This is a genomic window from Winogradskyella haliclonae (assembly GCF_014635865.1).
GTDB classification, from domain to species: domain Bacteria; phylum Bacteroidota; class Bacteroidia; order Flavobacteriales; family Flavobacteriaceae; genus Winogradskyella; species Winogradskyella haliclonae.
In genome coordinates, this window is record NZ_BMDQ01000003.1 from 115,343 (window position 1) to 173,013 (window position 57,671).

The 57,671-nt window shown below is 33.3% G+C and carries 63 protein-coding genes, 1 other RNA gene and 1 riboswitch (2 of these 65 running past the window's edge); of the genes, 37 read left to right on the forward strand and 27 right to left on the reverse strand.

Annotated features, from left to right (window positions below; genetic code table 11):
• Positions 1-15, reverse strand: the 5' portion of a protein-coding gene (locus tag IEV10_RS10985) for a metal-dependent hydrolase (RefSeq protein ID WP_188374783.1). The gene continues 1,020 nt to the left of window position 1, outside the view; the window shows 15 of its 1,035 coding nt (coding positions 1-15); its start codon is at positions 13-15; its stop codon lies beyond the left edge, outside the window.
• A gap of 84 nt (positions 16-99) precedes the next feature.
• Between IEV10_RS10985 and nhaC the strand changes: the two genes are divergently transcribed.
• On the forward strand, positions 100-1,590 hold the full coding sequence (gene nhaC / locus IEV10_RS10990; protein ID WP_188374784.1) for a Na+/H+ antiporter NhaC: 1,491 nt from the start codon (positions 100-102) through the stop codon (positions 1,588-1,590).
• A 4-nt stretch (positions 1,591-1,594) separates the two neighbouring features.
• On the opposite strand, the gene IEV10_RS10995 is transcribed toward nhaC, so the two are convergent.
• Both IEV10_RS10995 and katG read right to left on the reverse strand, forming a co-directional pair.
• Positions 1,595-2,065, reverse strand: coding sequence for an ankyrin repeat domain-containing protein (locus IEV10_RS10995; RefSeq protein ID WP_188374785.1), 471 nt, complete (start codon positions 2,063-2,065; stop codon positions 1,595-1,597).
• 74 nt (positions 2,066-2,139) lie between these two features.
• A complete protein-coding gene (gene katG, locus IEV10_RS11000) occupies positions 2,140-4,332 on the reverse strand; it encodes a catalase/peroxidase HPI (protein WP_188374786.1) in 2,193 nt (730 codons plus the stop codon).
• A 267-nt stretch (positions 4,333-4,599) separates the two neighbouring features.
• On the opposite strand from katG, the gene IEV10_RS11005 reads away from it, so the two are divergent.
• Together IEV10_RS11005 and IEV10_RS11010 are read left to right on the forward strand one after the other, a co-directional pair.
• Positions 4,600-5,319 (forward strand): hypothetical protein, encoded by a 720-nt coding sequence (locus IEV10_RS11005; RefSeq protein WP_188374787.1) that lies wholly within the window; start codon positions 4,600-4,602, stop codon positions 5,317-5,319.
• A gap of 75 nt (positions 5,320-5,394) precedes the next feature.
• On the forward strand, positions 5,395-5,634 hold the full coding sequence (locus tag IEV10_RS11010) for a putative signal transducing protein (protein WP_188374788.1): 240 nt from the start codon (positions 5,395-5,397) through the stop codon (positions 5,632-5,634).
• Between the two features lie 84 nt (positions 5,635-5,718).
• On the opposite strand, the gene IEV10_RS11015 is transcribed toward IEV10_RS11010, so the two are convergent.
• Positions 5,719-7,344: an ABC-F family ATP-binding cassette domain-containing protein gene (locus IEV10_RS11015; RefSeq protein WP_188374789.1), complete on the reverse strand. Its 1,626-nt coding sequence runs from the start codon at positions 7,342-7,344 to the stop codon at positions 5,719-5,721.
• A gap of 151 nt (positions 7,345-7,495) precedes the next feature.
• Here IEV10_RS11015 and IEV10_RS11020 point away from each other — a divergent pair, with 151 nt between their 5' ends.
• Complete coding sequence (locus IEV10_RS11020; protein ID WP_188374790.1) at positions 7,496-8,941, forward strand: TlpA family protein disulfide reductase; 1,446 nt, start codon at positions 7,496-7,498, stop codon at positions 8,939-8,941.
• Positions 8,942-8,977: 36 nt separating this feature from the next.
• Here IEV10_RS11020 and fsa read toward each other — a convergent pair whose 3' ends face one another.
• From fsa to ffs, 5 genes are all read right to left on the reverse strand, one after another.
• Entirely contained in the window at positions 8,978-9,631 is a 654-nt protein-coding gene (gene fsa / locus IEV10_RS11025; protein ID WP_188374791.1) for a fructose-6-phosphate aldolase, read from the reverse strand.
• Positions 9,632-9,723: 92 nt separating this feature from the next.
• Entirely contained in the window at positions 9,724-10,116 is a 393-nt protein-coding gene (locus IEV10_RS11030; RefSeq protein ID WP_188374792.1) for a hypothetical protein, read from the reverse strand.
• 51 nt (positions 10,117-10,167) lie between these two features.
• Entirely contained in the window at positions 10,168-10,575 is a 408-nt protein-coding gene (locus IEV10_RS11035; RefSeq protein WP_188374793.1) for a hypothetical protein, read from the reverse strand.
• Between the two features lie 49 nt (positions 10,576-10,624).
• Entirely contained in the window at positions 10,625-11,428 is an 804-nt protein-coding gene (locus IEV10_RS11040; protein WP_188374794.1) for an SDR family oxidoreductase, read from the reverse strand.
• Positions 11,429-11,485: 57 nt separating this feature from the next.
• Positions 11,486-11,584: signal recognition particle sRNA small type (gene ffs / locus IEV10_RS11045), an RNA gene on the reverse strand.
• 88 nt (positions 11,585-11,672) lie between these two features.
• Between ffs and IEV10_RS11050 the strand changes: the two genes are divergently transcribed.
• From IEV10_RS11050 to IEV10_RS11070, 6 genes are all read left to right on the forward strand, one after another.
• Positions 11,673-12,734 (forward strand): glutaminyl-peptide cyclotransferase, encoded by a 1,062-nt coding sequence (locus IEV10_RS11050; RefSeq protein WP_188374795.1) that lies wholly within the window; start codon positions 11,673-11,675, stop codon positions 12,732-12,734.
• 89 nt (positions 12,735-12,823) lie between these two features.
• Entirely contained in the window at positions 12,824-13,672 is an 849-nt protein-coding gene (locus IEV10_RS11055) for a carboxypeptidase-like regulatory domain-containing protein (RefSeq protein WP_188374796.1), read from the forward strand.
• A gap of 33 nt (positions 13,673-13,705) precedes the next feature.
• The gene (locus tag IEV10_RS14425; RefSeq protein ID WP_308694212.1) at positions 13,706-13,897 is read left to right on the forward strand and encodes an acyl-CoA thioesterase; all 192 of its coding nucleotides are present in this window, start codon (positions 13,706-13,708) and stop codon (positions 13,895-13,897) included.
• 18 nt (positions 13,898-13,915) lie between these two features.
• The gene (locus IEV10_RS14430; protein ID WP_308694220.1) at positions 13,916-14,095 is read left to right on the forward strand and encodes an acyl-ACP thioesterase domain-containing protein; all 180 of its coding nucleotides are present in this window, start codon (positions 13,916-13,918) and stop codon (positions 14,093-14,095) included.
• Between the two features lie 83 nt (positions 14,096-14,178).
• Entirely contained in the window at positions 14,179-14,928 is a 750-nt protein-coding gene (locus IEV10_RS11065; RefSeq protein WP_188374797.1) for a hypothetical protein, read from the forward strand.
• Between the two features lie 73 nt (positions 14,929-15,001).
• Positions 15,002-16,579: a hypothetical protein gene (locus IEV10_RS11070; protein WP_188374798.1), complete on the forward strand. Its 1,578-nt coding sequence runs from the start codon at positions 15,002-15,004 to the stop codon at positions 16,577-16,579.
• A 12-nt stretch (positions 16,580-16,591) separates the two neighbouring features.
• Here IEV10_RS11070 and IEV10_RS11075 read toward each other — a convergent pair whose 3' ends face one another.
• Positions 16,592-17,518 (reverse strand): DUF5694 domain-containing protein, encoded by a 927-nt coding sequence (locus IEV10_RS11075; RefSeq protein ID WP_188374799.1) that lies wholly within the window; start codon positions 17,516-17,518, stop codon positions 16,592-16,594.
• Between the two features lie 202 nt (positions 17,519-17,720).
• Here IEV10_RS11075 and IEV10_RS11080 point away from each other — a divergent pair, with 202 nt between their 5' ends.
• Together IEV10_RS11080 and IEV10_RS11085 are read left to right on the forward strand one after the other, a co-directional pair.
• Positions 17,721-18,749, forward strand: a complete 1,029-nt coding sequence (locus IEV10_RS11080; RefSeq protein WP_188374800.1) for a sensor histidine kinase — start codon at positions 17,721-17,723, stop codon at positions 18,747-18,749.
• Complete coding sequence (locus IEV10_RS11085) at positions 18,746-19,426, forward strand: LytR/AlgR family response regulator transcription factor (protein ID WP_188374801.1); 681 nt, start codon at positions 18,746-18,748, stop codon at positions 19,424-19,426. The genes IEV10_RS11080 and IEV10_RS11085 overlap by 4 nt, the downstream gene beginning before the upstream one ends.
• Before the next feature lie 2 nt (positions 19,427-19,428).
• Here the strand turns inward: IEV10_RS11085 and glyA are convergent, their stop codons facing one another.
• On the reverse strand, positions 19,429-20,703 hold the full coding sequence (gene glyA / locus IEV10_RS11090; RefSeq protein WP_188374802.1) for a serine hydroxymethyltransferase: 1,275 nt from the start codon (positions 20,701-20,703) through the stop codon (positions 19,429-19,431).
• A 113-nt stretch (positions 20,704-20,816) separates the two neighbouring features.
• Between glyA and fahA the strand changes: the two genes are divergently transcribed.
• The 8 genes from fahA (at position 20,817) to IEV10_RS11130 (ending at position 30,244) form a co-directional block, all read left to right on the forward strand.
• Entirely contained in the window at positions 20,817-22,109 is a 1,293-nt protein-coding gene (gene fahA / locus IEV10_RS11095; RefSeq protein WP_188374803.1) for a fumarylacetoacetase, read from the forward strand.
• Positions 22,110-22,228: 119 nt separating this feature from the next.
• Positions 22,229-23,404, forward strand: coding sequence for a hypothetical protein (locus tag IEV10_RS11100; protein ID WP_229719692.1), 1,176 nt, complete (start codon positions 22,229-22,231; stop codon positions 23,402-23,404).
• Between the two features lie 87 nt (positions 23,405-23,491).
• Positions 23,492-24,067, forward strand: a complete 576-nt coding sequence (locus tag IEV10_RS11105; RefSeq protein ID WP_188374804.1) for a non-canonical purine NTP diphosphatase — start codon at positions 23,492-23,494, stop codon at positions 24,065-24,067.
• Between the two features lie 7 nt (positions 24,068-24,074).
• The gene (locus IEV10_RS11110; RefSeq protein ID WP_188374805.1) at positions 24,075-24,950 is read left to right on the forward strand and encodes a hypothetical protein; all 876 of its coding nucleotides are present in this window, start codon (positions 24,075-24,077) and stop codon (positions 24,948-24,950) included.
• 79 nt (positions 24,951-25,029) lie between these two features.
• A complete protein-coding gene (locus IEV10_RS11115) occupies positions 25,030-26,208 on the forward strand; it encodes a serine hydrolase domain-containing protein (RefSeq protein ID WP_188374806.1) in 1,179 nt (392 codons plus the stop codon).
• Positions 26,209-26,344: 136 nt separating this feature from the next.
• A complete protein-coding gene (locus IEV10_RS11120) occupies positions 26,345-27,157 on the forward strand; it encodes a nucleotidyltransferase domain-containing protein (protein WP_188374807.1) in 813 nt (270 codons plus the stop codon).
• Between the two features lie 293 nt (positions 27,158-27,450).
• A complete protein-coding gene (locus tag IEV10_RS11125; RefSeq protein WP_188374808.1) occupies positions 27,451-29,304 on the forward strand; it encodes a DEAD/DEAH box helicase in 1,854 nt (617 codons plus the stop codon).
• A 130-nt stretch (positions 29,305-29,434) separates the two neighbouring features.
• Complete coding sequence (locus IEV10_RS11130) at positions 29,435-30,244, forward strand: carboxypeptidase-like regulatory domain-containing protein (protein WP_188374809.1); 810 nt, start codon at positions 29,435-29,437, stop codon at positions 30,242-30,244.
• On the opposite strand, the gene IEV10_RS11135 is transcribed toward IEV10_RS11130, so the two are convergent.
• Both IEV10_RS11135 and IEV10_RS11140 read right to left on the reverse strand, forming a co-directional pair.
• Positions 30,241-30,603, reverse strand: a complete 363-nt coding sequence (locus IEV10_RS11135; protein ID WP_188374810.1) for a VOC family protein — start codon at positions 30,601-30,603, stop codon at positions 30,241-30,243. The two genes, IEV10_RS11130 and IEV10_RS11135, sit on opposite strands and share 4 nt — an antisense overlap.
• A 34-nt stretch (positions 30,604-30,637) precedes the next feature.
• Entirely contained in the window at positions 30,638-31,294 is a 657-nt protein-coding gene (locus IEV10_RS11140) for a TrmH family RNA methyltransferase (RefSeq protein WP_188374811.1), read from the reverse strand.
• Positions 31,295-31,435: 141 nt separating this feature from the next.
• Between IEV10_RS11140 and IEV10_RS11145 the strand changes: the two genes are divergently transcribed.
• The gene (locus tag IEV10_RS11145; RefSeq protein ID WP_188374812.1) at positions 31,436-32,116 is read left to right on the forward strand and encodes an SIR2 family NAD-dependent protein deacylase; all 681 of its coding nucleotides are present in this window, start codon (positions 31,436-31,438) and stop codon (positions 32,114-32,116) included.
• A 10-nt stretch (positions 32,117-32,126) separates the two neighbouring features.
• On the opposite strand, the gene IEV10_RS11150 is transcribed toward IEV10_RS11145, so the two are convergent.
• The 3 genes from IEV10_RS11150 to IEV10_RS11160 all read right to left on the reverse strand — a co-directional run bounded on the left by IEV10_RS11150 (position 32,127) and on the right by IEV10_RS11160 (position 33,286).
• Positions 32,127-32,576, reverse strand: a complete 450-nt coding sequence (locus IEV10_RS11150; RefSeq protein ID WP_188374813.1) for a DUF2846 domain-containing protein — start codon at positions 32,574-32,576, stop codon at positions 32,127-32,129.
• Between the two features lie 63 nt (positions 32,577-32,639).
• Positions 32,640-32,840, reverse strand: coding sequence for a helix-turn-helix transcriptional regulator (locus tag IEV10_RS11155; protein ID WP_188374814.1), 201 nt, complete (start codon positions 32,838-32,840; stop codon positions 32,640-32,642).
• Positions 32,840-33,286, reverse strand: coding sequence for a hypothetical protein (locus IEV10_RS11160; RefSeq protein ID WP_188374815.1), 447 nt, complete (start codon positions 33,284-33,286; stop codon positions 32,840-32,842). Before IEV10_RS11160 ends, IEV10_RS11155 begins: the two co-directional genes overlap by 1 nt.
• Positions 33,287-33,523: 237 nt before the next feature.
• Between IEV10_RS11160 and IEV10_RS11165 the strand changes: the two genes are divergently transcribed.
• Positions 33,524-34,780, forward strand: a complete 1,257-nt coding sequence (locus tag IEV10_RS11165) for a serine hydrolase domain-containing protein (protein ID WP_188374816.1) — start codon at positions 33,524-33,526, stop codon at positions 34,778-34,780.
• A gap of 55 nt (positions 34,781-34,835) precedes the next feature.
• Here IEV10_RS11165 and IEV10_RS11170 read toward each other — a convergent pair whose 3' ends face one another.
• Both IEV10_RS11170 and IEV10_RS11175 read right to left on the reverse strand, forming a co-directional pair.
• Positions 34,836-36,077, reverse strand: coding sequence for a glycosyltransferase (locus IEV10_RS11170; protein ID WP_308694213.1), 1,242 nt, complete (start codon positions 36,075-36,077; stop codon positions 34,836-34,838).
• Between the two features lie 5 nt (positions 36,078-36,082).
• Positions 36,083-36,562 carry a heme-binding domain-containing protein gene (locus IEV10_RS11175; RefSeq protein ID WP_188374817.1) on the reverse strand — a complete coding sequence of 160 codons (480 nt, stop codon included), beginning with the start codon at positions 36,560-36,562 and terminating at the stop codon, positions 36,083-36,085.
• A gap of 44 nt (positions 36,563-36,606) precedes the next feature.
• On the opposite strand from IEV10_RS11175, the gene IEV10_RS11180 reads away from it, so the two are divergent.
• The 3 genes from IEV10_RS11180 (at position 36,607) to IEV10_RS11190 (ending at position 38,843) form a co-directional block, all read left to right on the forward strand.
• Positions 36,607-37,170, forward strand: coding sequence for an adenylosuccinate lyase (locus tag IEV10_RS11180; RefSeq protein WP_188374818.1), 564 nt, complete (start codon positions 36,607-36,609; stop codon positions 37,168-37,170).
• Positions 37,171-37,266: 96 nt separating this feature from the next.
• Positions 37,267-38,610, forward strand: coding sequence for an adenylosuccinate lyase (gene purB / locus IEV10_RS11185; protein WP_188374819.1), 1,344 nt, complete (start codon positions 37,267-37,269; stop codon positions 38,608-38,610).
• A complete protein-coding gene (locus IEV10_RS11190; RefSeq protein ID WP_188374820.1) occupies positions 38,607-38,843 on the forward strand; it encodes a hypothetical protein in 237 nt (78 codons plus the stop codon). Before purB ends, IEV10_RS11190 begins: the two co-directional genes overlap by 4 nt.
• Positions 38,844-38,873: 30 nt before the next feature.
• Here the strand turns inward: IEV10_RS11190 and IEV10_RS11195 are convergent, their stop codons facing one another.
• The 4 genes from IEV10_RS11195 to IEV10_RS11210 are packed head-to-tail and all read right to left on the reverse strand — an operon-like array spanning position 38,874 to position 41,005.
• Positions 38,874-39,392, reverse strand: coding sequence for a GFO_1091 family lipoprotein (locus IEV10_RS11195; protein ID WP_188374821.1), 519 nt, complete (start codon positions 39,390-39,392; stop codon positions 38,874-38,876).
• Between the two features lie 42 nt (positions 39,393-39,434).
• Complete coding sequence (locus tag IEV10_RS11200) at positions 39,435-40,007, reverse strand: GFO_1090 family protein (protein ID WP_188374822.1); 573 nt, start codon at positions 40,005-40,007, stop codon at positions 39,435-39,437.
• Positions 40,008-40,026: 19 nt separating this feature from the next.
• The gene (locus tag IEV10_RS11205; protein WP_188374823.1) at positions 40,027-40,506 is read right to left on the reverse strand and encodes a PG0215 family putative anti-sigma factor; all 480 of its coding nucleotides are present in this window, start codon (positions 40,504-40,506) and stop codon (positions 40,027-40,029) included.
• The gene (locus IEV10_RS11210) at positions 40,493-41,005 is read right to left on the reverse strand and encodes a GFO_1088 family ECF-type sigma factor (RefSeq protein ID WP_188374824.1); all 513 of its coding nucleotides are present in this window, start codon (positions 41,003-41,005) and stop codon (positions 40,493-40,495) included. Before IEV10_RS11210 ends, IEV10_RS11205 begins: the two co-directional genes overlap by 14 nt.
• 259 nt (positions 41,006-41,264) lie before the next feature.
• On the opposite strand from IEV10_RS11210, the gene IEV10_RS11215 reads away from it, so the two are divergent.
• Together IEV10_RS11215 and IEV10_RS11220 are read left to right on the forward strand one after the other, a co-directional pair.
• Positions 41,265-42,713, forward strand: coding sequence for a GFO_1087 family putative carboxy terminal peptidase (locus tag IEV10_RS11215; protein ID WP_188374825.1), 1,449 nt, complete (start codon positions 41,265-41,267; stop codon positions 42,711-42,713).
• A gap of 12 nt (positions 42,714-42,725) precedes the next feature.
• Positions 42,726-43,439, forward strand: coding sequence for a Dph6-related ATP pyrophosphatase (locus IEV10_RS11220; protein WP_308694221.1), 714 nt, complete (start codon positions 42,726-42,728; stop codon positions 43,437-43,439).
• Between the two features lie 36 nt (positions 43,440-43,475).
• Here the strand turns inward: IEV10_RS11220 and IEV10_RS11225 are convergent, their stop codons facing one another.
• Positions 43,476-44,042: a PAS domain-containing protein gene (locus tag IEV10_RS11225; protein ID WP_229719694.1), complete on the reverse strand. Its 567-nt coding sequence runs from the start codon at positions 44,040-44,042 to the stop codon at positions 43,476-43,478.
• A 12-nt stretch (positions 44,043-44,054) separates the two neighbouring features.
• Positions 44,055-45,926, reverse strand: coding sequence for a TonB-dependent receptor plug domain-containing protein (locus IEV10_RS11230; protein WP_188374826.1), 1,872 nt, complete (start codon positions 45,924-45,926; stop codon positions 44,055-44,057).
• Positions 45,927-45,990: 64 nt separating this feature from the next.
• Positions 45,991-46,192: riboswitch (cobalamin riboswitch) on the reverse strand.
• Positions 46,193-46,259: 67 nt separating this feature from the next.
• On the opposite strand from IEV10_RS11230, the gene IEV10_RS11235 reads away from it, so the two are divergent.
• From IEV10_RS11235 to IEV10_RS11280, 10 genes are all read left to right on the forward strand, one after another.
• Positions 46,260-47,405 (forward strand): ABC transporter substrate-binding protein, encoded by a 1,146-nt coding sequence (locus IEV10_RS11235; protein ID WP_188374827.1) that lies wholly within the window; start codon positions 46,260-46,262, stop codon positions 47,403-47,405.
• Positions 47,395-48,423 (forward strand): FecCD family ABC transporter permease, encoded by a 1,029-nt coding sequence (locus IEV10_RS11240; protein ID WP_188374828.1) that lies wholly within the window; start codon positions 47,395-47,397, stop codon positions 48,421-48,423. Before IEV10_RS11235 ends, IEV10_RS11240 begins: the two co-directional genes overlap by 11 nt.
• 4 nt (positions 48,424-48,427) lie before the next feature.
• Positions 48,428-49,222 (forward strand): ABC transporter ATP-binding protein, encoded by a 795-nt coding sequence (locus tag IEV10_RS11245; RefSeq protein WP_188374829.1) that lies wholly within the window; start codon positions 48,428-48,430, stop codon positions 49,220-49,222.
• 55 nt (positions 49,223-49,277) lie between these two features.
• A complete protein-coding gene (locus IEV10_RS11250) occupies positions 49,278-50,600 on the forward strand; it encodes a DNA recombination protein RmuC (protein WP_188374830.1) in 1,323 nt (440 codons plus the stop codon).
• 361 nt (positions 50,601-50,961) lie between these two features.
• Positions 50,962-51,582 (forward strand): HMG-box domain-containing protein, encoded by a 621-nt coding sequence (locus IEV10_RS11255; RefSeq protein WP_188374831.1) that lies wholly within the window; start codon positions 50,962-50,964, stop codon positions 51,580-51,582.
• 3 nt (positions 51,583-51,585) lie between these two features.
• Positions 51,586-52,293 (forward strand): DUF3307 domain-containing protein, encoded by a 708-nt coding sequence (locus IEV10_RS11260; RefSeq protein ID WP_188374832.1) that lies wholly within the window; start codon positions 51,586-51,588, stop codon positions 52,291-52,293.
• A 48-nt stretch (positions 52,294-52,341) separates the two neighbouring features.
• Positions 52,342-52,731 carry an OB-fold protein gene (locus IEV10_RS11265; protein WP_188374833.1) on the forward strand — a complete coding sequence of 130 codons (390 nt, stop codon included), beginning with the start codon at positions 52,342-52,344 and terminating at the stop codon, positions 52,729-52,731.
• Positions 52,728-53,582, forward strand: coding sequence for a DUF5777 family beta-barrel protein (locus tag IEV10_RS11270; protein ID WP_188374834.1), 855 nt, complete (start codon positions 52,728-52,730; stop codon positions 53,580-53,582). The genes IEV10_RS11265 and IEV10_RS11270 overlap by 4 nt, the downstream gene beginning before the upstream one ends.
• An 11-nt stretch (positions 53,583-53,593) precedes the next feature.
• Complete coding sequence (locus tag IEV10_RS11275; protein ID WP_188374835.1) at positions 53,594-53,965, forward strand: hypothetical protein; 372 nt, start codon at positions 53,594-53,596, stop codon at positions 53,963-53,965.
• A 40-nt stretch (positions 53,966-54,005) separates the two neighbouring features.
• Positions 54,006-54,557, forward strand: coding sequence for a YceI family protein (locus tag IEV10_RS11280; protein WP_188374836.1), 552 nt, complete (start codon positions 54,006-54,008; stop codon positions 54,555-54,557).
• A gap of 69 nt (positions 54,558-54,626) precedes the next feature.
• On the opposite strand, the gene IEV10_RS11285 is transcribed toward IEV10_RS11280, so the two are convergent.
• The 3 genes from IEV10_RS11285 to carB all read right to left on the reverse strand — a co-directional run.
• Positions 54,627-55,433 (reverse strand): T9SS type A sorting domain-containing protein, encoded by an 807-nt coding sequence (locus tag IEV10_RS11285; RefSeq protein ID WP_188374837.1) that lies wholly within the window; start codon positions 55,431-55,433, stop codon positions 54,627-54,629.
• A gap of 4 nt (positions 55,434-55,437) precedes the next feature.
• On the reverse strand, positions 55,438-55,968 hold the full coding sequence (locus tag IEV10_RS11290; RefSeq protein WP_188374838.1) for an ankyrin repeat domain-containing protein: 531 nt from the start codon (positions 55,966-55,968) through the stop codon (positions 55,438-55,440).
• 70 nt (positions 55,969-56,038) lie between these two features.
• On the reverse strand, positions 56,039-57,671 hold the 3' portion of the coding sequence (gene carB, locus IEV10_RS11295; RefSeq protein WP_188374839.1) for a carbamoyl-phosphate synthase large subunit. 1,223 nt of this gene lie beyond the right edge of the window; only the last 1,633 of its 2,856 coding nucleotides appear in the window; the start codon falls outside the window, past its right edge; its stop codon occupies positions 56,039-56,041.

The following is a 57,671-nucleotide window of genomic DNA, read 5'->3' on the forward strand; positions in this document are numbered from 1 at the left end:
AGTGAGTGAATCCATAAATACAATTACAAAAGTAAGCAACTAAATGCATTTGCAAATGGCTTTACAAAATCGTAACATTACGTCACTAAACTAATAACAATGCAAGACGATAAGAACATAGACAACTTTAAAGCAAACGATCAAAACATCGTAACCAATAAAGAATTAAATATATGGGAAGCACTAATTCCAGTTATTGCATTGGTTGGAATGCTTGCCTACAACATATACGTTTATGGTGATGATGCATTGAGCGGAAGTAATCAGTTTATATTACTAATGGGTGCGGCAGTAGCCGCTATTGTAGGCTTCTTCAACAGGGTGAAATATAAAAAAATGTTAGAAGAAATTGCTGAAAATGTTAAGTCAACTACTGGTGCTTTATTAATCCTACTTATGGTTGGAGCTTTAGCAGGAACATGGCTTATTAGCGGTATTATACCAACTATGATTTATTATGGTTTACAGATTTTAAATCCTACCATTTTCTTAGCTGCTTGTGTGATTATATGTGCAATAATTTCAATCGCTACCGGAAGTAGCTGGACTACCTCTGCAACAGTAGGTATTGCATTAGTAGGAATTGGAGAAACTTTGGGAATATCTTTAGGCATGACCGCTGGTGCTGTTTTATCCGGCGCCTATTTTGGAGATAAAATGTCTCCATTAAGTGATACTACAAATTTAGCACCAGCCATGGCTGGTGGTGAATTATTTAGTCATATTAAATATATGGCACTTACTACTATACCTACTATTGTTATAACACTTATCATATTTATTATAATAGGACTAAATCTAGACACAACTGGGACTCCGCAAATAGCTGATAAACTAGAAGCTATAAACGGAGCATTTAATATTAGCCCTTGGCTATTCATTGTTCCTATTATAGTTGTCTTTATGATTATTAAAAAAACTCCACCATTAATTGCTCTTTTAATTGGTGCCTTATTAGGTGGAATCGCTGCTATTATTGCTCAACCTGAAATTGTGATGTCTGTAGCTGGAGCTGAATCATTGACTTTTCAATCTTCATATAAAGGTATTATGAATGCACTAACAGTGGACACAGCTGTTACGACGTCTAGTTCTGAATTAAACGATTTATTTACAGCTGGAGGAATGAAAGGGATGCTAGGTACTATCTGGTTAATAGTTTGTGCTATGGTTTTTGGAGGTGTTATGGATGCTATAGGGGCATTATCAAGAATTACTGATGCTCTATTAAAAATGGCAACTTCAATTTTTGGTCTATTTGCAAGTACAGTAGCTAGTTGCTTAGCATTAAATCTTACCGCTTCTGATCAATACTTAGCATTAGTAGTCCCTGGTAAAATGTTTAAAAAAGCATATGAAGATAAGGGCTTAGCTCCAGAAAACTTAAGTCGTACTCTTGAAGATTCTGGTACAGTAACTTCAGTACTTATACCTTGGAATACATGTGGCGCCTATCATTCAAAAGTTTTATTTGGTTATGCTGGCGCTACAGCTTATATACCATTTGCATTTTTTAGCATTATTAGTCCATTTATGACTTTACTTTTTGCAGCTTTTAGAATCAAAATAAAAATGCTGAAGGATAAGTAAATAATTATTTTAGAATGTTAGCGATTTCAGTGAATTGCTTTTCTAAAGCATAATCAAAAGCTGCTTTTCCTGATTGGTCTTTTAGAGATTTATCTGCACCATTAGATATCAAATAATCTACCATTTCTTTTTGCTTATATAGCGTTGCAAAAATTAACGGGGTTGTCCCCATGTTATTAGTGGCATTAATATTAGCACCATGACTAATTAATATTTCAGCCATAGTAATGTTTCCTTTAAAACTTACACCCAGTAAAGCTGTATTTCCTGAAGCATCCTGAGCATCAATTTCTGCATTATTTTTTAATAATATATCAGCAGCATTTTTATTATCAAAATAGGTTGCAAATATTAATGGTGTAAAACCTCTAGCGTCTTTTGCATTAACAACTTCGGGGCTGTTTTCTATTTGTAATTCTAACCTGTCGTTTAACCCTTTGCGGATCGTATCAAAAAATAAATCTATTGCATTCATTTTAATCTGTTTTTAATAAAAAAGGAATGCATTACAAGAATACATTCCTCTTTCTCTTAATCTATTTAAAAATATTATAAGTCATATCTATCTAAGTCCATCACTTTAGCCCAAGCTGCTACAAAATCGTTAACAAATCTTGCTTCACCATCATTGGCACCATATACTTCTGCAACTGCTCTAAGCTCTGTATTAGAACCAAAGATTAAATCGGCTCTTGTTCCTTTGAATTTTACAGCACCAGTTCTTCTATCTCGACCTTCAAAAAGGGTGTCATTATCAGATGTTGCACTCCAAGTATACGTGAAGTCCAAGATGTTTGTAAAGAAATCGTTAGATAAGCTACCCACATTATCTGTAAATACGCCATAATCAGAACCATCGAAATTAGCACCTAATACTCTTAAACCTCCAACTAAAGCCGTCATTTGTGGAATAGAAAGTGTTAGTAAGTTTGCTTTATCGATTAGTAAATCTTCAGCAGCTACATTAAGCTTAGAATTCATATAGTTTCTAAAACCATCCGCTAAAGGTTCTAAATATCCAAAAGACTCAACATCTGTTTGTTCTTGAGAAGCATCACCTCTACCTTGTGTAAAAGGTACAGACACATTATGACCTGCATTTCTAGCTGCTTCTTCAACACCAGCGGCACCTGCTAATACAATTAAGTCTGCCATTGAAATACCTCCACTAAACGTTTCCTGGATACCTTCATAAACATTTAGTACACGATTTAATTCTGTAGGGTTATTTGCTTCCCAACTACGTTGTGGCTCTAATCGTAAACGACCACCATTTGCACCACCACGCATGTCAGAACCTCTAAAGGTAGATGCAGAAGCCCAAGCAGTTTTCACTAAATCAGAAATGGATAATCCAGAAGCTAAAATAATTTTCTTTAACCCTTCAATATCTGAATCACTTAAGGTATAATCTACAGCAGGAATTGGGTCTTGCCAAATTAATTCTTCTTTTGGGACTTCTGGTCCTAAATAGCGCTGAATTGGTCCCATATCCCTATGTGTTAGCTTATACCATGCTCTAGCAAATGCATCTTCAAATGCCTTGTGGTCTTTATGGAAACGCTCAGAAATCTCTCTGTATGCTGGATCCATTTTTAAAGCCATATCTGCAGTTGTCATCATTAAGGCTTGCGTACCGTTTCCGCCAGCTGCAGGTGCTCTACGTGCATTAGATGCAGCTGTTGGCGTCCATTGATGTGCTCCCGCTGGGCTTTTAGTTAATTCCCAATCGTAGTTTAATAACACATCAAAATAATCAGCATCCCATTGTGTTGGATTCGGTGTCCAAGCACCTTCAATACCACTAGTAATTGTATCATCTAGCACACCTGATTGAAATGTATTTTTCCAACCTGTGCTCATTTCTTCTATTGCTGCACCATGCGGCTCAACACCAACATACTTATCTGGGTCTGCAGCTCCATGCGCTTTACCAAAAGTATGCCCACCAGCAACTAATGCTACCGTTTCTTCATCATTCATTGCCATACGACCAAATGTAATCTTGATATCATGTGCAGATTTTAATGGGTCAGGGTTTCCATTAGGGCCTTCAGGATTTACATAAATTAATCCCATATGTACAGCTCCTAAATGACCTTCTAAATCACCATCACTAGTATCGTAACGGTCATCATTATCTAACCAACCTGTTTCAGAACCCCAATATATATCTTGCTCTGGTTCCCAAACATCTTCACGACCCCCTGCAAAACCAAAAGTTGGGAAGCCCATAGATTCTAGAGCACAGTTTCCTGCAAGAATCATTAAATCTGCCCAAGAAATTTTATTACCGTATTTCTTTTTTACTGGCCATAATAGCAAACGTGCTTTGTCTAGGTTACCATTATCTGGCCAACTATTTAATGGTGCAAAACGATGTGTTCCTGTTCCTGCACCGCCACGACCATCACCTACACGGTATGTCCCAGCACTATGCCATGCCATACGAATCATAAATCCACCATAGTGGCCATAATCTGCAGGCCACCAATCTTGTGAATCTGTCATTAAGGCTATAACATCTTTTTTAAGCTCATCATAGTTAATACTATTAAATGCTTTTGCATAATCAAAATCTTCACCCATTGGGTTATTCTTTGAAGCATTTTGACGCAGTATATTTAATTTTAACTCATTAGGCCACCAATCTCTATTGCTAGTTCCTCGACCAGCAGTTTTCTTTTGATCTCCACTTAAAAATGGGCATTGACTTGGGTCTCCTCCGTTATTATGATCCATTGTATTATAGTTTTTTTGATTTTAAATTTTAACAGCATAAAATTATGAAATATTAGCACTGCAATTGAGCAAGTATATATTATCTCTTTATTTTTTTATAAGTATTATCTATAGTAACATGTTTTTGCATTGGTTTAACGAATAAAAAAATGTTTTTGTTTAAGTTATTTAAAAGATTGTCATCTAAAGTTGAATAATAATTGAACACAAATGTTAAAGACTTGTACTAGATTGATTTGATTAGTATTTTTATAAATAAAAAACGCTATGTTATTGAAAAAGACCAACATTGAGGAAAAACTACAGCGCTTAAAGACAAAAAAATATTCTGAAGATTCTATACTCCAAGATGTAAAATCTATCTTAGAAAAAGACAATAAAAAAGACGAAAGGATTCTAGAAACGATTAAATCTGGAATATCAACATTTTCAAATGAATTTGAATTTGATTTACTAGAAACCAAAAATATATACCATATTGATCAAATAAAAACCATCTGCGTTAATTATAGACTTCGGTTTTTGGACAGTAAATATTTTAAAGGAGAACTCCCTTATGAGGCTGTTTCAAAAATTAAAACTTTAGAAAAAAGACATAATACTGAACTAAAAGGCTTCAAAATAATAGCACCTTCGAAACTATTTAAGCTCGAAAACGCTGATGACCCTTTGCTATTTGCACCAATAGGTAATGGCTATTACTATCTTGTGCACAAATGGGGAAATGACCTAAATCCATTTCGCAGGTTGTTGATGTGGCCATACAAAAATTTTGGCAACCTCATTTTTACAACATTTATAGTAAGCATAATTGCTACAGCCTTATTTCCTGAAGGAATTTTTTCTAACAAGCCTAACGCATCGCAAGCCGGAATGATTTTCTTTTTTATGTTTAAATCTATTGCAGCTATGGTTATCTATTATGGTTTTGCTGCTGGAAAGAATTTTAATAAAGCTATTTGGGATAGTAAGTATTTTAACGCATAATTATCATATACAAGATTGTAACATTTATTAAAATTTTGTAGCTTATAGGTACATTATTTTTTAAATCGTTTGGTTATGGAAAATTCAGAATATGTCAAAGTTTATGGTGGTAATTTTATTTTAGCTAATCGTGTTATTGCTGAATTGCAATCGATTGGTATTATACCTATTGTTAAAGACGAATCAGAATCTCAAAGGCTTGCCGGCTATGCCTCATTAGATAGTGGACATCAAGACGTGGTTGTTCGTGGAGACGAATACGAAAAGGCTATGGAAATTGTTAATCGTGTAAAGGCTGAAATGGAGGCTTCATAATTATATTACACTAGTAATTAGTTAATAAATAAAAAAGGAACGATTAAAAATCGTTCCTTTTTTATATTCAATATTAAATCTTATCTAAACATTAACAGCATACAACTTTTCACGCTGCTCTTTTATCTTTTTGTCGCTCATATATTCATCAAAGGTCATGTAACGATCAATAACCCCATTTGGTGTTAGCTCAATAATACGGTTACCTACAGTTTGCGCAAACTCATGATCGTGAGTTGTAACCAATAATGTACCTTTAAAATTTGTCAACGAGTTGTTAAACGCAGTAATACTCTCTAAATCCAGATGGTTAGTTGGCTCATCAATCATTAATACATTTGCACGCATCATCATCATACGGCTTAACATACAACGTACTTTTTCGCCTCCAGATAATACATCTGCAGTTTTCAGCGCTTCCTCTCCACTAAAAATCATTTTACCAAGGAAACCTCTAATATTTACTTCTTCTCTTTCTTCTTCGGTTTGTGCCCATTGACGTAACCAATCAACTAAGGTTTGTTTCTCTTGAAAATACTCACTGTTATCTAGTGGTAAATAGGACTGCGTTGTGGTTACACCCCAAGCAAAATTTCCAGCATCCGCTTTTTCCTTACCATTAAGTATCTGGTAAAAGGCTGTAGTTGCTCTAGAATCTTTTGAAAACACAACAACCTTATCGCCTTTTGCTAAGTTTATATCAATATTTTTGAATAATAACTCACCATCTAAACTTGCAGACAATCCTTCCACATTTAAAATCTGGTCACCAGCCTCACGATCACGCTCAAAAATAATAGCTGGATAGCGACGACTTGATGGTTTAATATCAGATATGTTTAATTTATCAATCATTTTCTTACGACTCGTTGCTTGTTTAGACTTTGCAACGTTAGCAGAAAAACGACGGATAAATTCTTCCAATTCTTTTTTCTTTTCTTCAGCCTTTTTGTTCTGTTGTGCACGTTGTCTCGCCGCTAATTGAGACGACTCATACCAAAATGTGTAATTCCCTGAAAAGTGATTGATTTTTCCAAAATCTATATCAGAAATATGTGTGCAAACTGCATCTAAAAAGTGACGGTCGTGTGATACAACAATCACACAATTATCGTAATTAGCTAAGAAATTCTCTAACCAAGAGATTGTTTCGTAATCCAAATCATTGGTAGGCTCATCCATAATAAGCACATCAGGATTTCCAAATAAAGCCTGGGCTAATAATACTCTTACTTTCTGCTTACCGTCTAAATCGGCCATCAATGTATAGTGCAAATCTTCTTTAATACCTAAGTTAGATAACATAGCAGCTGCATCACTATCGGCATTCCAACCGTTCATTTCTTCAAACTGTACCTGTAGCTCTCCAATTTTTTCGGCATTCTCATCTGTATAATCTGCATATAAGGCATCAATTTCGGACTTTAACTTATATAAAGGTTTATTTCCCTTTAAAACCGTATCTAAAACTGTGTCTTCGTCATGCTTATTATGATTTTGTTCTAAAACAGACATACGCTTACCTGACTCTAAATGTACATGACCAGAAGTCGCATCCATTTTGCCTGCTAAAATCTTTAAGAATGTCGATTTACCGGCACCATTAGCACCAATAATACCGTAACAATTACCATTATTAAATGTCGTATTGACCTCATCAAATAAGACACGTTTTCCGAATTGTACTGAAAGATTAGAAACTGATAACATTTATAGGTGTTTTAATTGGCGGCAAAAGTAGAAAATTTAAGTGATTACAGGAAATTTATACTAATGATAGTAACATTTAACGCCGCATTAACAACACAAAACATACGCAAGGCATATTTTTGTCCATGCTGCAAAGCATAATGTTATTCTGATGAGGCGATTAATTATTATTCTTAACCTACTCCTATTTTCTTTTTTAGGATGTAAAAACATATCTGTATCTGACACAGATACAGCATTTTTTGGTGGTGAAATTATTAATCCTAAAGGTGACAGAGTTATCCTTTATAACCGAAGAGAAAAAGTTAGTGATACGTTATTCCTAGATACTAATAACAGATTTAGTCATACCATAGAAAATGTAACACCTACTGTTTATTCTTTTAGGCATGGTGGCGAGATTCAGTTTGTGATTTTAGAGCCAAAGGATAGTGTTATGATTCGTCTTAACACCTATGAGTTTGACGAGTCTCTTGTTTTTACTGGAGAAGGTGCTCATAAAAACAACTATCTCATTAAAACGTTTCAGAATAATGAAAAAGAATCTCGCAAGCTTGTAAAATATAGCCAAAAAGAGCCTGAAGTTTTTGAAAATTTTATCGCTAATCGTCATCAAAGAGAACTAAGTCATTTTGAAAGATTTAAAGCAAAAAAGCCTATTTCTGCTTTTGCTAGTTCAGTGATACAAGCCAATATCGATTACCATAATTATGCTGATAAAGAGATTTATCCGTTTATCTACTTTGGGGAGAATAAAATGGTACACTTAAAAGATTTACCTGAAGATTTTTATGCTTTTAGAAATAAAACTAACTATAATGAGAAGCATTTAAGCGAGATGTATGATTATAATAGATATCTCTTTTCTCATTTTGACAACCTTGCCGTTACTACCTTTTACAAAAATAATGCCTTTCATAGTAAATTTGATAGACGTCAATTATCTTACAACAAAGCAAAGTTGAATCTTGTAGACAGCTTAGTTGAAGATGAAATAATAAAGAATAACTTGCTAAAATATAAAACTCGAGAGTTCATAAATCATAGTAATAGTAAAGAAAACATTAATGATATGATGGCGTCTTATCTTTCTAAAACTACTAGCGAGGAAGATATAAAATACTTAAATGGCCTTATTGCATCATTAGATAATTTAAAACCAGGAAAAGGCTTACCAGACTTAAAACTAATAGATGTCAATGACAAAGAATATACTATTGCAAAAGTTGTTGATAAACCTACCTTAATTTATTTTTGGTCAACAAACAGAAAGAAGCACTACAAGAATAGCCATTACAGGGTAAAAGAATTAAAAGCACAATTCCCTAAAATGGGTTTTATATCTATAAACATCAACGATAATCCTGATAAATTCTGGAAAGAAACAATACATCAGTATAAATTTGATTTGAATACAGAATATCGTTTTAAAAACCCTAAACAAGCTTTAAAAACATTAGCTGTAAACTATCTCTATAAAGTGATTGTTGTGGATAATCAGGCGAACATTATTAATCCTAATGTAAATATCTTTAATAAAGATTTTGAAAATACTCTTAAAGATATGATACTAAAAAAGGAGCTCGTATTAAAATAAAAGCTCCTTAGTATAATTATTAGATTTTAAATAAATCTAATTTCCTTTTTTATAATCTGCTAAGAATTTTTCTAAACCAATATCAGTTAATGGGTGTTTTAACAATCCAGAAATTGAACTTAAAGGTCCAGTCATAACATCTGCGCCTAACTTAGCACAATCTATAACGTGCATAGTATGACGTACAGAAGCAGCTAAGATTTCAGTTTCAAAAGCATAGTTATCATAGATATGACGAATCTCAGCAATTAAGTTTAATCCATCTGTTGAAATATCATCTAAGCGACCAATAAATGGTGATACATAAGTTGCACCCGCTTTTGCTGCTAATAATGCCTGCCCAGGAGAAAATACTAAAGTTACGTTAGTTTTAATACCCCTGTCAGAAAAATATTTACATGCTTTAACACCATCTTTAATCATTGGCAATTTTATAACAATCTGGTCATGTAGTTCAGCTAATGCCTCTCCTTCTCTAACCATACCATCAAAATCTGTAGAGATAACCTCTGCTGAAACATCACCATCTACAATATTGCAGATATCTATATAATGCTTTAAAATATTATCATGGCCAGTAATACCTTCTTTAGCCATTAAAGACGGATTGGTAGTAACACCATCTAAAATACCCATATCTTGAGCTTCTTTAATCTGCTCTAGGTTGGCTGTATCAATAAAAAATTTCATTTACTATAAATTTGAATTGTTGTGTTAAATTTCGGCGAAGTTACAACAATTGGATTCTTTAAATTGAATTTGAAATAAAAAGAAATTAACTTTTATTCAACAGGAATAAATAATAGTTTTTTGCTAGAATCATCAATACTCATTTTTAGTGTATCATTAAAGAATAGCCTATGAAAATGACCATCATTGATTCTAATGGACTTAGTGTATTTTACTTTGTCAAAAAAAGTATCTGCTTCCAAAATTCTACAAGTTTCTTCTTTAAAAACTTTTGAGCAAGCTTCTATTTTCGAGTTTTCAGAATAAAACATATGATAGACCTTAACTCTAGGTGCGCAAAAAACTTCAATCGCTTTTACCTCTGAATTACCAATTGATTCATATGAATGATAGTGTGGTGCAGGTGTCATTAATGGACAAGAAAACAATAGCAAGCATACAATTATCGCAAAAATAAAATATCTATTGGTTCTACGACTACGCATAAATAGTAATTTAACTACTAACGGAATAACCCTTATAAAGATTGCAATCAATTACTCATTTACAAACAACGTGAAGTCTCTTCTAGCACTATCATTACAGGTTGGACTAGAGTCATAAAAGCCATCCTCAAAGCGCTCTACAGATAAAAAGACTGTAAATTCAAAAGCACCTGTTTCTTCAGGAACACCAATAAGTTCTATGCTTCTAGCAAAAAAAACGGCATCAACACCTGGTGGTAAATCTCCAATGATATCGAAGAAATAATCATAAGAGTTATCATTAGCAGCATTATCAACCTCCGCAGTAATGCGTTGAAAATAATTTTCGTCTAGTGTAGCACTAGAAATGGAAGTTTCATTAATTTCTGGATTTACTCCAAATAAACATTCCAAAGCTTCATCACAAGATAAAAGTGCTAAAAAAGAAAATAATAAGATAAAAGTAGTTTTTGATTTCATGACTGATGATATTTTCAGATACTAGTCACAAAAAACATACCAAAACTATTTACAAATCATAATGCCTCATCAATAATTTTTCATAAACCTTATCTGGAAGTATTCTTTTTAGTACCACAGAAAATTTCTGCATAAAAGCGCCAACCTTATAATGAATCTTTGGGTTTTTAGTAGTTATGATTTTAAAAATCACTTTTGCGACTTCATTAGGATTGCCTCCTGAATCTACATGAGCGTCCATAGTCTCTAAACTATCACCATAAGACTTTTTATAAGGAGAATTCTCCAAAACTGGGGCATGATAGCGACCTGCAGCTATATTAGTAGCAAAATCTCCTGGTGCTAAGTTGCACATATGTACTCCAAACGCTTTAAGTTCCATTCTAAAAGCTTCTGTTACCAATTCTAATGCACCTTTGCTAGCGCTATAAACACCTCGATATGGCAAACCCATATATCCTGCTATTGATGTAATGTTTATAACCAAACCGTTTTTCTGTTCTCGCATACTTGGCAAAACAGCCTTAATAACATTTATTGGTCCAAAAAGATTAGTTTCAAAATTGCGTTTTATTTCTTCATCAGGAATTTCTTCCATTGGTCCTGTGATTCCTGCACCAGCATTATTGACTAAAACATCAATTCTACCTTCTTTTTCTAAAACGTTATGAATACACGATGCAATAGTCTCTGGTTTAGTAACATCTAAAGCAACCAACGGAAATTGGCTATCACTGTAATTATTAGGGTTTCGGCTTGTGCCATAAACAATAAAATCTTTAGCTTTTAAAAACTCGCCAATAGATTTTCCAATTCCTGAAGAACCACCAGTAATTAAAACAACTTTAGACATAGAATAGAAAATTTAGGTCAGCAAAATACAAATTTATACGTCACTTTTGGGTACAAAAAAAGGCAAGCTACCTACATCACACCGCTACGACCGCATACCTTTGCTTCGTTCCCGACCTGGAGGATTCCGCAGGAGCTGGTTGTGTAGGACTTGCCGGCTGCAAAGATACAACCTTTTAATACTTTCACAATATTTTTTTAATCCTATTTTTTATAAATATCTTGCCAAAAATTAGATACCATTCATGTTTAGATTTAAATATTTAGTAGTCACACTTTTAGGTGTATTTTTAATTGGTTGCGCTAGCGAAAAGCCTCAGCTTTCAGTAAAAACATCGGCAAAAAATAATACAGCCAAACTTGGTGAAACAGTTAAGTTATCACTCAATAACCCTGATGGTGTCAGCATTAACTCTATTAATTACCTATTAGATGGAGAGACCATTACTGAAAATTTAAAACTTAATAATAAGCTTGGAAAACAAGATTTAATAGCGAATGTTATTTCAGAAAATGACACAATTATTGCTAAAAGTAATCTGGTTGTTTTAGACAGAAAAGACCCAGAGTTATATGCATTCCCTGATACTAAGAATTATAACAAGGCTGATTATACTGTAGAAATAATAAATATCTATCCTCATGATGAAACTTCATACACCCAAGGATTAGAATTCCACAATGGAGCGCTTTATGAAAGTACTGGACAGTTTGGAGAATCTAAACTTAGAAAAGTAGATTATAAAACTGGGGAAGTCTTAAAAAATCTCAATCTAAATAGTGGTTATTTTGCTGAAGGCTTAACCATTTTAGATAATAAAATTTACCAACTCACTTGGAAAGCAGATACTGGAATTATATACGACCTCAATACTTTCGAAAAATTAGGAATCTTTAGATACAATGAGAGTAAAGAAGGTTGGGGATTGTGTAATGACGGAAAAACCTTATACAAGTCTGACGGTACAGAAAAAATATGGTCTTTAAATACATCTACGCTTACTGAAGATGATAGAATTGAAGTATATACCAAAAAAGCTAAGGTTGGAAGATTAAATGAATTAGAGTGGATTGACGGAAAAATATATGCCAATTTATACACAACCAACTTTATAATAATAATTAACCCAAAGAATGGATCTATTGATGGTATAATAGACATGGGCGAATTAACAAAGCAAATTCCTAATTATTCAAAGGATGATAATGTACTCAACGGTATTGCTTACAATCCAGACACAGAAACTATTTTTGTTACTGGAAAACGTTGGGATAAACTTTTTGAAATTAAAATAACTAAGAAGTAAAGTTTACTCACCAAAAATTCCTGTTTACTCATTAACTATTTTAAAATACAATGATTTAATGGTTCTTTGATTTATAAAATCATTTAACCATGAGAAAGTCTATCACTGTTAGTATTCCAGAACCTTGTCATGAAGATTGGAATAAAATGACACCTCGTGATAAAGGTCGTCATTGCTCAAAATGTTCAAAAACTGTAATTGATTTTACAAATCAATCCGATGAGCAAATTGTTAAAACTTTTGAAGCTAAAGGTAATCTTTGTGGCCGATTTAAAAATCAACAATTAAATCGTGAAATCGTTTCTACTCGAAAAGATAAAAACAACTACAGAAATTGGATAGCGTCAGGCCTATTTGCATTTTTATCTGTTGGAATTCAAAAAAGTATTGCACAAACAGAACCTGTTAAGACTACTTATAACGACACTTTAAAAGTTCCTACTGTAAAAGGCAAAATCGCTCATTCTATTTTAAATGAAAAAGTTATATCTGGAACAATAGTATCTGCTTCTGATAACTTACCATTACCAGGTGCCAATGTAATAGTAAAAGGCACTAGTAGAGGAATACAAACAGATTTTGATGGAAATTTTTCAATAAAGGCAAAAATCAATGAGATATTAATTTTTAGCTATATAGGCTTTGAAACTAAAGAAATAAAAATCACAAAAACTACAAACCACAAATTAAGTCTTGTAGAAATGGATGAAGATATTGTGGGGGAAATAGTTGTTGTAGGTGGAGCTTTTGGCTACAATTCAGAATATGTAGAACCATATTTAACCACTGAAGAAAAAAAAGAAAGAATTGAGAAACGCAAAAAAAGAAATGCGAAATGGAAGCAACAAAACAAACAAAAGCGTTTAAAATGGAAAGCTGAACGCCTCACAAAAAAATTGAAAAGAAAGCTAAAAAGAAAATCAAAAAAACAATCATAACTATTTCATATTTTTGATTATAAAATATAATTAGTGCAAATCTTTCAAAAAGAAATAATAGTAGCGCAAACAGATTTAGACCAACTTAATCATGTCAATAATGTACGCTATGTGCAATGGGTTCAGGATATTGCAGAAGCGCATTGGTTAAAAAATGCTTCAAAAGAGATTTTAGATAATTACTACTGGTTTTTAGTAAAACACACTATAGATTATAAAGGATAAGCTTTTCTTGGAGATAAAATTCTTATCAAAACCTATGTTAATTCTTCTGAAGGCGTTAGCTCAATCAGAAAAGTTGAAATGTATAACCAAACTTCAAACAAACTAATTATAACTTCAGAAACTAAATGGTGCCTTTTGAATAAAACCACGCAAAAACCAACTCGCATAACTCCAGAAATCGCTAACTTGTTTAATTAACATTTTGTTAGGTTAAAATTTATCAAAATCTGGGCTTAGACTAAAAATTATAAACGTAATTGCAGAGCAACTAATCATCATATATGTATAAGAACATCTACTTTATAGTTATCATTTTTCTTTCTACATTATCATTCGCTCAAGAAATCAATGGTATTGTTTACGATGCCGAAGCCAGAGTTAAAGGTGTTAAAGTATTAAATATTACCGAAAAGATATTAACCGCTACTAACGACCAAGGCGAGTTTACTCTAAAAGCGAATGTAAATGACACACTAACATTTCAATCTGTATTTTATAAACCTATAATGGTGATAGTTATACCAGATTATTTTGAAGGCACATACGTTTTTGAACTCCAAAAAATAATTAATGAGTTAGATCCTATAAATATTAAGGATAAACCCAAAGCAAAACTTTTTGGAGAAAAGGCTTTCAATGCTAACCTAAAAGAGGTCATAGCAATCGACAAAAAGAAAGAGCCTCAAAAATATAATGCAGTGCCTAAATATGGTTTGGATTTTATACAAGTCGCTAAATTAATTGGTAAGCTTTTTAAAAAGAAAAAGAAGAACATCCCAAATACTTTAAAATACAATCAGTACAAGCTACTTTTTGCTGAAAATAATTTCTTTACTAAAAAAATGCTGACGGAAGATTTGAAAGTTCCTGAAAAGTATCATTCGCTCTTTTACGAATTCTTAGAGGAGAAGGCAATTCCTGAATCTAAACTCAACTACAATATGCGCCTTCAACTTCTCAACGATTTTACTATGCATAGCCAAGAATTTTTAATAATAGTTGAGATGGCCGAAGAAAAAGTAAAAGATTGATTATTCTTTTGTATCCATACTAAATCATAAATTGAAAAGTTATATTTTTAGCCTGAAATAATATGTTCACTTTATGAAGCGATTGTTATACTTCTTTATCTGTTTTGGATTATTAATCTTTTGGAGTTCTTGTCGTAACGATTTTGAATTTTCTCCAAGTACAGGAAATCTTGAATTTGCTAGAGATACTGTGTATTTAGATACCGTTTTTAATAATATTGGTTCTAGCACTTATAATCTAAAAGTTTACAATCGCAGTGATACTGATATTGTTATACCAACCATACAGTTAGAGCGCGGTACTGCTTCTTTTTATAGACTAAATGTAGATGGTGGCACTGGTGAAGAAAACACACCTCAAGAAGGAAAGTTTTTTGAAAACGTTGAGTTACTTGCCAATGACAGCCTTTTTATATTTATTGAAACTACAATTGATATTGCTACTCTCCCATCCCTAAATAACGAATTTTTATACACCGATAGAATTTTATTTGATGGTGGAAGTAACCAGCAAGATGTAGATTTGGTGACGCTAGTGAGAGATGCTGTTTTTATATATCCAGATTTTCAAGGCAATAGTACCACTTTTGAAAACCTCAGTTTTGATGTCGATGGTGATGGCATGGCTGACGAAACTTCGTTACCAGGCCGTTTCCTTACAAATGCAGAATTAACCTTTACTAACGAAAAGCCTTATGTCATATATGGATATGCTGCCGTAGATGAAGGTGAAACCTTAACTATGGAAGCTGGAACACGTGTGCATTTTCATGCAGATTCTGGGATTTTGGTGACTAATAATGCAAGTCTAAATATTAATGGTACTGCAAGTACAGACCCAGAGCTCTTAGAAAATGAAGTAATTCTTGAAGGTGATAGATTAGAACCTATTTTCTCGGATGTCCCAGGACAATGGGGAACTGTTTATCTTTTTAACGGCAGCGTAAACAATACCATTAATTACGCTACAATTAAAAATGCTACAATTGGTGTTTTAGCTGAAGGTAATGATGATGCACCAACTGATAAATTGACAATTACAAATTCCCAGATTTATAATACAAGCTCTTTTGGGCTTTTAGGAAGCGCAACTTCAATTACTGCAGAAAACGTGGTAATTAATAACTCTGGACAGTCCTCTTTTGCAGGAACTGTTGGTGGCAAATACAACTTTACGCATTGTACTATTGCAAATTACTGGAATAACAGTTTTAGACAATTTCCTGCATTATTACTTAATGATTTTACACAGTTAGACGAGTCTACAATAGGCACAAACCCATTACTAGAAGCCAATTTTAATAATTGCATTATTTATGGTAATGATAACCCAGAATTTATTTTAGACCAACAAGGTGATACGTTTAATTTTAAGTTTACCAACTGTTTATTGCGCTTTGATAACAATAACCTTGAAGGTACAGACAACTACGTTTTTAGTGATACAAACTTCTACGAGAGTAACATTTTTAATCAAGACCCAGATTTTGAAGCACCTTTCGATAACCTAATGCGTATTGGAGAAGATTCTGGAGCTAACGGTATTGGTAGTACTCTATTTTCTATGCAAGTCCCGTTTGATTTACTAAACACATCAAGAACCACTTCTCCTGATGCTGGTGCTTATGAAAGTGTCATTTTTGAGGATTGATTTAATATAGAATTATAAATCATTATACATAATAACCTTTAAATTAGAGTCTAAACGTTTTAGCTCTTCGCTAACAGCTTTTGCATGTCCTGCACCGACAATTAATACGCTACGATTTACGTTATTTTCTTTTAACACGTCTAATATATTTTTAGCCATATTTACGTTTCTATCATCCCACTTTTTTTGTTGTAGCTCATAATCATCCCCGCTGAACCCTTCATATCGCAATGAATTGATTCTGTAATAAGAATCTAATGTTTTTGGCTTATTTATATACCTTCCTAATGACCAAGACAAGCCAGCAAAAATATTTCCCCATGTATCTTTTCGTATGGCCTTTTTAAATGCTTTTTTACCTTCTTTAGTTCCTGATTTCATAGCACGTTGCCATGCTGGCCAATACCCCTGATAACCTGCATGACTATCTACACCATAAACTGATTTTAAATCTAGTTTGCGCATTAACTGAAAGGTTAAATCTGGATTTTGGTTACCATAAGGCTTAAACTTTACTGTCGCTCCATGTCTTGCAAAATAGCCGTACGTTCTGTGATTACCTTGGTTTCCTATACTCAAATAGTACGCTTGTAGTTTCCTAAATTGTAAGCTATCTAATTCTCTATTAGGCGTATTAATCAATTTTGTTATTTCTTCATTATCGTAGGCATAAGACTTCTTTTTTTCTAAGTATGCCTCTTTAAATTTAGAATTCCATTCGCCCATAGCTGCTGTATCTCCTGTTTTGGAATACTCCGCCATAATTAATTCTGGATTATACTTTAATATCTTCTTTAACATAGGTTTGTAGGCACGTTTTACAATTCCAGGTAATTGGTGCATATCTCCAACAATAAGAATTTCCTGTTGCTCTTGTCCTAATACATTATTAAGGTGAAGTGTTAGGAATAACACTAATAATTTAGATAAGTTTTTCATGATGCAATAATTTAATGATATACCAAAAGTCTAATTCTTTTCATTTAAGGAGAAACAGAATCTGTAAACTAGATAAAGACCTCGGTTAAATTTTACATTTCTCTATTGACTGTAAGTAAATTGATGTTCATAGATAAATTTTTAAAGTTCACAGATGTGCTTTAATACAATACCTATATTTTACTAGTTTCGTATTATGAAAATGAATATCAAAAAATTAGCACTAAGCTTTTTCCTATATTATTTAATAACTGATGTTATTAAGGAAATAATAGAGTCTGAATCTGTTACAAATGCTTTTCAGTACCATACACAGCCTAGAATCCTTGCATTAACAGCTTCCATAGGTATTATATTCTTCTTGTATACACTTTCTTCTTATCTCATTTTTTATAAATGGCATAATAAAAAGTCTTTTTGGTATAACATTGTGTTAGTATTCTTTGCCGCACTACTAATTGTTGCTATAAGATATTTTGTTGAAGAAGTTGGTTACAGGTACTTATTTGGATTTGGTAATTATAAAAAAGGAGTGTCGTTATGGTATTACTTTTTTGATAATTTTTATTATGTATTTCAATATTGCGTTCTAGGAGTTATATTTTATTTTTGGCAATATTCAAAGGATAAAGATGAACGAAATAACCAACTTACAATGGAGAATCAACGCATGGAATTAGATTTATTACGTTCTCAAACTAACCCACATTTCCTGTTTAATACGCTTAATAATATCTATGCTTTAGTGCATACAAATTCTGATAATGCGTTAGGTGCAATCGAAAAATTATCATCTTTGTTAAGGTATTCATTATACAAAACCAAAACTGATGTATCCTTAGAAGATGAAATATCCCAAATTAGAAATTTTATAGATTTAGAAAGCATCAGACATAAAAATCACCCAAATGTTGAGCTAAATATTGAAGGGCTAACTAAAACTGTTAGAATACCACAATTTATTCTACTCCCATTTGTTGAAAATGCCTTTAAACATGGTAAATTACATAGTGATGAAAATCCAATTACAATCAACCTTAACATCTCTAATTCGATATTGAGTTATTCTGTAATTAACGAAATTGATGACAAGAAAAAAGATAAAGTTGGTGGTTTAGGATTAGACAACTTAAAAAAGCGATTAGAGCTTTTATACTTTAAGAATCATAAATTCTCTTGTAAAGCAGAAAACACATTGTATACTGCAAAACTAGAAATACCAATAGAATGACTTGTATTATAATTGATGATGAGCCCTTAGCAGTTGATTTATTAACTTCTTACGCTTCTAAGATTGAAGATTTAGAAGTCATAGGTAATTTTAATAATCCTATTGATGCTCTAAAATTATTAAGAGAAAATACTGTTGATTTATTATTCCTCGATATTCAAATGCCAGAGATTACTGGAGTAGAATTCAAGAAGATTATAAATCCTGATATTAAAGTCATTTTTACAACGGCATACTCAGAATATGCACTAGAAAGTTATGACCTAAATGCTGTTGATTATCTATTAAAGCCTATAACCTTTCAGCGTTTTCTAAAAGCAGTTGAAAAAGCCCAAAGCAAAAGTGTAGACGCTATAATACATGAGAGCAACGACTATATTTTTGTAAAAACAGAATACCGTCATCAGAAACTATTATTCTCAAATATCTTATATCTCAAAGGGCTTAGTGATTACGTTGCCATTCAAACTAAAGATGGTAAAGTGTTGACTTTGCAGAACATGAAAGATTTTGAACAAAGCTTACCAAAAAATAAGTTTATTCGTGTCCATAAGTCCTACATCGTCAGTTTAGAACATATAGAATATATAGAACGCAATCGCATCATTATTCAAGGAGAACATATACCAATTGGTGCTACATACAAAGATGCGTTTTGGGCTAAAATTAATGGATAAATTTACCCGTTGAACAAAGGTCTTTCAGACATTAATGCATTTACCTTTTCAGCAATAGCTTCAAGAACAGTTTCATTATCATGATTTGTAATCACTTCATCAATTAAGTCAACCACATAAGCCATATCATCTTCTTTAAGGCCACGTGTTGTAATAGCAGGCGTACCAACTCTAATACCCGAAGTTACAAACGGTGATTCTGTATCAAAAGGCACCATGTTTTTGTTTACAGTAATCTCTGCTTTTACAAGTGCTTGTTCTGCCGCTTTCCCTGTAATGTCTTTATTACGCAAATCAATTAGCATCATATGATTATCAGTACCATTAGAAATCAAATTATAATCTTTAGCTACAAATGCTTTAGCCATAGCATCAGCATTAGCTTTTACTTGAAGCATATAATGTAAAAATTCATCAGTAAGTGCTTCTCCAAAAGCAATCGCTTTGGCTGCAATGATATGCTCTAATGGTCCACCTTGATTTCCCGGAAATACACCAGAATCTATAAGCCCAGACATTTTACGCAAGTTTCCATTTTTTAGTCTTAAGCCAAATGGATTTTCAAAATTTTCACCCATCATGATAAGTCCGCCACGAGGGCCACGTAATGTTTTATGCGTCGTCGTGGTCACAATATGGCAATGTGGCATTGGATCGTTTAAAATGCCTTTTGCAATTAATCCTGCTGGATGCGAAATATCAGCAAGTAAAAGCGCACCAACATTATCAGCTACTTCTCTAAATTTTGCAAAATCAATATCTCTCGAATAAGCAGAAGCACCAGCGATAATCATCTTTGGTCTTTCCTTTTCAGCCATATCAGATAACATATCATAATCGATATATCCTGTGTCTTTTTTTACACCATAAAATGTAGGTTTATATAAACGTCCAGAAAAATTAACTGGTGAACCATGTGTTAAATGACCACCATGGGATAAATCAAAACCTAAAATAGTATCTCCAGGTTTTAAACAGGCATGATATACCGCTGTATTAGCCTGACTTCCAGAGTGTGGTTGTACATTGGCATATGCCGCACCAAATAAGGTTTTTGCTCGGTCAATAGCAATATTCTCAACTTCATCTACGACTTCACAACCTCCATAATAGCGCTTACCAGGATAGCCTTCAGCATATTTATTAGTTAATACAGAACCTGCAGCTTCCATCACCTGCGGGCTTGTAAAATTTTCTGATGCAATAAGTTCTATGCCATCAATTTGACGCTCTTTTTCAGCCTCTATTAATTCAAATATTTGTTCGTCGCGTTGCATATAATTTAATATGATGTTAAATGAGTTTCAAAAATACAAATTACATTAGTTTTAATTTGAAAAATCACGTAGATTTGAATGTAAATAATCAACATTTAATCAACAGAAGCCCTATGCCTTTATCAGCAAATAATCCAAACAGAACATCATGGTTATACGTTAACAAATATTCTGATTTTCCAATTCAAAACATTCCCTTCGGCGTGTTTCTAACAAAAGACGATATCATTACTATCGGAACACGAATTGGTGATACTGCAATTGATTTAGGTGCCTTGCATCAGTTAGGCTATTTTGAGGGTATTCCACTAACAGATGATATTTTTCTTCAAGATTCTTTAAATGACTTTATTGCAGATGGAAGAAAAACATGGAGAGCTGTAAGAAATAGAATTGCAGAAATTTTTGATAAAAACAACGATACTTTAAAAAATAATACGGCACATAAAGAAACTATTTGCTTCCGCTTGGATGAGATTGAAATGAAGATGCCTGTTCTAGTTGGCGATTATACCGATTTTTATGCCAGCAAAGAGCATGCTACTAATGTAGGGACAATGTTTCGAGGTACAGAAAATGCGTTAATGCCAAATTGGCTGCATCTCCCTGTAGGCTATCACGGCAGAAGTTCTTCGATTGTAACTACACATACATCAATACATAGACCGCAAGGACAAACGCTTCCTGAAGGTGCAGATAAGCCTGTATTTGGACCAAGTAAATTGGTAGATTTTGAATTAGAAATGGCCTTTATAACTACTGACGCTAACGATCTTGGTGAGCCAATCCCAATTGATGAAGCTGAGGAATACATTTTTGGTTTAGTGGTGTTCAATGATTGGTCTGCAAGAGATATTCAAAAGTGGGAGTATGTACCACTGGGCCCATTTTTAGGGAAAAATTTTGCATCATCAATGTCACCATGGATAGTCACTTTAGATGCTTTAGAGCCATTTAGAGTTGAGAGCCCTAAGCAAGACCCTGAACCATTGCCATACCTAAAAACAAAAGGCAAGCATAGTTTTGATATTAAATTAGAAGTTGGCATACAGCCTAAAGATGGTAAAGAAACGACAGTATGCAAATCTAACTTCAAATACATGTATTGGAATATGGCACAGCAATTGGCACATCATACAGTTAATGGTTGTCCTGTTAATTCTGGTGATATGATGGGTAGTGGAACCATTTCTGGACCAACTGAAGACGCTTACGGTTCTATGCTAGAATTGTCTTGGAAAGGCACAAAACCTCTTAAATTAAAAGACGGTACTGAACGTAAATTCATTAACGATTACGATACTGTTATCATGCGCGGTTATTGCGAAAATGATGATGTTCGCATAGGTTTTGGTCAAGTAAAAACACAATTATTACCAGTATTTAACTCAAAGAAAAACAAATAGTTACTAATAAATAGAATAAAAAAGTCCAGTTTTTAGCTGGACTTTTTTATGTTTGGCATAGCTATTGAAATCTACAATATAATCTCGATTATCGAGTGAAACCTTAAAAACCTACGATTATGAAAAAAACTACTCTATTACTCGTATTAGTTGTATTCGTCGTTTCGTGCGGATCAAAGAAAAAGGTGAAACGCGCCCTAACCTCTGGCAACTACAATGAAGCCATTTATAAAGCTGTAAAAAAGTTAAGTACTAATAAAGATGCTAAACGTAAGCAAGACTACATTCTTTTACTTAAAGATGCTTATGACAAGGCCAATGAAAGAGATTTAAATGCTATTGCTAGTCTAAAAGCTAGTAATAATCCTGAATACTATAAACGTATCTTTGAAACATACAATACCTTAGACCAAAGACAAAATGCAGTTAGACCGCTCTTACCATTGCGCATAAAAGGTCGTGAAGTATTTTTTAAAATCACTGACTTTACAAATGATATCGTCGAAGCTCGTGAAAATGTCTCTGATTATTTTTACGAAAAAGGAATTGCGCTTTTAGAAGGTGATGACAAGTTCCAATTGCGCGATGCTTATAACACTTTGTCATATATCGAAGATATAAATCCAAATTATGAAAAAACGCGTGAGCTCATGCAAGAAGCGCATGAGCGTGGCACTGCTCATGTGATTGTAGCCATAGAGAATCAGACCAATCAAATCATTCCAAGACGACTAGAAGATGCATTATTGGATTTTGACACCTATGGTTTAAACCAATTTTGGACAGAGTATCATGCCTATGAAAAAGACAGTATGGTATACGATTATGCCATGCAATTACGCTTAGCTCGAATTAATATATCTCCAGAACAAGTGAGAGAACGAGAAATATTGCGCCAAAGAGAAGTTAAAGATGGTTGGCAATACCAGTTAGATGCCAACGGTAATGTTGCAAAAGACAGTCTTGGTAACGATATTAAAGAAGATAAAATTATAACAGTAAGAGCTCGATTATTTGAGATAGAACAATTTAAACAAGCCGAAATCTTAGCCAATGTCGTCTTTACAGACTTAAAAGCTCAAGAAACATTAGAGCAATTTAACATCGATAGTGGTTTTATTTTTGAACATTTTTACGCCACCTTTAGAGGTGACAGACGCGCGCTAAATAGCGATGATAGAAACTTAATAAGAAATCGTGCTGTGCCGTTTCCAACGAATGAACAAATGGTGTTTGACTCTGGCGAAGACCTGAAATTAAAACTGAAAGACATTATTTCGGATTACAAATTATGATAGATTACAATAAAAAGCCTCGATATTATCGAGGTTTTTTTTACGACTATAAATTGAATTATTTTCACATTGAAAAACACTAATACTATGAGACTCGTATTTGCTACCAATAACCTTAATAAACTAAAAGAGGTGCAATCGCTTGTTCCAGAAAACATCAAACTATTAAGTCTAAAAGATATTGGTTGTACTGAAGACATCCCTGAAACACAAGCAACTATTGAAGGCAATGCCATCCAAAAAGCGGAGTATTTGGTTAAACATTATGGTTACGATTGTTTTGCAGACGATACAGGTTTAGAAGTCGAAGCACTTAATGGTGAACCAGGCGTCTACTCAGCGCGCTATGCAGGACCACAACGCAATGCCAATGACAATATGGATAAGCTTCTCAATAATCTTGAAAGCAAATCTAACCGAAATGCACATTTTAAAACCGTTATTGCATTACATCTCAATGGCGAATTAAAAACCTTTACAGGCATTTGTAAAGGCGAAATAACTACAGATAAACAAGGTGATAAAGGCTTTGGTTATGACCGTATTTTTAAGGCTGAAAGTTATACACAAACTTTTGCCGAAATTTCTTTAGAAGAAAAAAATAAGATTGGTCATCGTGGAAAGGCCGTAAAACAATTAATCGATTTTTTAACTAACTTGTAATAATCATATGCCCTTCAAAACTTTAATTTCTTCAGTTGTGATAATGCTATCTTTTTTTGTGTGTAATGCACAATCAGAAGAAGATAAAGTTACAAAAGCGTGTAATCAATTCATTCAAGGTCGAAAGCTATTAAGAGTAAATGATTCTTCATTAATAAAAAGTGTTGCAAGTGATTCATTATATGAACTTTTAATGCTCAACGACAAATACGCAAAAATGCTGAAAGCGCGCATTATTGAAGCAGATTTAAACATGAAAGTTAAATCTGTAGAAATTAATGATGATTGTGCCAGTTGTTTGATGACAAGCTACGAATATTATAAAATCCACCTTTGCAAAGATGACAATGGCAAATGGCGTATTAAAGGTGAAAACAGCATATTCCCAACTAAAAAACGTATCAACCGGGCAAAGAAAAAGATTATTAACTACGGAAAACAACAGAAATTAAAACCTAAAACAGACTCTATTATAAAGGCAGTAAATATCTTTTTTAAAAAGATTGACAGTTATTTTCTTGAAGAAGATATAAAACCATTAAAATCAATAACTGACGATGATACCTATCAATTTTTACAGACGTTTTATGAGTATGCTAAACAACGTAATGGCTTAGAAATATTACATAAAGAACTCAAAGCGCAAGACTTTACAGTTGGTGATTACTACAACGAAAATGGCTTTACAGAATTTAAGTTTTATAAAGAAGATATAACACTCATCTTAGAAAAAAATAGTGACAACGAATTTATAATCGTAGGTTTCAATGGTTATAAATCATCGACTATAACAGAACCAATCATGAAATCACTCTATCTAGAGTTTCTACGTGCTATGAAATTAGTACGTAAACCTAAATATAGAAACAAAGATCTAAACTAATAGAATTCACTTCATTAAAAAGAAAGTATTGATTATTGTAATTAATTGTAACTTTAAATCATCAAAAAACACTTTCAATATGTTTAGAATCAAACACTTGGCAAAATTATCTGTCCTTTTATTTTTTTCAATTTCTATTTCTAAAGTATCTGCGCAAGCAAATCCAACATATTCTGAAGCTGTAGAATCCAGAATTAAAGCTGTAGAAAATAATCTGCGGGATAAACCTATGGATTCTAGCGACGTTACTCATAAGCTTACGGAGCGCATGACCTTTCATAATACACCTGCCGTAAGTATCGCTGTTATCAAAAACTATGAGTTAGATTGGGACAGAGCTTATGGTTTTGCAGATAAAGAAGCGCAAATTCCTGCAACTACAACAACCTTATTCCAAGCGGCATCTATAAGTAAGTCTTTGAATGCCGTTGGTGTTTTAAGATGGGCAGAAACAAATACTATTGACTTAGAAGCAGATGTGGACACCTTTTTAAAAAGTTGGAAACTAAAATCTCGAAAAAAAGCAAATGGCAAAACCATAGGTATCGCAAGCATATTATCGCATTCTGCTGGTTTATCTAGACATGGCTTTGGAGGTTATGAAGTTGGTGAAGCGCTTCCAACTACACAACAAATTTTAGACGGCAAAAAACCAGCGAATACAAAAAAAGTAAAGTCTCTTTTTGAGCCCAACAAAAAGTTTAAATATTCTGGAGGCGGTACAACCATCACCCAACTCATTTTAACTGAAAACACAGGCATGACATACGACAGGTATATGAAAGAGCAGATCTTGGATCCATTAGGAATGACCGAAAGTTTCTATACACAACCACCGCCAAAAGATGCGGCATTAGCAACCGCATATTGGTCTAAAGGCCAGCCTCTAAAAACTAAGTATCATGTGTACCCAGAAATGGCAGCTGCGGGTTTATGGACAACGCCTACAGATTTGTCAAAGTACATTATAGAGATGCAGAAGTCTTTAAAAGGCGAATCCAATAAGCTGTTATCAAAAGGCATGACTGTAAAAATGATGACGCCTTATTTAGAAGGCGAAGCTATTGGCTTAGGGGTTTTTATTTCTGAAATTTTAGGGAAACAGTATTTCCAACATGGTGGAAGTAACGAGGGTTTTAAGTGTCATTACTATGCCAGCTTAGAAGATGGCAATGGGGTTGTCATTATGGTAAACTCTGAAAATTACGATATCATCACAGAGATTATAAGAAGTGTTGTTAAAGTTTACGAGTGGTAAGCTGACCGTTAAGTGTTAAAAAGCTAACTTCGCAAATGACAGACTGAGCTTGTCGAAGTTACATCAGATGAAGGCAATGATAACTAGACATATCATCGTGGTGGCATCTATAGCAAGCTAGATAAAATTGAGCGATATGAATTTGAAATTTATGAACAATAATATCTTACCTCATCACCAGGATGCAATTAATAACCTTGTGAAAGAATATCAGAATGATGAGAGGTATGAAGCTTTAATCATCGGCGGTTCAGTTGCCAAAGGATACGCAAAACCAGACTCAGATATCGATTTCATGATGGTTGCTACAGATAAAGAATTCAAAAATCTACAAAAAACTGGAGACTTTTTTATCAACCGAACGGACTTGACAGATTATCCCAATGGCTTTGTGGATGGAAAAGTCATCGATATGGATTACCTAAGGCAAGTCATCGATAGAGGAAATGAACCCACTCGAGCGGCATTTGATGGAGCAATCATAGCCTTTTCAAGAGTAGATGACCTTGCTGGCATCATCCACGCTATCCAGCAATACCCGGAAGCTGACAGGGACCAAAAAATACGAAAATTCTATTCGATGGCCTTCATTCAAAATTGGTTAATGGGAGAAGCAGAGCGGCATGACAACATTTATACAAAAAGCCGAGCAGCATCTCAGCTTGTACTATTTGCCGGTAGGTTGATTCTCGCATACAATCGAGTACTTTTCCCATATCACAAGTGGTTTTACGAATACTTATCAAGATGCAATGCCAAACCAAGAAATCTAATCAAAGAAATGAATCAGGTTTTAAACCAACCTTCTGTGAAAAATGCTAATCGGCTCTTCGAAAGCGTCCGAGGATTTAGGGATTGGAATATAATTGACATTGAAGCTTTTCATTGGTTTATGGAAGATGTAGAATGGTCTTGGAGAGATAATAAATTTCCGCTTGAGGATTGGTAATGCATAAGAAAAATGAGTGTTGGAATTGGAACGAAGCAAAAAAATAAAGAAATGCCAACAATTTATATAAGTTATTAAAACGGCTCATATACAAGATTATTAATAGTACCTTCAAATAATCATATAAATATAAAGTCAAATAAAAGTGTATCTTTGCACGCTGAAAGTCAAAGGGTTGATTTTCATTAATTTCCTCAGGGTGAGGATGTGTTACAAGAAGTCTTAGGTTTAAGTATGTCGATTCGCTTCTTATGTAACACCACATAACATAATCGAATACTTACAAGAAAGTAATGCGTACATTCCAAGAACTCGGTCTTAACGAAGACCTTTTGAATGCTATCACGGATATGGGTTTTGTAACCCCAAGTGATGTCCAAGCACAAGCCATCCCATTATTATTAAACGAAGAACGTGACCTCGTTGCATTAGCACAAACCGGTACAGGTAAAACTGCAGCATTTGGTTTTCCTATGCTCGAGAAAATAGATATTGATAGTCGTACGACGCAAGGTCTTATCTTATCGCCTACCCGTGAGCTTTGTTTACAAATTACAAACGAGCTTAAACAGTATGGTAAATACTGTAATGGTCTTAATGTTGTTGCCATCTATGGTGGTGCTAGCATTACAGAACAAGCCAAACAAGTAAAACGTGGTGCACAAATTATTGTTGCTACTCCTGGTCGTATGAAAGATATGATTAGTCGTAAGCTCGTCGATATCTCAAAAATACAATACAGTGTTTTGGATGAAGCTGATGAGATGCTTAATATGGGCTTCTATGAAGATATTACAGACATCTTATCGCATACACCAGACGATAAAAGTACTTGGTTGTTCTCCGCAACAATGCCGAGAGAAGTGGCTGCGATTGCGAATAAATTTATGTACGATCCCTTAGAAATTACAGTTGGTAATAAAAACGAAAGTACAAGCAATGTCTCTCACGAGTACTATTTAGTAAATGCCAGAGACCGTTACCAGGCCTTAAAACGTTTGGCAGATGCACATCCAGATATCTTTTCTGTAATTTTCTGTAGAACCAAACGTGATACACAAAAAGTAGCAGAAAACTTAATAGAAAGCGGTTATAGCGCTGGTGCCCTACATGGTGATTTAAGTCAAAACCAACGTGACTTGGTCATGAAATCGTTTAGAAACAAACAAATACAAATGCTGGTTGCTACTGATGTTGCGGCTCGCGGTATTGATGTCGACGATATTACGCATGTAATTAATTACCAATTGCCAGATGAGATAGAAACATATACACACCGTTCGGGACGTACAGGTCGTGCTGGTAAAACAGGGGTTTCTATGGTTATTGTTTCAAAAAGTGAATTGCGAAAAATAAAAACCATTGAGCGTATTATTAAAAAGCAGTTCGAGAAAAAAGACATTCCTAGCGGCACAGAAATTACCGAAGTACAATTAATGTCTTTAGCCAATAAAATTCATACCACAGAAACTGGTGATGAAATAGATAAGTATTTAGAAAGCATCAATGAGTTATTTGTAGATACTTCTAAAGAAGATTTAATCAAGAAGTTCTTCTCAGTGGAGTTTAACCGCTTCTTTAACTACTATCAAAAATCAAAAGACCTTAGCGTTGTTGATGCTAGAGATGGTGGCGAAGGTAGAGTATCGTCAAACGACACCCGTTACTTTATTAATGTTGGACGCAAAGATGGTTTTGATTGGATGAAGTTAAAAGACTTCTTAAAAGAAAAACTAGAATTAGGACGTGACGATGTCTTTAAAGTAGATGTTAAAGAGAGTTTTTCGTTTTTTAATACGGAGAAAACACTGCAAGAAAAAGTCTTAGCATTCTTTACAGACTTTAAGCACGAAGGTCGTTTTGTAAATGTTGAAGTATCTGAAAACAAAGGCAGAAGCGGCAGTGGTCGTAGACGTGATGGTGGCGGCCGAAGAAGAAATAGCGGTGGCGGACGTAGACGTTCTGATGATAGACGAAGCGAAAGACGTTCTAGCGATAAAAAACCAAGACGTTCTGATGATTCAGGAAATAGAGGCAATAGACGCAGCAGACGCTCTAATAATGATAAGCCAAGAGGAAGGCGCTCTGAGCATTCTGGTTCAAATTTTTCGGGTTCTGATAGACCAAGACGTTCAAGAAGGAAATAGCATTTTGACAGAAGTTTAGACCAAAATTCTAGGCTTTTTAAGTAAGTGAGGTGTTAATATTACGTCAAAGAAATAATAGTACTATAATAAAATCCGTTTTGTTTAGTACCTTTACACAGTTAGCAAAAACATGAGGCATTACTTACTTCTTTTTCTATGTTTTTTATCCGTTTATGCATTCGGACAAGACACCGAACCTGCTAATGAACCTACGAGAGTCCAAGCGACAATTATTAGTAGTACGACTAAATTACCACTTGTAGATGCTAATGTTGTAAATCTAAATCAGGTTATTGGTACAACCACAAATGACGATGGGGTTTTTGATATTAGAGCTAAAGTAAATGATACGCTTCACTTATCGTACATAGGTTACAAGTCTATAAAAGTCCGTGTGACCAATGACTGGATTAAGTTTGGTAATACAGAGATAGAAATGACAGATTTAGCTCTAGCTTTAGAAGAAGTTGTTGTTAATCAGCTAAAACTTACCGGTTATTTAGAGGTAGATATTAAGCAAATTCCTATTAGAACAAATAATCGCTTTAGAATTTCTGGTCTGCCAAATCAAGGTTATGAAGGTGGACAAACCAATGTCGTAAATAAAGTTTTAGGCGCCATTTTTAATCCTGCCGATTTCCTCTATAAAATGTTTGGTAAAAAGCCCAACCAGATGCGAAAGCTAAAGGAAATGAAAAAGGATGATGAAATTAGAAATCAGCTTGCTAAGCGTTTTGACCGTGAAATGCTAACGGTTTTATTACAAGTAGACAAATACGATTTAGACGAAATTGTAAATCAGTGTAACTACTCTAGAGACTTTATAAGAACGGCTAATGACCTTCAAATATTAGACGCAATAAGCGAATGTTATGAAGAGTACAAAGTTCTTAATCGTAACAGTGAACGCAAAAGAGGCAAGAAAAAGGTAACACCTTAAGCTTTTGAATGTAAGGCTACGCGATTTCCTTCAGAATCTATAAAAACACCCATATGACCATGCTCCTCTGAGATTTTGGTTTTAGCTTTGTAGATTTTTCCGCCTGAAGCTTCTACTCTATCCAATTCATTTTGCACGTTTTCTGATATAAAATAAACTAATGTCCCTTCTTGACTTGGCACATAAGAGTCTTGAAAAATTAATGTTCCAGTCGCGCCATAAGCACCATTATTATTTGGAAACCAACCCATTAGCAAACCTCCAAAGTCGACAATATTTATTTCAATATTAAAGACAGTTTCATAAAACGCTTTTGCGCGCTCCATATTGTTTACCGGAATTTCAAACCAACCTACCATAATATTGTTTTTTGTTATTGAAATTTACAAAAATTTAAATTCCTGATTGATATCGTTCTACTATAGCGTCATAATCTTTTATGGTTTTCTTTATCCAATCAAAACGTTTTTCGATAATTTCCGCATCTGAAAGTTGCCAGTTGATATGAGACTTACGAAGCTTTGATGTCAAATGCTGAAGAATGATAGCGGCAGAAACAGATATGTTTAAGCTCTCCGTAAAACCTACCATAGGTATTTTTAAAAAACAATCCGCATGGTCCATAGCATAATCTGATAAACCCTCGGTCTCACGACCAAAAAAGAAGCACGACTTATTAGAGATATCAAAATCAACCAAATCACAATCATTAGTATGAGGTGTGGTTGCGACTATCTGGTAGCCTTTTTGCTTGAGTGTATCAATACAAGACTTTGTGCTATTATATCTATTTAGGTCTACCCATTTTTGAGCGCCCATAGCAATTTCTCGGTCAATCCGTTTAGAGTTAACCTCTTCAATAACATTGACTTCTTGTATTCCAAAAACATCACAAGTGCGTATAACAGCACTTGTATTATGCAATTGATACACATCTTCTGTTGCCACAGTAAAATGTTTCGTACGTAAAGGCAAGACCGTATTAAATCGTTGTAAACGATTTTCAGTAAGATATCCTTCGAGATGCTTTAGTAGGTCCAAATCATTCATTAATCTAAAATATAAAATATGTTGTCATTGGCTTTATTCATTATTTTTATCCTATGAAATGAGCTATAACAATTCTTGATGCCAACCGAGATGTTTAATAGCGAATTACATCTGACCTTAAAAAACAATAAATTTAAACAGATGAAAACACACATTGTTGTATTAACTGGTGCAGGTATGAGTGCCGAAAGTGGTATTAAAACGTTTAGAGATGCTGATGGACTTTGGGAAGGGCACGATGTTATGGAAGTAGCTTCACCGCAGGGTTTTTGTAATAACCCTGAATTAGTTCTGGACTTTTATAATCAAAGGCGACGACAACTTAAAGAGGTGAAACCAAATGCTGCACATATCGCTTTAGCGAACCTAGAAGAAGCTTATAATGTCTCGATAGTTACTCAAAATGTTGATGACTTACACGAACGTGCAGGAAGCACAAATGTATTACATCTTCATGGTGAGCTAAGAAAAATTCGTAGTACAGGAAACCCAACAGACATAAGGGATTGGCAGGAGGACATTAATCTTGGTGATATTTGCGACAATGGCTATCAATTACGACCGCATATTGTTTGGTTTGGTGAAGATGTGCCTATGATTGAAGAAGCAATAACCATTTGTGAGACTGCAGATGTACTTATTATTATAGGTACAAGCATGCAAGTATATCCTGCTGCAAGTTTAATGAACTTTGTAAAATCAACAATTCCTATCTATTATATAGATCCAAAACCTGCAGAAATTAGTAACTCAAAAGTAACGGTTATACCAGAACCTGCTACAGCAGGCATGGAAAAATTAAAGACCTATCTAAAAAGATAGGTCTTTATAATTACTTACATTTCTTATCTGGTTTAAGAAATTTCATCTTTCGCGTTGCTGTGTTTTCAGTAACTTCTTCACAATAGATATTGTTTACCAAAGCACCTGTTTCCATTATGACTTGCACGTATGTTATTTTACCAGGCTCAACATTAACTTGAAATTTTTCAGCTTTTTTCTTTGATTTCTTACCCCCAAATTGAACTGACACAATATGACTTCCTGGACTTACTTCATGCATTGAATAACGTTTATTATTTAATTTACATACAAACTTTTCATCTATAAATGTTTTAAACGCAGAAGCAGAGCCAAAAAATCCTGTTTTTCTAATAAAACAAATAGTTCCTGTCTCTGATGTTGAAGATTCTGATGATGAAGATTCTCCAGATTCTTGCCCGTATGTAAAGGTTAGGCAGGAAATTAAAAAAGCTAATAAAATAAATTTCAAATTTTTCATTATAATGTGTTAAATATTCAGCTCAAATATAATATTGATTTTGAATAATTCAACATCAATTATTTAGTCTTGATTAGAAAGTTTAAAAAATTCATTTACCGACTTACCAAAAACTTTAGATAGCTTTAATGCCAATACTGTAGAAGGCACATATCTATTGGCTTCAATTGAGTTTATTGTCTGCCGTGAGACACCTATTTTTTTTGCTAAATCATCTTGCGTTAGGTTTAATATCGCACGCTCTACTTTAATTGTATTTTCCATTACCTGTAACGCTTTAAAGTATAATAAAAACCCAATTGTATTAAAAACATAAAACTCAACAATTGAAAATCTCCTAATTCTTTATAAGCTTCGCCACCAGAATGTACTATGTTAGAAACTCCAAACTCAACATAAGGCATTATTATAGCGTAAAGCACACCTATAATAAAAGCAATGGCATAGGATTGTGCACGTATGGCAATAGTCATCTCATCCTCTTCCTTATCTCGTGATAAGGAGATACACAATAGACCAATAATAAATACTTTTCTTCCTATACCTCTTATAAAATCTGCTTGGTCAGGAAACTGACTTCTAACAAAAAACAATACAAATGCCATAATAACTATTACTAGACCTATCCATTTAAAGGACGTAGGTAATCTAAAATCTAATACTTTCTGTATGCGATGACGCTCGCATTCTGCAAAACTCTTTCCACTCATAATTGACAAATTTACTGTATATTAAGTAAAATTATTTTTACTATATGACAAATTTACTTTACATTTTTGAATTACACAAAAGAATTTTATAAAAGTTGATATTGTGATTTTCAAGTTGAACATCTGACAAAATCAGTTAAAATTGAATTTATCTATACACTATCTACAATTGTAATCTTTACCCTGTAACCAATTTTTAAGTTTATCGTCTTAATTATAAACTAAATCAATCAATAGATGAAACGCAAAAAATTACTAAAAAGGACATTATTAATCTTAACTCTACTAATAATAACATTTGTATCTTTTCTCTTATATCAAACTAAAGACGATATAAATGCAAACTTGACTAACATAGAGGAGAAATTAAATAAATATTACAGCCCAAATACGATGGGTGGATTTGCTGTTTCAGTATTCAATGCAGATAGTACTATCTATTCAAAAGGATTTGGATATTCTAGTATACAAGATAAAAAACCTTACACTACCAATACTCAACAGTATATAGCTTCTATATCTAAGACTACAATTGGTATTGCATTAATGAAAGCTGAAGAACTAAAGTTATTAACTATTGATGACCCAATAAATAAACACCTACCTTTTAAAATTTACAATCCAAATTTTCCAAACGATGAAATTACACTTAAACAATTAGCCACACATACATCTTCATTAGATTATAATGAATTAGTTGTAGAATCACTTTATATCGAGGAGACTGAAAAAGACAAAAGCTTGAACTCATTTATGAGTGATTATTTTGAACAGGGTAAATATGGCGAAGTTAAATTTACCAAATTTAAGCCAGGTTCAGATTGGAGTTATTCTAATATTGGTGCAAGTTTAGCGGCTTATGTTATTGAAATTGTATCAGGAACTTCTTTTTCAGATTTCACACAAGTTCATATTTTTAATCCGCTTAAACTAAATGAAACTTATTGGAAAAAATCTAAAAGTGACTCTTTACTGCACACTAGCTATTATGAACCGGTTGAAGACTCAATCACTAATGTTCAAACAAGTGGTGTAATATTATATCCAAGCAGAGATGTAATTACTAATGTCAGGGATTTGACAAAATACTGCCAAGCAATTATCTCAAATAATAATATCCTTTTAAACTCAGAATCATTTGAGAAAATGCTTTCACCACAATTAAATGGTCCAATTACCAATCTCGAAGATGATAACAACGGTTTATTCTTTATGATAGACAGAAACAACTATGGTATCACCTATCAACTGACAGGAATGAGTGGTGGAGATAATTGTATTACCACAATGATGTGGTTTGATCCTAAAACAAAGCTTGGCTATATATTTTTAGGGAATACTGGAACGAGTAAATTGAATAGGTCGAATCATAATTGGATTTATAATGCCTTAGTTAGTCTAGGATACAACTATACAATTGACAATTCTACGGTTAGTGAAAAAGCTAAATTGCGATGGCATAATATATACAATAGAGTTAGAGCAGTTTTTTAACCACAAACTAACTCTTACCAACAACTTATAAAAGTAATAGCACTTTAAATACCAGCTAAAATAACTTATTCTTCTCCTCTATCCATTTGCTCATATACTTTGTACTTTGCAAGGTATGATGTTGGAGTAATAGCCCTATAAAATTTTTTTGACGATGAGTCTCTAAGTTTTGATTTAATTCGTTTATTCTGTGTACAAAATCTGTTTCAAAATGTATAGTATTAAAGCGGTTATTCAAGGCTATAAAACCATTAGCTTGTTTTTCTAACCAAAGCGATTCATTTTGGTATAAATCCACCGCATTTTTAACAAACTCATTACTATCATCAGAAACAAAGCCATTCGACTTATGATCTCCAAACATACCTTCCGCCGCAATTTTGGTCATGATACATGGTGTCCCATTTTTCATCGCATCGATAAGCTTACCTTTTAAGCCTGCACCAAAACGCAATGGTGCTAAACAAAGTCTAGAATTTTGCATGACAACATCAACATCTTCAGCAAAACCTTTGATTAAAAAACCATCTTTTTGATGATGCAACTGCAATACCTTTTGCGATTCGTATGCGCCGTAAACATGCAGTTCCGCTTTAGGTAATTGCCGTCTAATTAACGGCCATATTGTTTGTTTTAAGTATAAAACGCCATCATAATTAGGTGCGTGTAAAAAATTACCAATAGTTATAAAATGCTGACGTTTTTCAAAATCGGGAAACTGTGCGTTTTCATTTTTTTCAATTGGGTCTATCAAAAAAGGCAAATAATACAGTAATTTTCTATCTACCTTAAGTTGATTTACCAATATACCTATTTCGGCTTCAGAAATTATCAAGCTTAAATCACAGCGATATATACTGGCAACCTCTCTTTTAGTGAAGTCGTTTTGCAGGTGGGCTATTGAGAAATCTGCATGTTCTTTTAGAGCTATTTCTCTTCCCTTTCGCAATCCATGTAGGTCTTCAGTATCAAGAATTCTTATGGCTTTAGGGCATTGCTCAGCTACACGCCAACCAAATTGTTCTTCAGTCATAAAGCGATCAAAAAGCACAATGCTTGGATTAATACCTTTTATAAAATCATCAAATGATGCGTTATTTAATTCTATAGATGCAGTTTTTACCTCAATAGAGCTTAAATCAAAAGCTTTATCGTTTTCGTTAGCAGTAGTTGCAAACGTGATGTCAAAGCCTTGTTTTTGGAATTGCTGAATGAGCTGTATCATTCTACTACCAGCTGCAGAACTTTTGGGTTCTGGCCAAACAAAACCAATAATTAAGAGCTTTTTAATAGACACGTTATCTATTCTGGTTGCTTCATCTGAAGGGCATATTTAGTACGTACACCTTTTGCCCAACTCACAACAGCATTAATTTGTTCTGCCGATAAATCTGCATCACCATGTGTCCATGTATAACTATGTAAAGGCATTTCTTTTTCTTCTACTTCTTCTATAAGCTCATCAAACTTATGATCTTTTTTCTTTAATGAATAATCATTCCATTTAGACACATTAAAATGACCTTTCCCATGTTTAATATGGTCATTCAACCAATAATTCACAGGTGTAATTGCATTATACCAAGGATATCTAGTACTATCACTATGGCAGTCAAAACAAGCGTTTTTCAATATAATTTTTACGTCTTCAGGTGGATTAGTTTCAGCTAAAAACGCATCAATCGATGCCAAATCACCTTCGTTCTTTTCTGGCCCAAAAAACTGAGCAAGTACAAATACTATTAATAGAGCTAAACCTAATTTTTTGAGCAATTTTTTCATCGTGTTATTTTAATTAATTTAGAAGCGTTAAAATAAGAAACCTTTTGACAAAAGACCAACTTTACAAAGAATTAAATTACGTAAATCATTCACGAGAGAAACGCCTGTTTTATGCAAATCTTGTCATTGATAATCCTGAGTTAATTCCACCGCTATTAGAGATTCTTTTTACAGTAGATGATAAAATATCTTGCCGTGCGGCATGGGTTTTTGAATTTATGTGTGGCGAAAAACTAGAAGCTATTATACCTTACTTAGACACTTTTACAGAACATATGTCAAAAGTCCATTTGGACCCAGCAGTGCGACCCGTTGCAAAGGTTTGTGAGTATTTAATTAAAGATTATTACTCAAAAACTGAGAACAAAATTAAAACGCACCTCACTCAAACTCATAAAGAAAAGATTGTAGAGGCGTGTTTTGATTGGATGATTAATGACGAAAAAATAGCACCTAAAGCCTATGCCATGAATAGTTTGTTCTTACTTGGTAATGAGATAGATTGGATTCATCCAGAATTAGCCATCATACTTAAACGCGATTACCAAATGCAAAGTTCTGGATTTAAAGCCCGAGCTAGGCATATTTTAAAGAAAATAGACAAATAAATGGCATAAGTAAAATTTTAGTAAATCTTAGTGCTTGCTGCTTCTTACTTCTATCTGACTTTGTTATCTTTGATGTTTTTAAAATTCTAAACGCAAATGGCACTCTCATCACTGAATGCAATCTCTCCAATTGACGGCAGATATCGCTCTAAAGTCGACGCTCTAGGTAATTATTTTTCTGAAGAAGCACTTATAAAATATCGTGTTTTAGTAGAAGTTGAATACTTTATTGCACTTTGTGAAATCCCATTACCGCAATTAGAATCTATTAATGCTTCTATTTTTGAGGACTTAAGAGCTATTTACAAAGATTTCTCAGCTGAAGATGCTACTGCAATTAAAGATATTGAAAAGGTCACTAATCATGATGTAAAAGCAGTAGAATACTTTATCAAAGAAAAATTTGATGCTTTAGGACTTTCTGAATACAAAGAATTTATTCATTTTGGATTAACATCTCAAGACATAAATAATACAGCTATTCCTTTAAGTATTAAAGATGCTATGAATGATGTATATGTCCCAGAATACTTTACACTTTTAGAAAAAATTGAAAGTCTTGCAGAAGAATGGAAAGCTATACCTATGCTTGCTAGGACGCATGGCCAACCCGCCTCTCCTACTCGTTTAGGAAAAGAAATTTTAGTGTTTGCCGTTAGATTAAAAGAACAATTTAATTTGCTGAATGACATTCCAAGTGCAGCCAAATTTGGAGGTGCAACTGGTAATTTTAATGCGCACAAAGTTGCCTATCCTAATATAGATTGGAAAGATTTTGGAACACGCTTTGTACAAGAAAAGCTAGGTTTACAACATTCGTTCCCAACGACGCAGATTGAGCATTACGACCATATGGCAGCTTTATTTGATGCTTTAAAACGCATCAATACCATAATTATAGACTTAGACAGAGATATCTGGACCTATGTTTCTATGGATTATTTTAAGCAAAAAATTAAAAAAGGAGAAGTAGGAAGTTCAGCTATGCCGCATAAAGTAAACCCTATTGATTTCGAAAACAGTGAAGGCAATCTTGGTATCGCTAATGCTATTTTTGAACATCTATCTGCTAAACTACCTATATCAAGATTACAACGAGACTTAACAGATAGTACCGTTTTACGAAATGCAGGTGTGCCATTTGCACATACACTAATTGCGTTTAAATCTACGTTAAAAGGTCTAGGGAAATTGTTATTGAATGACCTAAAGTTTAAACAAGATTTAGAAAACAACTGGGCTGTTGTAGCAGAAGCCATACAAACGATTTTAAGACGAGAAAATTATCCAAACCCATACGAAGCTTTAAAAGGATTAACTAGAACCAATGAAGCTATTACGCAGTCTTCGATTTCTAATTTTATTGATACTCTAGACGTCCCAGATACCATTAAGAATGAACTAAAGACGATTACTCCTAGTAATTATACGGGCATATGAAATTTAAGTTACCCTTTCCTATAAATAACAACACAATATCGCTAATTTTTGTGGTAATCATCACTATTGTTTTTTTTGGGGCTGGGCTTTTTGATATACTTGATTTTGTAATTGTAAAGATTTTATTAATCGGACTTACTGGTGCTCTTGGATTAATAGTATCTATTATTTTATTTAAAAAAGAGATTATAAAAAATCGTCCAAAGGAAAATCCTAAGGACGATTCTAATTAACATTTTAATTTTCAATAAATAGAGGTCAGTCTATTTAAAAAAATCTGTTAAGCCATTAAGGTCTGTATCTTCAAATTTTACATCGTTCATAATTGTACTTAATGAAACTAAATCATTCGCATTCATATCATCACCTAAAATTCTAGCAACCATAAAACCTTTATCATTTGCATTTCCTAGAACAATTAATTCGTCAATGCTTTCAACATCTCCTATGAACTTAACTACAAATTTCCCATCTGTAGTATTACCACCACGCATTAATTCTTCGTATTTAGGGTCTTTAAGAATTGTTTTTACGTTTTCTAGCTCAGTTTTGTAAACATCTATATTATTACTATCTACTTTAAACGCCAAGACATTAAGCTTATCGATTGACTTGTAAGCTTTCTCTTGTTGTTCTGAGAGTTCAACTTTATCTACATCGATAAAACTAGTAGGAATATCAAAGGTTGTAAACCCAGGTTTTAACTCATTATCTACATAATAAGTTTGCAATGTTGGCCCATTGCTACAGCTTACAAAAGCAGTAACAACTAGGGCTAACATCACAAGTTTTTTGATTGATTGAAATTGCATAATAATTGATAATTAGTTTTTCTTCTTATTCGCTTTTTTAAGCTGATCACCCCCAGGCATATTCATCTGGTTGGTCAATTTTGAAATCTGTCTTAAGTCAATATCACCAGTAAGAGATAATACTACAGTTTCAATTTCACGCTTCTTACCATTAATTTCAATATCCTGTCCTTTAGTCATTTCTTTTAGACCGTTGACAAACATTAATAACTCTTTTACGTGGTTTTCATCTTTACCTTCTTTAACATAAAAGAATACTGTTTGATCACCATCCTTAATACGCATTAACTCTTCTAAGTCAGACTTCTTTAAATAAGACTTCACTGTAGAGTTCATGTCCGCAGATATTCTTTCGTCTCCTGTTGTAAATACTTTAAAGCCAGTAATATTTTTAGCCATATCTACAAATTCTTGAGCTTCAGGGTCATCTAAATCTATACCCATAGTTGCTAACATCTTAAACATTTTTTGGTTAACTACTACTGATGTTACACCGTCTAAGTCTTCGAATTTATCAAAGATTCCTTGTCCAAAAGACACCGCCGATGTTAATACAAAAGCTACTATTAAAATTAAATTTTTCATGATTCTTGTTTTTGTGTTATTACTTTAAAAGTTTGTTTGTTGTTTTTCCGAATTCTTTTACAAAATTTGCTTTGTAAATTCCTGCATTAAAGTTATCTGATGCCATTTCTAAGACATTGATACTTGACGCGCCTTCATTAAAATTTGAAGACATAAAGGCCAAAGCATTTTTTGTTTTGTTATACAATTCTATTTCTTCTTGAGAATACGTTGGGCTACTCCACATTTGTGGTATCATAATACCAAACATCAAAACTGCGGCTGCTGCGACTGAAATCCATTGGTAGAAATTTGATTTCTTCTTAGTGTTTAATGGAACGTCTTTAGTAAACGCTTCTTGCTGCGTATTAGTAAAATAGACAAATAAGGGCTTGTAAGACTCTAAATGAGGTGCTACATTAGCACTATTGAAGTATGCTCTTAATTGTGCTTCTTCCTGCAGTGTTGTTTCTGCATTGTCGTACTTTTCTAATAATTTTTCGATACTATTTAATACCATAACTATGTGTCTTAGTTAATTGTTCTCTTATAGCTTTTCTAGCTCTTGATAAGGCGACACGTATTGCTGTTTCGTTCATGTCTAACATTTTAGAAATCTCTGCAAAATCGTATTGCTCTACATCTCTAAGCTGAACTATAATTTTTTGTTGTTCTGGTAATGTTTCTATTATGCTTGAGACCCAGTCAACACTATCTCTTGCTTCTACTTGTTTTTGCAATGACGAGTGACCTTTATCTTGATAATTACTATGTACTATCTTTAGATTTTGAGCTTGTTTAGACTTTAAACGATCTAAACAAAAGTTCTTAGTCATGGTCATAGAAAATGCTTCTACATTTTTATAGTCACTGATTTTCTGTTTGTTATTCCATAATTTCAAAAGTATTTCTTGTGTTGCATCTTCGGCTTCTTCACGAGAAACCAGTAAACGTTTTGCTAAACGAAACACTTTGTCCTTAAATGGCATCACTAAGCTTACAAAATCTGCCTGTGTCATTACTTGGTTTTGATTGGTTGAAAAACAATTTTACTTGCTTTCATAATTACGACGATGTATAACATATTTTGTTACAATCGTTTAAAAATAAATTGCAATTATTTGATTTTCAATAATTTAAAATTAAAAATAATTATAGAATACTTGACTTAAAAATCGTTCATCGTATTTTCTTTTTAATTCTACAATATTGTAAGTAAATTTAGAGTTTTACAACTGATATCTATAATTGCTACAGTAAACCCAAAGAAAAAGAAAGATGAAAAAATTTAAAGTATTATTACTTACACTAACATTAGCCCTTTTGGCTTCAAGCTGTTTTGAAGATAGAGATGATAATCTCGTTTTGACAAATGACGTTAAGGACTTTGTATGGAAAGGCATGAATGAATTTTATGTGTATGGTAATGATGTCCCTGATTTAAGAAATGAACGTTTCGGATTAAATGGACTCGATAATAGATACGAAACAACACCTGAATATTTGCAATACCTAAGTGAATTCTCGTCTCCCGAAGCAATTTTTGACGCTTTAGTTTTCGATGCTGGTAATACAGATCGGTTTAGTAGAATATTTCCAGATTTATTTGTTGCATTAGAATTATTTCAAGGCACAACAACTACCAATGGTCTAAGGTTTTCTGTATTTCCTGTTCCAGGAAGCTCTAATGAAGTTTTTGCAGTTGTAAGACTTGTACTTAATGGCAGTACTGGAGATTTAGCAGGAATTGAAAGAAATATGGTCGTAACTGGAGTTGATGGTACCACATTGAATACAACAAATTTTTCAGATTTATTAACTCAAGACACTGCAACTTTCAATTTTGCGGACTATGATAATAATGGAACTGAAGCATTTGATGATGACATTATAACACCTAATGGCACAAGTATTACAGTTTCTAAAGCAACATTCACTGATAATCCTGTTCACCGTGTGGAGGTTATAGTTGAAGATAATGAGACCATTGGTTATATAATGTATAATAGTTTTAGGGATAATTTTGAAACAGAGTTAAACCAAGCTTTTGCGCAATTACAAGCGGCTAATGTAGAACATCTAGTTCTAGATTTAAGATACAATGGCGGTGGAGCAATTGTTACTGCAGCGCGTTTAGCAAGCATGATTACTGGCCAGTTTAATAACCAATTGTTTTCTAATGCCGTGTTTGGCCCCAACAGACAAGAGAACAACACATCATTTAATTTCACAAATACAATAACCGGAGGAGCAGCAATTAATAGTTTAAATTTAGACAAAGTATATGTCCTTACTACTGACGATTCTGCTTCTGCAAGTGAATTAATCATTAACAGTTTGAGACCTTATATTGATGTTGTTCAAATTGGTACAACAACGACGGGTAAAACTACAATTAATAGACTTCTATTTGATTCTCCAAATTTTGGGACACAACAAGTAACATCTGCTCATACTTATGCACTTTTCCCACTTATTGGTGATTCGTCCAACTTAAATGATGTTTTAGTTCCGTCTACAGGATTAGTACCTAATATTGAATTAGCAGAGTCTAGAGCTAATTTTGGAACACTTGGCGACCCTAACGAGCCATTATTAGCAAGAGCTATTGCAGATATTACTGGAAGTGGACGTATTTCAAATTTCACAAACAATTCAGGTTTACCAGAATTAAAATCGAAGAAATTAGAAGAACCTCTTGATGGTTACATGTATATCAATCAGTAAATAACCAGAATCATCAAACACAAAACCTATTTTAATTGGAGTTCTGGTAAAGACTCTGCATTGGCTTTATATGATTTATTAAATGGTAAAGAGCACAAGGTTGAAGAATTAATCACTTCTGTTAATAGCTATTACAATCGTGTGAGTATGCACGGGCTTAGGTCAGAATTACTTTTTACTCAAACCAAAGAAATAGGTATCCCTGCTAGTATTATTGAATTGCCTGAACAGCCTACTATGCTAATTTATGAACAAAAAATGCTGGAAGTTACAAGCCAATTAAAAGCTAAAGGGTTTACACATGCTGCTTTTGGAGATATTTTTTTAGAAGATTTACGAACTTACAGAGATACTCAATTACAAAAGCAGAAGCTACAATCTATATATCCGCTTTGGAAAAAAGACACGAAGACACTAATTAAACGCTTCTTAGAATTAGAATTTAAAACAGTCATCGTTTGTGCAAACTCTAAATATTTTGATGAGAGTTTTGTTGGTACAATTATAGATCAACATTTTATAGACAATCTTCCTAAAGACGTCGATCCTTGTGGAGAAAATGGTGAATTCCATACTTTCTGTTTTGATGGTCCTATTTTTAAAAATCCTATTAATTATGAGGTCGGCGAAAAAGTTTATAGAGAATATAATACTCCCAAAAGAAAAGAGGATTCTGTTTGCGCGTCTGCCAAAACCGGGTTTTGGTACTGCGATTTAATACCATAAAAAAGCCACTTCAGTTGAAGCGGCTTTTTTTTTCAATTACCCTACTTGACGCTCAAGAGCAATATAATGTGTTTTATTTCCATTATTATGTAATGGGAAAATTTTTACCTCACATTTATATGGTGTTCCATTTTTCTTATGATTAATAATCACGTCTTTAAACGGTAAATCTGCCTTTAGACGCTTTCTTATTCTTTGCTTACTCGCTGTAGACGTTTTAGAACCTTGTAAAAATCTTGGCGTTTTAGCTAATGCCTCCGTTTTGGTAAAACCTGTCATGTCAGAAAACCCATTATTTACCCATAAAATTTTCTGATTGATGTCAGTGACTATAATTGCTTCAAATTGTTCTGTTTCAAAAATAGCATCCATATTATTTTGCCAATTAAATTTTGAAGCCAAAGATTTAATTTTAATAATATCCTGAAATCTTCTAGATTCATTCATTTTTTTAGAATTGACTTCGCTATATAAATCCCAACTCATTAAAGGAAGTCTTAGTTCATTAGGCTCAATTTCTGAATAGATTTTATTAAAATTGTTTTCACTAATAGCGGAAAGATAAATGTCTAATGCCATCATATTAATTAAATTATTCTTCATAATTCAATCATATTACAGCTTAAGATTAAATCCTAAACTAACATTTCTTCCTAGTGTTGAAAAACCTATAATTTCAGAATAGTCTTCATTAAATAAATTATTGACTGTTACAAAAACTTTCAATTTATTATTCTCCAACAATTTATGACTGAAATACAAGTTGATTAATGTATAAGCTTCTAAATCAACATTCGTAAACGTTGAGAAGTCAGTATCTTGCCTTTCTCCAACATATTGAGCATCTAAAGACACAAAAGTTCTCGGAGAAAAATCATAACCTAAACTCGCATTTGCACGATGCTTAGGTAAGCGAATACGTGTCCCATCTTTTAATTCTGTAAATGTGTAATTGGCAGAAATTGATAAATCTTTTACGATACCTACTTCAGCTTCAACTTCAAAACCCTGGATAGTAGCATCATTAGTTGCATTCTCATATCCATTAGAACCAAAAATGATGGTGTTTTCTTCATTTCTATTGAAATATACTGCATTTACACGTAATCCATCGTTAGTATTGTACTCTACGCCACCTTCTATAGTAAGATTTTCTTCTGGCTCTAAATCTGGGTTTGGCCCAAAGAAACCAAATAGTTGTGACAAGTTAGGTGCAATAAATGACGTTGCATAAGAACCAAATATTTTTGCATAACCTTCATTAACCATAACTTTATAAGACGGATTAATGTTATACACAAACTGAGAACCATATTCACTATGGTTGTTTAATCTCCCTCCTGCATTAATGGTTAAGCCAATATCCGTAACGTAAACTACATTTGCATAAGGATCTGTACTCGTAAAGCTTTCTTCTTCAGCAAACAAACTTTTATAATCGCCATAATTAAGCCCTACAATAGTATAGATATTATCATTAAATGTATACTTATTAAAAGCATCTATCACCCAGCTATCCGCTTCATTAATAGAGCCAAAAGCAGAAATGGTTTCGCGTTCAATATCAGTATAAGCGGCATTAACTTCAAAACTTCCGTTTTTGTATGCAAATTTTGGAGCTATCCCTACGCGTTTTTGTTTAGATTCAAACCTGTCGTCTGTATCAGCAAATGTAAAATTTGGGGGTGGAAAACCATCAATATCTGTTTTAAATCTATCAATACTTCCATAAGCTGTTATACTTAAATTGTCAGAGAACTCATAACCTAATTTCAGATTCACATTATATCTAGAAAAAGGATCCGCTTCAGGGTTTGCTGACTCTGCTGCAGACAAACCTTCAGCAAACTGATTTCCAAAGCTTGCCAAATACGTAAAATCATTTAAAGTGCCATTGACACTTACATTATTAGTAAAAGACTCTACACGGTAATCATCCTCATCTTGCGTCTGGTTAGTACCCATAACACTTGTAACATTCAAAGACACTGGCTTTTTAGATGACTTTCTTGTTGTAATGTTAATTACTGCTGTAGCTGCAGAATTACCATACAACGTACTTGCAGCACCTTTTACTATCTCTATAGTTTCAATAGTACTTAAGTCTATCAGTCGTAAATCAAATTCGTTGTTGGGTAAGGATGGGTCATTGACTTGTATACCATCAATAAGTACTAATACTTGTCGATTATTACCACCACGTACAAAGTAACCTAAGTTCTGACCAGCAACACTACGTGTTCCGTTAATTTCAAAACCACTCTTAGAATTAATTAATTGTGCTAAAGTGCGGCCTTGGTTGTTTTCAATCTCTTTTCGTGTAATTTTTACTACTGTTTTACCAGAATTTTCACGTTTAATAGCAAAACGCGTATCTGTAATAACGACTTCGTCTAGCTTTTCGACTTTAGTTGAATCTTGTGTTTGTGCAAATCCAACATTTAGCATACCAATAAAAAGCATGCCAAAGCATTTTAGTTTTTTCATTTTAAATTTTAATTGCTCGAGAACATACAGCGAACCATACGTAAACTTTTATCCCGAAAGTTGTACTTATTTGTTGAAATTGGCAGGTCTCCTGACTTACGTCTTGTTGTTGGTCTTCCCATTTCTAAAACTTGAAACAGTGACTTTGAAGGTAACAACAAGCTTACTAGCTTACAGTTGCGGGAACAGTTCTGGATTTTAACCAGATTCCCTTTTAATCGAAACATAAATAATTACGAATCGAACCAGATTTCGGCGCAAAACTAAACAATTGTTTTATTGTTTTCATTTAAAAGTCTAAATAATATTACTTTTGAAAGAAAACTATCCTTTTTGAAACTCTACAAATACATAATATTACTTTTGGCCCTTGTCGCTTGTAAGGATGAAAAAAAAGACGAACTCCTACCATTTTCGCAAACAAAACTGCTTCAGCTTAAATATGCTGAAGGGTTTTCGGTGGCTGAATATCAAGATTATAAAGTCCTAACTATTTCTAAACCTTGGCCGAAAGCAGAAAAACAATATCAATATTTACTAGCTTCACCTGAGCAATTAGCAAAAATGACATTTCCTAAAGATGCTTATGATGGCGTAATTACCAATACTATAGAAAGAATTGTTGTTACATCTACTACAAATATTCCTGCTTTAGAACTTCTTGGTGTTGAAAAAAGCTTAGTTGGGTTTCCTGGTACAGATTATATTTCTTCTGACAAAACGAGAGCACTAGTCGATAATGGAACTATTAGAGAACTTGGTAAAAACGAAGGTATTAATACAGAAGTATTGATTGAGATTGACCCAGATGTTGTTGTTGGTTTTGGTATAGATGGTGTGAATAAAACTTTTGAGACTATTAAAAAAGCTAATATCCCTGTTATATATAATGGTGATTGGGTGGAATCTTCAGCTTTAGCAAAAGCAGAATGGATTAAGTTTTTTGGCGTTCTTTTTAACAAAGAAAAAGAAGCTGATTCTATTTTTAACACTATTGAAAAAAACTATTTAAAGGCTAAAAAAATAGCATTAAACGCAAAAAACAGACCTACAATTTTAAGTGGTGCTATGACAAAAGACATTTGGCACTTACCAAATGGCAATAGTCCAGAAGCTCAATTTTTAAAAGATGCGAATGTTAATTATCTATGGAGTGACACGGACGGAAACGGTAGTTTGTCACTAAGTTTTGAGGCCGTTTTAGATAAAGCCAAAGCTGCAGATATATGGTTAAGTCCATCTTACTACAGAAGCTTAAAGCAAATGAAAGATACAAATCCTCTTTACACTAATTTTGAAGCTTTTAAAAGTGGAGAAGTTTACAGTTTTACCAACTCTGTTGGCGCAACAGGCGGTAATTTGTATTATGAACTTGGTGCTGCTCGCCCAGACTTAATTCTAAAAGACATCATAAAAATTGCGCATCCTGAGTTATTAGTCAACTACGAACCATACTTTTTCAAGAAATTTGAAGACTAAAAAAACATACAAGCTCCAATTTCTAGTGCTATCGATAATTTTAGTTTTATGTTTTTTTACAAACATTAGTCTTGGTTCTGTTAGTATTCCATTTAAAAGTATTTTTATGAGTCTGTTTGGTACTATCGAAAATTCTACTTGGGAAGTTATCGTTACAGATTTTAGACTCCCTAAAGCCATTACAGCTATTTTGGTAGGTTCTGGTTTAGGAATTTCAGGATTATTAATGCAAACATTATTCAGGAACCCATTAGCAGGTCCATTTGTTTTAGGTATTAGCTCTGGTGCTAGCTTAGGTGTTGCTTTAGTTATTTTGGGTTCTGGATTATTTGGTGGACTATTTGCTACTGCTTTAGCTACCAAATGGAGTATAGTTATTGCAGCAAGTTTGGGTAGTTTTCTGGTATTATTAGCTGTTTTAAGTGTTTCTAATAGAGTTAGAGATACAATGGCTATACTTATAATTGGCTTAATGTTTGGCAGCATAACTGCCGCTGTCGTTAGTGTACTATCCTATTTTAGTTCTGCAGAACAATTGCAACAATACATCTTTTGGGGATTTGGTAGTCTAAGTAACCTATCTTGGAGTGAACTTATCATATTTGCCGGAATCTACTTAGCTGGATTAGTATTGAGTATTCTATCTATTAAAGGTTTAAATAGTCTTTTGTTGGGAGATAATTATGCAAAGAGTTTAGGTCTTAACTTAAAACAAAATCGATTTATAATTATAATTGCTACAAGCTTAATCGCAGGAACTATTACTGCCTTTGCGGGTCCAATTGCTTTTATAGGTTTAGCTATCCCTCATTTAACACGACAAATATTCACAACTTCAAACCATAAAATTTTATTACCTGCTGTTTGTCTATTTGGCGCTATAGTGATGTTAATTTGCGATAGTATTGCACAAATTCCAGGTAGTGATTATGTATTACCAATTAACGCCATAACAGCTTTAGTTGGTGCGCCAGTAGTCATTTGGTTATTGGTTAGACAACGAAAAATGATATTTTAAATTTGTGAACGAGAACAAGTCAAATAGCATCCTTAAAGCAAAAAATCTTTCTATTGGTTACAAGACCAGAAAAAAAGAAATTGTAGTTTCACATAATATCAATTTTGATTTGCAACAAGGTCAACTTATTGGGCTAGTTGGTGCTAATGGTATCGGTAAGTCAACATTGTTAAGAACATTAATAAAAGTACAACCCAATTTATCAGGAAGTATTTTCTTGAACAATAGAGATTTAAAAGAAACGTCTACAATAGAATTGGCCAAACAATTAAGTATTGTACTTACTGAATCTTTAGCTTCAAAAAATTTATCTGTATACGAACTAGTAGCTTTAGGCCGCCATCCTTATACCAACTGGATTGGAAATCTCTCTACAGAAGACACACAAAAAGTAGATGAGGCGATTGGTTTGGTAAATATTTCTGATTTAAAAGAAAAAAAATGTTTTGAACTCAGTGATGGGCAACTTCAAAAAGTAATGATAGCACGTGCTCTAGCTCAAGATACCGATATTATTGTTTTAGATGAACCTACGACGCATCTAGATATGTATCACAAAGCATATATTCTAAAACTGCTTCAAAGATTAACTAAAGAAACAGGAAAAACCATCCTATTTTCATCGCATGAAATAGACTTAGCTATTCAACTTTGTGATACAATGCTAGTCATGACAACTAAAAATATTGTTTGTGACGAGCCTTGTAATCTCATTGAAGATGGTGTTTTTAATTCGCTTTTCCCTAAAGATATGATTGCCTTTGATACTAAAACAGGAAGTTTTAAGATAAGCCAATAACTTTTATTTTAGTTTCAGCATTAAAATTTATCTTTGAAGAAATTCAGATTGAAACATGAACGACACGCTTATTCTTCTTTTTACCATTATAGTTTCTGCCGGAATTGGTGCTTTTATTGGACTTAAATTTTCTCAGCTTAAAAGCAAAAGTGAACGCAGTACTTTAGAAGAAAGACAGCTTCAGCTCAACAATTCTATAAATGATTTAAAACAGAATATAGAAAAAACGGAGTCTGAACGCGAAGAGATTCGTCGTGAAAAAGATTTTTTAAATACCGAACTATCGCGTCGTAATACTGAATTTGAAAACCTTCAGCAGCAAAACTTAAAACGTGACGAGGAACTTGCCAAACAACAAGAACAATTACGAAAAGATTTTGAACTCATGGCTTCCAAAATACTAGAAGAAAAATCAGAAAAGTTTACGACCCAGAATAAAGAAAATATAAAGAACATCTTAAACCCTTTAGAAGAAAAAATAAAAGTCTTTGAAAAGAAAGTTGAAGATTCTCAGAAAGAAAGCATAAGTATGCATTCTGCTTTGAAAGAACAATTATTAGGCTTAAAAGACCTCAACCAACAAATGGCTAAGGAAGCTACTAACTTAACAAAAGCGCTTAAAGGAGATAGTAAAACCCAAGGAAATTGGGGCGAATTGGTTTTAGAGCGTGTCTTAGAAAAGTCTGGTTTAGAAAAAGACCGTGAGTATTTTGTTCAGCAAAATTTTCAACGAGAAGATGGGTCTCGTGTGATGCCAGATGTCGTACTACACCTACCTGATTCTAAGAAAATGATTATTGACTCTAAAGTATCATTAACTGATTATGAGCGCATGGTTAATGCAGATGATGAGGAAAGAGCACTATATCTTAAATCTCACGTTAGTTCAATAAAAAAGCATGTAGACCAACTCTCCGCAAAAAACTATCAAGACTTATACGATATCGAATCTCCAGATTTTGTCTTAATGTTTATACCTATTGAACCTGCTTTTGCCGTTGCTATAAATGAAGACAATTCACTCTATAACAAGGCCTTTGAACAAAACATTGTTATTGTTACACCTTCTACATTATTGGCAACTCTACGCACCATAGACACGATGTGGAATAACGAAAAGCAACAACAAAACGCCATTGAGATTGCCAGACAAGCTGGTGCACTTTACGACAAATTTGAAGGCCTCGTTACTGACTTAACAGGTGTTGGCAAAAAGATAGATGCCGCAAAAAATGATTATTCTTCTGCCATGAACAAACTCGTTGAAGGCAAAGGCAACCTTATTTCTAGAGTAGAAAACATCAAAAAAATGGGTGCTAAAGCCAAAAAATCACTTCCAGAAAACATCATAAAAAGAGCTGAAGAAGGTTTTGAGTAATCATATTCTAAATACATTACATAAATGGGCACTACGCTTATATTACGCTAGAATATTATTCTTTGGCATTCTATTAATCAGTTTTTGTATCATATTTATTTTTACCGATTATAAGCCATCTGAAATAAATGGCTTAAATATATTCTTAACTATAATGTGCGGTTTACTTGGTCTCATACTTCTTTTTATAGGTCTCTTTAGAACTGCTGAAACTGAATACGGCATAAAAAGAGGTTGGCATAAAGAAGATGAATAATTAAATATTCCATAAAAAAGGCATAATTAAAAATATGCCATAAAAAAGGAATAAATTATAATATTCCATAAAAAAGGCATATATTTGATTTAAATACCAAATATTATGACCAGTGTAATCACAGGAGATATTATAAAATCTCGAGATTTTAAAGACCAAGATATATGGCTTAATCGGTTAAAATCTGCATTAGCAATGCTTTCTAATGATTCTTCAAACTATGAAATCTATAGAGGTGACAGCTTTCAGCTAGAACATAAAAACTATTTAGGTAGTCTGTTTGCTGTAATCTATATTAAAGCTTGTATGAAGTCTATAAAAGGTTTAGATGTACGTATGGCAATTGGGGTTGGAAATAAGTCTTATCAAGGCAAAACCGTAAGCGAATCAAATGGTGAAGCTTTTGTATTCTCTGGTGAGACTTTTGAAACACTTAAAAAGGAAAAGTTAAACTTAAAAATTAAAACTGGGGATATTGATTTAGATGAAGAACTAAACCTGTATTTTAAACTTGCACTTATAGCCATGAATAATTGGACAGTAAACTCAGCAGAAATTGTAAAGTTAAGTTTTGAAAACCCAAATATGATTCAGTCAAAATTGGCTAAATTAGTAGGTATAAGCCAAGATGCTGTAAGTAAACGTCAAAAACGCGCATATCTTGACGAAATAAAAGAACTTGACTTAATTTACAGACATAAAATAGAAACATTAAAATACGTCTAGACTATGACACTCCTCATCTTAAAACTTATTCTAGCACATCTTATTGGTGATTTCTTTTTACAACCTCAAAAATGGGTAAAGGATAAGGAGAAAAAAAAACTAAAATCCAAATGGTTATACATACATGTACTGATACACATAGGTTTAATGTTTCTTATTGTTTGGGATATCACCCAATGGCAATTAATTTTAGCAATAGGTTTGCTTCATTTTATTATAGATGCTGGTAAAATTTTATTTCAAAATAAAAAAAATAAGAGACTTCTCTTTTTTATAGACCAGATACTACATCTTGCAACAATATTAATTCTTGTCCCTCTATTTCTTGAAAAAGGTATAGAATTCAACATCTTAAATGAAAACCATTTATTACTTCTATTGTGCATCGCTTTTTTGACGCAACCGACGTCTATAATCATGAAAACTATTTTTTCTAAATGGGATATTTCAAAAATTACAAAAGGCAATGAGTCCTTAAAAGATGCTGGAAAATATATAGGCATTCTAGAACGGCTTTTGGTATTTATATTTATCGTTATTGGTCAGTGGCCAGCTGTAGGCTTTTTAATTACTGCAAAATCAGTCTTTAGATTTGGAGATTTAACAGCTTCAAAAGAGAGAAAACTTACTGAATATATACTCATAGGTACGCTAATAAGCTTTGGAGTAGCTGTATTGGTTGGTTTACTTTACCTAAGCTTGAAGCACTGATTCCATTTTCTTTTCTTAATTTTATAAATAACTGAAAATCATATTTGTATGAAGAGAAATAAAATATACATCATTCTACTAGTAGTAATCCTTGCTGCATATTTTGGTTATAACTACATCTACCAAGAGCATAGAGATATTAGTGCAGAAACTGCAGACTATACTATAAATGCTTCGGATTTTATAGCAGAATTTATAAACGACTCTGAAACAGCTCAAACCAAATATCTAAACAAAACAATTGTAATACATGGTGACATCACTGCACAAACCGACAATAGCATAACGCTTAATACTTCTATTTTTTGTAGCTTGCTAGAACCAAATACAATAAGTCAAGATACTATTGTATCGATGAAAGGTCGTTGTATTGGCTACGACGATTTATTAGAAGAAATAAAACTAGACCAATGCACTTTAACCAAAATTAACCAATGAAAAAATCAATTACTCTAATTCTACTGCTTATTATGGCAGTACCGTTATTTGCACAAGATGATTTACTCGATGAAATCGACCAAGACTCACCTGAAGACAATTATGCTACAGCTACATTTAAAGGGCTTAAGATTGTAAATTTTGAATCTACAAAGCTCACTTCTAAAAAAGAATTTACATTCGTTGTTGCACACCGTTTTGGCACAGTTAAGAATGGATTTGACAGCTTTTTTGGGCTTGATGATGCTGTGACACGACTTAACTTTATTTATGGCGTAAATGATTGGTTAAATGTCAGTGTGTCTCGTAGTTCTTTTCAAAAAATTTATGAAGGTGCTTTAAAATATAGATTGGTAAAACAGAAAGAAGGTGGTTCTCCTTTCACTATTGTTGGTTATAACTCTATTTTAATCAATACTGCTTTAGACGACACTAACTTACCCAAATTAGAGTTCGAAAACCGATTAGGTTATGCTACTCAAATTCTTATTGCTAGGAAGCTTAACAAAAACTTATCGTTACAATTAGCGCCAACGCTTTTCCATGATAATTATGTCGTAGATAATTCTCAAGATAACACTCAATATGCTATAGGAATTGGAGGTAGACACAAACTCACAAAACGTTGGTCTGTAAACATAGACTACGGCTGGCATCTAAATAGATCTAGCAACTCTCCATTTAAAAATCCGCTATCTATTGGTTTTGATTTAGAGACTGGAGGACATGTCTTTCAGATGCATTTTACAAATGCTCAAGGTATGAATACAAATACCTTTTTAGGACAAGGCACAGGAGATTGGAGTGATGGTGATATCTTTTTTGGGTTTAATTTAAGTCGCGTATTTTAAACAGAAACAATATGAAAAACTACAAATACATTATAGGACTATTTACAATTTTATTAGCATTTAATTGCACAAGTGTTAGTGAAGAAGATTTGATAGATAACACACCTCCACCGGACTTGGTGAATTTTGATGAAGATATTAATGTGATTTTTCAAAACAATTGTTGGGCTTGTCATGGCACTACACCGCAATTTGGTGCGCAAACTTCTTTAGTATTTTATGAAGAAGTTGTGTTTGGAATTGAAAACAATAACTTAATAAATCGCATCTCTGCACAACCTGGAGAAGGAGGCGCCATGCCTTTAGGTGGACCAAGATTGCCTCAAAATTTGATTGATTTGATTATTCTATGGCAAGAAGAAGGATTTTTAGAAAGTCCATAATGGAATAGTTATTGAAAGTGATGATTAAAAATAAACTGATATGAAACATCTAGTATTAACATTTCTACTGCTAATTACACTAAATATAACTGCTCAAAGTAAGTACATTACAAAAACTGGCAGTGTTATTTTTGAAGCATCTGTGCCTTCATTCGAAGAAGTAAAGGCCACTAATAAAAACACTACTGCTATTATAAATGCAGAAAATGGGGAATTTGCTGCTCTAGTATTGGTAAAAGGGTTTAGATTCAAAAATGCCTTAATGGAAGAGCATTTTAATGAAAACTATGCCGATTCTGACGACTATCCTAAAGCAACATTTAAAGGCAAGGTTACCGATTTTTCAATTGAGGATTTAAATGGTTCTAAGAAAAACAAACAATATAATGGCACCATAACGTTTCACGGGAAGACAAAGTCCCTTAATAATGAAGTCTTATCAATTTCAAAAAATGCGGATGGAAGTCTAAATATATCAGGGAAATTGAAACTTAATGTTGCAGATTTTGATATTGAAATTCCTAAAATAGTTAGTAATAAACTCTCAAGAGAAGTAGATGTCATCTTTGAGTTTGTATTAACTAAAAAATAGTGTTCTAAAATAGTATGAAAAAAAAGACCATCTTATTTAGATGGTCTTTTTTTTCATATCAATTATATATTATTGCTTGATAAAACGCTTGGTTTGTGTCGATTGGTCACTTGACAACTTAACCAAGTAAACACCTCTTCTCCAGCTTCTAACGTCTATAGTTGAATCATCCTTTATTAGCTGACCTCGATATATTTGCTTTCCTAACACGTCATACACTTCGAGATTATAATCTCTACTAGCATCATATAAGATGCCAATATTTAAATCATTAGTACTTGGATTAGGAGAAATAGTAAACCTAGCTGGGTTTAGCTGAAAATCTTCATTACTAAGAACTATACTAGCCACAGTGCCACCTCTATTCCCGCTAGCAAGATTTCCGTGATATCCAAAACCCAATGTCCCATTTCCTTTTGCCCATAAAATAGGGAATGATGCTTGTGTATTTTCAGGAAATACAAAATCTTGAGAATCACCTGTATTAATAGCTCTTGTAGCAACAACTGTTCTCACTGTTCCGTCATCAGTATTTTGTTCCAAGGTCCATTCATCATCCGAATCAGAAGAATTATCCAATACAGGTTGACCTGTGAACCCTTGCATAAAACGATCTTCAAGTCCATTATTGTTAAATACTATACAGTCATCGTTAGCATTTCCCATTGTATTATTAGCACCTACATTTGGCGCAACAGCTAGCCATACTCCAACGGGACCTTTCATAGTCATTGTTACTACATTAGTATTCCCATTGATATCAAACTGAACAGAAAAGTTTCCTCCATCCAAATTAACTTCACCAGTAGTCCAGTTATTTTGCGAAAACGCAAAACTAGTAGCAATTAAAAAGCATAATAAAGTAATTTTTTTCATAGAATCACGATTTTTGGATATTTAGCAATTTATTTAATTTTTCATCATTATGTGCAATGGCGTAATCCATAGCAGATTTATTGACATTGTTTTTTATAGTAAAGTCTGCGTTTGCATTGACTAATTTTTCGACAATAACATAGTTTTTAAATAAAACAGCATAATGCGCCGCAGTCACACCTTGCTCATCTGTAATATTAGGGTTAACCTTATTCTTCAATAAAACATCAACAATATTTTCATAACCTTTAACAGTCGCTGCCATCAAGGGTGAGCCATAAGATGTTTTATCATTTAAATTTTTAACCTTATCAACTAAAAAAGATACTATATCTTCATGTCCATAATAACACGCTAAGACTAATGGTGTATAGCCCGTCTCTTCTTGAATGTTAACCACATTATCATCTATATTATATAGCTTTATAACAGTATCTATATTACCTTGCCTACAAGCGTCAAAAATATTCTCTTGCGCAATGAGAGCATTAAAGGTAAAAAACCATAGGGAGAAGATAAGTAGTTTTACTTTCATTAATTTGGGTTAACAACCAAATTTATAAAAAAAAATCATACCGTACCTATCTGTATATCATAAAATTACATTATTTACTTAAATACATCTTACGCCTAGAGTATAAGTCATAAAACTCATCATCCTTTAAACTATCAATAAAAAGTATACTTTCTCCTGTACTTTTCATCTCTGGACCCAATTTTTTATTAACGTTAGGGAATTTGTTAAAAGAGAATACGGGTTGCTTAATTGCATAACCGTCTAACTTTGGCTTAAAATCAAAATCGGTAACCTTCTTTTCGCCTAACATAACCTTAGTGGCGTAGTTGACATAAGGTTCTTTATAGGCTTTTGCAATAAATGGAACCGTGCGAGAAGCTCTTGGATTAGCTTCTATGATATAAACCATATCATCTTTTATTGCAAATTGAATATTAATCAAACCTACCGTATTTAATGCTCTCGCGATAGTATGCGTATGATCTATAATTTGTTGCATTACTAAGTCTCCCAAATTAAAGGCTGGTAAGGTTGCATTACTATCTCCAGAGTGTATACCACATGGCTCAATATGCTCCATTATACCAATAATATATACATTTCCATCTGCATCACATATGGCATCAGCTTCAGCTTCAATAGCACCATCTAAGTAATGGTCTAAGAGTAATTTATTGTTAGGGATTTTATTTAATAAATCAACAACATGTTCTTCTAACTCTTGCTTATTTATAACAATCTTCATGCCTTGCCCTCCAAGTACATATGAAGGTCTAACCAAAATTGGGAAGTTAAGTTTATCCGCTACAGCTAAAGCTTCATCTGCCGTTTCAGCAGTATCAAATTCTGGATAAGGTATATTATTATCCTTTAATAAAGTTGAAAAGCTTCCACGGTCTTCAGCCACATCTAAGGCCTGATATGTAGTTCCCATAATTTTAACGCCATAGCGTTCTAACTTCTCTGCTAATTTTAGAGCTGTTTGACCACCAAGCTGTACAATAACACCTTCAGGCTTTTCATGCTGAATAATATCATAGATATGTTCCCAGAACACAGGCTCAAAATAAAGCTTATCAGCAGTATCAAAATCTGTAGAAACGGTTTCTGGGTTACAATTAATCATAATGGTTTCGTAACCACATTCCGCAGCAGCTAATACACCGTGAACACAACAATAATCAAACTCAATTCCTTGTCCAATTCTGTTAGGGCCAGATCCTAAAACAATGATTTTCTTTTTATCAGTGACTACACTTTCATTAGCAACGGTGACTGTTCCGTCTGGCAACTCCATTTCACTCTCGAAAGTAGAGTAATAATATGGTGTCATAGCCTTAAACTCAGCGGCACAAGTATCTACTAACTTGTACACACGATTAATCTTAAGTTCTTTTCTTTTATTATAGACTTGACTTTCTAAACAGCCTAGCATATGTGCTATTTGTCTATCTCCATAACCCTTTTGCTTAGCCTCAAGCAATAATTCACGATCTATGTTTTCAATTTTATATGTTGAAATTTCCTTTTCTAGTTGAAATAATTCTTCATACTGTTTTAAGTACCACATATCAATCTTTGTGATATCATGGATACGACTTAAAGGAATTCCCATAGCAATGGCATCGTAAATTACAAATACGCGGTCCCAACTTGCATAGGTTAATTTTTCAATAACTGTATCATAATCTTTATAACCTTTACCATCAGCTCCTAAGCCA

Excerpts from the sequence above, each read along its gene's own strand:
- IEV10_RS11155 (WP_188374814.1), bottom strand. The coding sequence starts at position 32,840 with ATGGAAAATACAATTAAAGTAGAGCGTGCGATATTAAACCTAACGCAA.
- nhaC (WP_188374784.1), top strand. The coding sequence starts at position 100 with ATGCAAGACGATAAGAACATAGACAACTTTAAAGCAAACGATCAAAAC.
- IEV10_RS11190 (WP_188374820.1), top strand. The coding sequence starts at position 38,607 with ATGAAATTTAAGTTACCCTTTCCTATAAATAACAACACAATATCGCTA.
- IEV10_RS11250 (WP_188374830.1), top strand. The coding sequence starts at position 49,278 with ATGAACGACACGCTTATTCTTCTTTTTACCATTATAGTTTCTGCCGGA.
- IEV10_RS11035 (WP_188374793.1), bottom strand. The coding sequence starts at position 10,575 with ATGAAATCAAAAACTACTTTTATCTTATTATTTTCTTTTTTAGCACTT.
- IEV10_RS11200 (WP_188374822.1), bottom strand. The coding sequence starts at position 40,007 with ATGAAAAATTTAATTTTAATAGTAGCTTTTGTATTAACATCGGCGGTG.
- IEV10_RS11175 (WP_188374817.1), bottom strand. The coding sequence starts at position 36,562 with ATGAAAAAATTGCTCAAAAAATTAGGTTTAGCTCTATTAATAGTATTT.
- IEV10_RS11210 (WP_188374824.1), bottom strand. The coding sequence starts at position 41,005 with ATGACACAGGCAGATTTTGTAAGCTTAGTGATGCCATTTAAGGACAAA.
- IEV10_RS11140 (WP_188374811.1), bottom strand. The coding sequence starts at position 31,294 with ATGAATGATTTGGACCTACTAAAGCATCTCGAAGGATATCTTACTGAA.
- IEV10_RS11125 (WP_188374808.1), top strand. The coding sequence starts at position 27,451 with ATGCGTACATTCCAAGAACTCGGTCTTAACGAAGACCTTTTGAATGCT.
- IEV10_RS11110 (WP_188374805.1), top strand. The coding sequence starts at position 24,075 with ATGCCCTTCAAAACTTTAATTTCTTCAGTTGTGATAATGCTATCTTTT.
- IEV10_RS11115 (WP_188374806.1), top strand. The coding sequence starts at position 25,030 with ATGTTTAGAATCAAACACTTGGCAAAATTATCTGTCCTTTTATTTTTT.
- IEV10_RS11225 (WP_229719694.1), bottom strand. The coding sequence starts at position 44,042 with ATGAAGAATAATTTAATTAATATGATGGCATTAGACATTTATCTTTCC.
- IEV10_RS11285 (WP_188374837.1), bottom strand. The coding sequence starts at position 55,433 with ATGAAAAAAATTACTTTATTATGCTTTTTAATTGCTACTAGTTTTGCG.
- IEV10_RS11065 (WP_188374797.1), top strand. The coding sequence starts at position 14,179 with ATGTATAAGAACATCTACTTTATAGTTATCATTTTTCTTTCTACATTA.
- IEV10_RS11260 (WP_188374832.1), top strand. The coding sequence starts at position 51,586 with ATGACACTCCTCATCTTAAAACTTATTCTAGCACATCTTATTGGTGAT.
- IEV10_RS11130 (WP_188374809.1), top strand. The coding sequence starts at position 29,435 with ATGAGGCATTACTTACTTCTTTTTCTATGTTTTTTATCCGTTTATGCA.
- IEV10_RS11195 (WP_188374821.1), bottom strand. The coding sequence starts at position 39,392 with ATGTTAGCCCTAGTTGTTACTGCTTTTGTAAGCTGTAGCAATGGGCCA.
- IEV10_RS11005 (WP_188374787.1), top strand. The coding sequence starts at position 4,600 with ATGTTATTGAAAAAGACCAACATTGAGGAAAAACTACAGCGCTTAAAG.
- fahA (WP_188374803.1), top strand. The coding sequence starts at position 20,817 with ATGCCTTTATCAGCAAATAATCCAAACAGAACATCATGGTTATACGTT.
- IEV10_RS11070 (WP_188374798.1), top strand. The coding sequence starts at position 15,002 with ATGAAGCGATTGTTATACTTCTTTATCTGTTTTGGATTATTAATCTTT.
- IEV10_RS11040 (WP_188374794.1), bottom strand. The coding sequence starts at position 11,428 with ATGTCTAAAGTTGTTTTAATTACTGGTGGTTCTTCAGGAATTGGAAAA.
- IEV10_RS11290 (WP_188374838.1), bottom strand. The coding sequence starts at position 55,968 with ATGAAAGTAAAACTACTTATCTTCTCCCTATGGTTTTTTACCTTTAAT.
- IEV10_RS11255 (WP_188374831.1), top strand. The coding sequence starts at position 50,962 with ATGACCAGTGTAATCACAGGAGATATTATAAAATCTCGAGATTTTAAA.
- IEV10_RS11145 (WP_188374812.1), top strand. The coding sequence starts at position 31,436 with ATGAAAACACACATTGTTGTATTAACTGGTGCAGGTATGAGTGCCGAA.
- IEV10_RS11100 (WP_229719692.1), top strand. The coding sequence starts at position 22,229 with ATGAAAAAAACTACTCTATTACTCGTATTAGTTGTATTCGTCGTTTCG.
- purB (WP_188374819.1), top strand. The coding sequence starts at position 37,267 with ATGGCACTCTCATCACTGAATGCAATCTCTCCAATTGACGGCAGATAT.
- IEV10_RS11085 (WP_188374801.1), top strand. The coding sequence starts at position 18,746 with ATGACTTGTATTATAATTGATGATGAGCCCTTAGCAGTTGATTTATTA.
- IEV10_RS11230 (WP_188374826.1), bottom strand. The coding sequence starts at position 45,926 with ATGAAAAAACTAAAATGCTTTGGCATGCTTTTTATTGGTATGCTAAAT.
- IEV10_RS11280 (WP_188374836.1), top strand. The coding sequence starts at position 54,006 with ATGAAACATCTAGTATTAACATTTCTACTGCTAATTACACTAAATATA.
- IEV10_RS11215 (WP_188374825.1), top strand. The coding sequence starts at position 41,265 with ATGAAAAAATTTAAAGTATTATTACTTACACTAACATTAGCCCTTTTG.
- IEV10_RS10995 (WP_188374785.1), bottom strand. The coding sequence starts at position 2,065 with ATGAATGCAATAGATTTATTTTTTGATACGATCCGCAAAGGGTTAAAC.
- IEV10_RS11270 (WP_188374834.1), top strand. The coding sequence starts at position 52,728 with ATGAAAAAATCAATTACTCTAATTCTACTGCTTATTATGGCAGTACCG.
- IEV10_RS11160 (WP_188374815.1), bottom strand. The coding sequence starts at position 33,286 with ATGAGTGGAAAGAGTTTTGCAGAATGCGAGCGTCATCGCATACAGAAA.
- fsa (WP_188374791.1), bottom strand. The coding sequence starts at position 9,631 with ATGAAATTTTTTATTGATACAGCCAACCTAGAGCAGATTAAAGAAGCT.
- IEV10_RS11020 (WP_188374790.1), top strand. The coding sequence starts at position 7,496 with ATGAGGCGATTAATTATTATTCTTAACCTACTCCTATTTTCTTTTTTA.
- IEV10_RS11120 (WP_188374807.1), top strand. The coding sequence starts at position 26,345 with ATGAATTTGAAATTTATGAACAATAATATCTTACCTCATCACCAGGAT.
- IEV10_RS11015 (WP_188374789.1), bottom strand. The coding sequence starts at position 7,344 with ATGTTATCAGTTTCTAATCTTTCAGTACAATTCGGAAAACGTGTCTTA.
- IEV10_RS11105 (WP_188374804.1), top strand. The coding sequence starts at position 23,492 with ATGAGACTCGTATTTGCTACCAATAACCTTAATAAACTAAAAGAGGTG.
- katG (WP_188374786.1), bottom strand. The coding sequence starts at position 4,332 with ATGGATCATAATAACGGAGGAGACCCAAGTCAATGCCCATTTTTAAGT.
- IEV10_RS11205 (WP_188374823.1), bottom strand. The coding sequence starts at position 40,506 with ATGGTATTAAATAGTATCGAAAAATTATTAGAAAAGTACGACAATGCA.
- IEV10_RS11075 (WP_188374799.1), bottom strand. The coding sequence starts at position 17,518 with ATGAAAAACTTATCTAAATTATTAGTGTTATTCCTAACACTTCACCTT.
- IEV10_RS11030 (WP_188374792.1), bottom strand. The coding sequence starts at position 10,116 with ATGCGTAGTCGTAGAACCAATAGATATTTTATTTTTGCGATAATTGTA.
- IEV10_RS11010 (WP_188374788.1), top strand. The coding sequence starts at position 5,395 with ATGGAAAATTCAGAATATGTCAAAGTTTATGGTGGTAATTTTATTTTA.
- IEV10_RS11050 (WP_188374795.1), top strand. The coding sequence starts at position 11,673 with ATGTTTAGATTTAAATATTTAGTAGTCACACTTTTAGGTGTATTTTTA.
- IEV10_RS11165 (WP_188374816.1), top strand. The coding sequence starts at position 33,524 with ATGAAACGCAAAAAATTACTAAAAAGGACATTATTAATCTTAACTCTA.
- IEV10_RS11080 (WP_188374800.1), top strand. The coding sequence starts at position 17,721 with ATGAATATCAAAAAATTAGCACTAAGCTTTTTCCTATATTATTTAATA.
- glyA (WP_188374802.1), bottom strand. The coding sequence starts at position 20,703 with ATGCAACGCGACGAACAAATATTTGAATTAATAGAGGCTGAAAAAGAG.
- IEV10_RS11135 (WP_188374810.1), bottom strand. The coding sequence starts at position 30,603 with ATGGTAGGTTGGTTTGAAATTCCGGTAAACAATATGGAGCGCGCAAAA.
- IEV10_RS11150 (WP_188374813.1), bottom strand. The coding sequence starts at position 32,576 with ATGAAAAATTTGAAATTTATTTTATTAGCTTTTTTAATTTCCTGCCTA.
- IEV10_RS11055 (WP_188374796.1), top strand. The coding sequence starts at position 12,824 with ATGAGAAAGTCTATCACTGTTAGTATTCCAGAACCTTGTCATGAAGAT.
- IEV10_RS11275 (WP_188374835.1), top strand. The coding sequence starts at position 53,594 with ATGAAAAACTACAAATACATTATAGGACTATTTACAATTTTATTAGCA.
- IEV10_RS11265 (WP_188374833.1), top strand. The coding sequence starts at position 52,342 with ATGAAGAGAAATAAAATATACATCATTCTACTAGTAGTAATCCTTGCT.